At 47.2% G+C, this 50121-nt stretch carries 38 protein-coding genes and 1 riboswitch (1 of these 39 cut by a window edge); of the genes, 29 read left to right on the plus strand and 9 right to left on the minus strand.

Annotated elements, in window-relative coordinates:
• The 3 genes from IEX62_RS03340 to IEX62_RS03350 form a co-directional block, all read left to right on the plus strand.
• On the plus strand, positions 1-1210 hold the 3' portion of the coding sequence (locus IEX62_RS03340; RefSeq protein WP_188773963.1) for a phosphatase PAP2 family protein. Its footprint begins 569 nt before the window's first position; only the last 1210 of its 1779 coding nucleotides appear in the window; the start codon falls outside the window, past its left edge; its stop codon occupies positions 1208-1210.
• Positions 1211-1555: 345 nt separating this feature from the next.
• Positions 1556-1924, plus strand: coding sequence for a hypothetical protein (locus IEX62_RS03345; protein WP_188773964.1), 369 nt, complete (start codon positions 1556-1558; stop codon positions 1922-1924).
• A 458-nt stretch (positions 1925-2382) separates the two neighbouring features.
• A complete protein-coding gene (locus tag IEX62_RS03350) occupies positions 2383-4545 on the plus strand; it encodes an ATP-dependent Clp protease ATP-binding subunit (protein WP_188773965.1) in 2163 nt (720 codons plus the stop codon).
• A 459-nt stretch (positions 4546-5004) separates the two neighbouring features.
• Here IEX62_RS03350 and IEX62_RS03355 read toward each other — a convergent pair whose 3' ends face one another.
• Together IEX62_RS03355 and ade are read right to left on the minus strand one after the other, a co-directional pair.
• A complete protein-coding gene (locus IEX62_RS03355; protein ID WP_188773966.1) occupies positions 5005-6075 on the minus strand; it encodes a polysaccharide deacetylase family protein in 1071 nt (356 codons plus the stop codon).
• 151 nt (positions 6076-6226) lie between these two features.
• A complete protein-coding gene (gene ade, locus IEX62_RS03360; protein WP_188773967.1) occupies positions 6227-8005 on the minus strand; it encodes an adenine deaminase in 1779 nt (592 codons plus the stop codon).
• Positions 8006-8167: 162 nt separating this feature from the next.
• A riboswitch (purine riboswitch) is annotated at positions 8168-8267 on the minus strand.
• A 303-nt stretch (positions 8268-8570) separates the two neighbouring features.
• Here ade and IEX62_RS03365 point away from each other — a divergent pair.
• Positions 8571-9995 carry an FAD/NAD(P)-binding protein gene (locus IEX62_RS03365; RefSeq protein ID WP_188773968.1) on the plus strand — a complete coding sequence of 475 codons (1425 nt, stop codon included), beginning with the start codon at positions 8571-8573 and terminating at the stop codon, positions 9993-9995.
• A 179-nt stretch (positions 9996-10174) separates the two neighbouring features.
• A complete protein-coding gene (locus tag IEX62_RS24135) occupies positions 10175-10480 on the plus strand; it encodes a hypothetical protein (protein WP_506329713.1) in 306 nt (101 codons plus the stop codon).
• Here the strand turns inward: IEX62_RS24135 and IEX62_RS23680 are convergent.
• Positions 10405-12276, minus strand: coding sequence for a GDSL-type esterase/lipase family protein (locus tag IEX62_RS23680; RefSeq protein ID WP_229685575.1), 1872 nt, complete (start codon positions 12274-12276; stop codon positions 10405-10407). The genes IEX62_RS24135 and IEX62_RS23680 overlap by 76 nt on opposite strands.
• 189 nt (positions 12277-12465) lie before the next feature.
• On the opposite strand from IEX62_RS23680, the gene IEX62_RS03390 reads away from it, so the two are divergent.
• Positions 12466-14709: a helix-turn-helix transcriptional regulator gene (locus IEX62_RS03390; RefSeq protein WP_188774053.1), complete on the plus strand. Its 2244-nt coding sequence runs from the start codon at positions 12466-12468 to the stop codon at positions 14707-14709.
• Positions 14710-15777: 1068 nt separating this feature from the next.
• On the opposite strand, the gene IEX62_RS03395 is transcribed toward IEX62_RS03390, so the two are convergent.
• The gene (locus IEX62_RS03395; protein WP_188773970.1) at positions 15778-16662 is read right to left on the minus strand and encodes a carbohydrate ABC transporter permease; all 885 of its coding nucleotides are present in this window, start codon (positions 16660-16662) and stop codon (positions 15778-15780) included.
• A gap of 370 nt (positions 16663-17032) precedes the next feature.
• On the opposite strand from IEX62_RS03395, the gene IEX62_RS03400 reads away from it, so the two are divergent.
• The 17 genes from IEX62_RS03400 to IEX62_RS03480 all read left to right on the plus strand — a co-directional run bounded on the left by IEX62_RS03400 (position 17033) and on the right by IEX62_RS03480 (position 38359).
• Positions 17033-17914, plus strand: a complete 882-nt coding sequence (locus IEX62_RS03400) for an ABC transporter permease (protein WP_229685598.1) — start codon at positions 17033-17035, stop codon at positions 17912-17914.
• A 66-nt stretch (positions 17915-17980) separates the two neighbouring features.
• Complete coding sequence (locus tag IEX62_RS03405) at positions 17981-19498, plus strand: extracellular solute-binding protein (RefSeq protein WP_188773971.1); 1518 nt, start codon at positions 17981-17983, stop codon at positions 19496-19498.
• Between the two features lie 113 nt (positions 19499-19611).
• Complete coding sequence (locus IEX62_RS03410; protein ID WP_188773972.1) at positions 19612-21129, plus strand: extracellular solute-binding protein; 1518 nt, start codon at positions 19612-19614, stop codon at positions 21127-21129.
• Between the two features lie 218 nt (positions 21130-21347).
• On the plus strand, positions 21348-22517 hold the full coding sequence (locus IEX62_RS03415) for a glycoside hydrolase family 88/105 protein (protein WP_188773973.1): 1170 nt from the start codon (positions 21348-21350) through the stop codon (positions 22515-22517).
• The gene (locus tag IEX62_RS03420; RefSeq protein WP_188773974.1) at positions 22489-23865 is read left to right on the plus strand and encodes a glycoside hydrolase family 28 protein; all 1377 of its coding nucleotides are present in this window, start codon (positions 22489-22491) and stop codon (positions 23863-23865) included. The genes IEX62_RS03415 and IEX62_RS03420 overlap by 29 nt, the downstream gene beginning before the upstream one ends.
• Positions 23866-24013: 148 nt before the next feature.
• Complete coding sequence (locus IEX62_RS03425) at positions 24014-24934, plus strand: dienelactone hydrolase family protein (RefSeq protein ID WP_229685576.1); 921 nt, start codon at positions 24014-24016, stop codon at positions 24932-24934.
• A 215-nt stretch (positions 24935-25149) separates the two neighbouring features.
• The gene (locus IEX62_RS03430; protein WP_188773975.1) at positions 25150-26136 is read left to right on the plus strand and encodes a pectinesterase family protein; all 987 of its coding nucleotides are present in this window, start codon (positions 25150-25152) and stop codon (positions 26134-26136) included.
• Positions 26137-26245: 109 nt separating this feature from the next.
• On the plus strand, positions 26246-27937 hold the full coding sequence (locus tag IEX62_RS03435) for a glycoside hydrolase family 43 protein (protein ID WP_229685599.1): 1692 nt from the start codon (positions 26246-26248) through the stop codon (positions 27935-27937).
• A gap of 294 nt (positions 27938-28231) precedes the next feature.
• A complete protein-coding gene (locus IEX62_RS03440) occupies positions 28232-29839 on the plus strand; it encodes an ABC transporter substrate-binding protein (protein WP_188773977.1) in 1608 nt (535 codons plus the stop codon).
• A gap of 77 nt (positions 29840-29916) precedes the next feature.
• Positions 29917-30867 (plus strand): ABC transporter permease, encoded by a 951-nt coding sequence (locus tag IEX62_RS03445; protein WP_188773978.1) that lies wholly within the window; start codon positions 29917-29919, stop codon positions 30865-30867.
• A gap of 4 nt (positions 30868-30871) precedes the next feature.
• The gene (locus IEX62_RS03450; RefSeq protein ID WP_188773979.1) at positions 30872-31717 is read left to right on the plus strand and encodes an ABC transporter permease; all 846 of its coding nucleotides are present in this window, start codon (positions 30872-30874) and stop codon (positions 31715-31717) included.
• Positions 31718-31730: 13 nt separating this feature from the next.
• On the plus strand, positions 31731-32753 hold the full coding sequence (locus IEX62_RS03455; RefSeq protein WP_188773980.1) for an ABC transporter ATP-binding protein: 1023 nt from the start codon (positions 31731-31733) through the stop codon (positions 32751-32753).
• Positions 32746-33654 carry an ABC transporter ATP-binding protein gene (locus IEX62_RS03460; RefSeq protein WP_188773981.1) on the plus strand — a complete coding sequence of 303 codons (909 nt, stop codon included), beginning with the start codon at positions 32746-32748 and terminating at the stop codon, positions 33652-33654. Before IEX62_RS03455 ends, IEX62_RS03460 begins: the two co-directional genes overlap by 8 nt.
• A 50-nt stretch (positions 33655-33704) precedes the next feature.
• A complete protein-coding gene (locus tag IEX62_RS03465; protein ID WP_229685577.1) occupies positions 33705-34163 on the plus strand; it encodes a hypothetical protein in 459 nt (152 codons plus the stop codon).
• Between the two features lie 473 nt (positions 34164-34636).
• Positions 34637-35383 (plus strand): DeoR/GlpR family DNA-binding transcription regulator, encoded by a 747-nt coding sequence (locus IEX62_RS03470; RefSeq protein WP_188773982.1) that lies wholly within the window; start codon positions 34637-34639, stop codon positions 35381-35383.
• A 2-nt stretch (positions 35384-35385) separates the two neighbouring features.
• On the plus strand, positions 35386-36297 hold the full coding sequence (gene pfkB, locus IEX62_RS03475) for a 1-phosphofructokinase (protein ID WP_188773983.1): 912 nt from the start codon (positions 35386-35388) through the stop codon (positions 36295-36297).
• A gap of 79 nt (positions 36298-36376) precedes the next feature.
• Entirely contained in the window at positions 36377-38359 is a 1983-nt protein-coding gene (locus IEX62_RS03480) for a PTS fructose transporter subunit IIABC (protein WP_188773984.1), read from the plus strand.
• 185 nt (positions 38360-38544) lie between these two features.
• Here IEX62_RS03480 and IEX62_RS03485 read toward each other — a convergent pair whose 3' ends face one another.
• Positions 38545-39450 carry a LysR family transcriptional regulator gene (locus IEX62_RS03485; protein ID WP_188773985.1) on the minus strand — a complete coding sequence of 302 codons (906 nt, stop codon included), beginning with the start codon at positions 39448-39450 and terminating at the stop codon, positions 38545-38547.
• Between the two features lie 317 nt (positions 39451-39767).
• On the opposite strand from IEX62_RS03485, the gene IEX62_RS03490 reads away from it, so the two are divergent.
• Positions 39768-40478 (plus strand): O-methyltransferase, encoded by a 711-nt coding sequence (locus tag IEX62_RS03490; RefSeq protein WP_188773986.1) that lies wholly within the window; start codon positions 39768-39770, stop codon positions 40476-40478.
• Between the two features lies 1 nt (position 40479).
• Here IEX62_RS03490 and IEX62_RS03495 read toward each other — a convergent pair whose 3' ends face one another.
• Complete coding sequence (locus tag IEX62_RS03495) at positions 40480-41352, minus strand: LysR family transcriptional regulator (RefSeq protein ID WP_188773987.1); 873 nt, start codon at positions 41350-41352, stop codon at positions 40480-40482.
• Between the two features lie 151 nt (positions 41353-41503).
• On the opposite strand from IEX62_RS03495, the gene IEX62_RS24075 reads away from it, so the two are divergent.
• Complete coding sequence (locus IEX62_RS24075; protein ID WP_373289078.1) at positions 41504-42262, plus strand: tautomerase family protein; 759 nt, start codon at positions 41504-41506, stop codon at positions 42260-42262.
• 328 nt (positions 42263-42590) lie between these two features.
• On the opposite strand, the gene IEX62_RS03510 is transcribed toward IEX62_RS24075, so the two are convergent.
• Positions 42591-43781: an MFS transporter gene (locus tag IEX62_RS03510; RefSeq protein ID WP_188773988.1), complete on the minus strand. Its 1191-nt coding sequence runs from the start codon at positions 43779-43781 to the stop codon at positions 42591-42593.
• 358 nt (positions 43782-44139) lie between these two features.
• Complete coding sequence (locus tag IEX62_RS03515) at positions 44140-45159, minus strand: hypothetical protein (RefSeq protein WP_188773989.1); 1020 nt, start codon at positions 45157-45159, stop codon at positions 44140-44142.
• Positions 45160-45796: 637 nt separating this feature from the next.
• Here IEX62_RS03515 and IEX62_RS03520 point away from each other — a divergent pair.
• From IEX62_RS03520 to IEX62_RS03535, 4 genes are all read left to right on the plus strand, one after another.
• Positions 45797-46561, plus strand: a complete 765-nt coding sequence (locus IEX62_RS03520; RefSeq protein WP_188773990.1) for a DeoR/GlpR family DNA-binding transcription regulator — start codon at positions 45797-45799, stop codon at positions 46559-46561.
• A gap of 136 nt (positions 46562-46697) precedes the next feature.
• Positions 46698-48074: a PTS fructose transporter subunit IIC gene (locus IEX62_RS03525; RefSeq protein WP_188773991.1), complete on the plus strand. Its 1377-nt coding sequence runs from the start codon at positions 46698-46700 to the stop codon at positions 48072-48074.
• Positions 48075-48208: 134 nt separating this feature from the next.
• Positions 48209-48667 (plus strand): PTS sugar transporter subunit IIA, encoded by a 459-nt coding sequence (locus IEX62_RS03530; protein WP_188773992.1) that lies wholly within the window; start codon positions 48209-48211, stop codon positions 48665-48667.
• A 330-nt stretch (positions 48668-48997) separates the two neighbouring features.
• Positions 48998-49924, plus strand: coding sequence for a prenyltransferase (locus IEX62_RS03535; protein WP_188773993.1), 927 nt, complete (start codon positions 48998-49000; stop codon positions 49922-49924).
• Positions 49925-49994: 70 nt separating this feature from the next.
• Here the strand turns inward: IEX62_RS03535 and IEX62_RS24080 are convergent.
• The coding region (locus IEX62_RS24080; RefSeq protein ID WP_188773994.1) for an IS3 family transposase at positions 49995-50121 on the minus strand (127 nt) is incomplete at its 5' end.

The raw sequence follows: 50121 nt of genomic DNA on the forward strand, positions 1-50121 counted from the left end.
CAGTAATCCATCTAAAGCGTATTTTAACTATAAACGTCCATTCCGCTGGAGCCCGGAGGCTTCGGTTATCCCAACGCTGGTACCACAGATCAAGTCGGACCCAAGCACAGATGGCGGATATCCAAGTGGTCATACCAATGCGGCCTATCTGTCTGCGATTGCGATGGCCTATGCGTATCCAGAGCGTTATCAGGAGCTGCTCACACGCGCATCGGAGCTGGGTAATGACCGTATCGTAGCGGGTATGCACTCTCCATTTGATGTGATGGGTGGACGTGTAATGGCGACAGCGCTGTCGGCGGCGATTTTGAATGATCCAGATAATAAGCAGCTCAAGCAGGAAGCTTATGCTCAGGCGCAAAAGGTGCTCAAGGATCAGCAGGGGACAGCGACAGACCGTTTTAGCAATTATCAGGCGAACAAGCAAGCCTATACCGAGCGTCTGACGTATGGGTTCCCACAGATTACAGCAACTAATGAAGCGGTATCCGTTCCGAAGGGTGCTGAGGTACTGCTGGAGACACGTTTACCTTATCTGACTGATGCACAGCGTCGCTGGGTGCTGGCAACAACAGGTCTCGCTTCCGGTTATCCGGTGCTGAATGATCCAGAAGGCTGGGGACGTCTGAATCTGTTTGCAGCGGCAGATGGCTTTGGTGCTTTCCCGAATGATGTGACGGTAACGATGGATGCTGCCAAAGGCGGCTTTAATAGCAAGGATACATGGCGCAACCTGATTTCCGGTAAAGGTGGCTTGACCAAGAAGGGGAGCGGTACACTACAGCTGGCAGGGAAAAATAGCTACACTGGCGCAACTCATCTGCAAGCAGGTACACTGCAAGGTCAAAATGGCTATGCTTTCGGACGCGGCAATGTGTCGAACGAGGGCGGTGTACTGTCCGAGAAGGTAAACGGCTGGCTCGTGATCGGTGGCGATTACAAGCAAGCATCCAAAGGAACCCTGGAGCTGAATATTAGCAGCAAAAACGATCTGCTCAAAATCAATGGTACTGCAATGTATGGAGGTAAGCTAAAGCTCAACTTCACGAATGGTTACATTCCTGCCAATGGTAGCAAAATCATCATTAGCGCTCCTACAGCGAAACATGGTCAATTCGCTGCGGTACAGGTAACAGGTCTGCCAGAGGGCTACAGTGTGAAGCCGATATACAGCAATACAAGTGTGAAGCTGCAAGTCATGTCCAAGTAAGCGACATCGTCTATTTGGATGTTTGAGAAGTAGTATGATCGATTGAATAAAGAGGCTAATCCGATCCAATGACTATTCGTCTGATCGTACGCCTATATCATCGTCTCTCTCGTTTCATTGTAGGGATTCGCTGCTCATCCAACTAAGCTATCCTCCTGATCGTATGTCTAACCATCGGTCAGGAGGATTTTTTTGGTCGTTTTTAATGTACAGGCTTGGTACACTAAGAGAAAACAGACGTACAATACATATCCACATATCGCCACATACCAAAAACACCATAACACCAAAGCACCAAAACATATCAAAACAAAGCCACACACTTACAAAAAGAGGAGAATGATAATGACGTCCTATGATAATCTGAGCTATGAGCTAACCTGCGGCAATACCACCTATTCTAACGAAAGTCTGAATGCTTCATTATTTCGTGAGCTTATCGGAGAGCTGGAACTGTATGACTTTGTCGTGCTGGAGCCGTCAGTTCCACTAGAAAATAGCATCTATTTACAAGCTGCTTCGCTAATGGAATCGGAGCAGGCGGGACAGATGGTAGTCGAGCTTCGTTTAGAGCTCAGTAAGCAGGAGTTCAGGCATTATCAACTTCTTACTCAGGATCACGATCAGATTTTGACCTTATTTCTGAATTACTGGGGCGCACAGCGTCTACCGGATCTAACACACTGGGAGGATGTTAGCGATCAGTTCCAATAGAATCTCAGAAATAAGTCCTATCGCCTCCTGTCCACTCGTGTGAAGATTGGAAACCTCTGTTGGAGATAGATCATTTGGTCGTTCCTGCTCCTACAATGTATACATTCTATCGAGCTAACAGGATGTATGTGTAAAATGTATGTGCACACTCAAATAATGTACAGCTACACTCCCATCGCATCGAATATATAAACCTGAAAGCGGCTATCCAACAAACAGGATATCCGTCTTTTTTGTAACTATTAATAAGTTGCATACAAAAATATTATTGAAAACTATCTGTAACGTATTGACTTTGTATACAGAAGAGTTATAATAGTCAAAGAAAGTCAAAGTCAGAACATATTGATCAAACATCAAACTGACCTTTTCTGATCAATAACGTTTCTGTGTAGATGATACAGGCTTACTTAATTCGAACTTATATGGAATCCTATCCATGAAAGGGGCAATGATCGATGCGTTGTCAACATTGTAATCAACACGAAGCAACCGTAGGACTTCAATTTACAGTTAATCATAAATCGGAAAAAATGTTTCTCTGTCAGGACTGCTATGCCAAGATGAATAGCGGTGTACCTTTTAATGCAGGCTTTGGTTCGTCCGGTCAGGGCATGTCGCCACTGGATGAATTTTTCAAAGGCTTTATGCAATCTCAATCGAATCGCTCGAATGGTGCAGCAGGTCAACCGGCTGCGGGAGCTCGCACACAGACTCGCCGCGGTGGTGGCGGTATTCTGGATCAGCTTGGTCGCAATCTGAACGATGCGGCTCGCGAAGGTCGTATTGATACCGTGATCGGACGTGATGAAGAGATTGAGCGTGTGATCGAAATTCTGAATCGTCGTAACAAAAACAATCCGGTGCTGATCGGTGAACCAGGTGTCGGTAAAACAGCGATTGCAGAAGGACTGGCACTGCGTATTATCGAAGGCAAAGTACCGTCCAAGCTGCTGAACAAGGAAGTCTATTCGCTGGATGTGGCTTCGCTCGTAGCTGGAACAGGTATCCGTGGACAATTTGAGGAAAAGGTAAAACAACTGATCGCTGAGCTGGAACAGCGTGACAATGTATTACTGTTCATCGATGAAATTCACCTGCTCGTTGGTGCAGGCTCTGCGGAGGGCTCGATGGATGCAGGCAATATGCTGAAGCCTGTACTGGCTCGCGGTGAGCTACAGGTGATCGGTGCGACCACATTGAAGGAATATCGTCAGATTGAAAAGGATGCTGCGCTGGAACGCCGTTTCCAACCGGTAATGGTCGACGAGCCAACACTGGAAGAGACCGTAGCGATTCTGAATGGGCTGCGTCCAAAATATGAACAGTATCACAGTGTACGTTACACCGATGAAGCAATAGCAGCCTGTGTACAGCTATCCCATCGTTATATTCAGGATCGCTTCCTGCCTGACAAAGCGATCGATCTGCTGGATGAAGCAGGTGCGAAGCTGAATCTGGCTGCATCGGCAAGTGACGATACCCAGCTGCGCAGTCGTCTGGAGCAGGTGCGTCTGGAAAAAGAGCAGGCAACTGCATCTGAGCAATATGAGCGTGCTGCTGAGCTTCGCGATGAAGAAGCGATTTTGCTGGAAAGCTTGAGCAAAGGCATTAGTGCGAGCACACCATCCGAAGTACGTACCGAGCATATTCAGCAAATTGTCGAACGTAAAACCGGTATCCCGGTCGGCAAGCTACAACAGGATGAACAGAATAAAATGAAACATCTCGCGGCTCGTTTGGAAGGTAAAGTGATCGGTCAGCATGAGGCTGTCGAAAAAGTAGCTAAAGCGATTCGCCGCAGTCGTGCTGGCTTGAAGCAGCAAAATAAACCAATCGCTTCGTTCCTGTTTGTCGGCCCAACAGGTGTTGGTAAAACCGAGCTGTCCAAATCACTCGCTGAAGAGCTTTTCGGACAGAAGGATGCGATGATCCGTCTGGATATGAGCGAATACATGGAGAAGCATTCTGTTTCCAAATTGATCGGATCGCCTCCAGGTTATGTCGGTCATGAAGAAGCCGGTCAATTAACCGAGCGTGTACGCCGTAATCCGTACAGCATTATTTTGCTGGATGAGATTGAGAAGGCGCACCCGGATGTACAGCATATGTTCTTGCAGGTGCTGGATGATGGACGTCTGACAGATAGTCAGGGACGTACGGTAAGCTTCAAGGATACCGTCATCATTATGACCTCAAACGCAGGTATCGTGGATAAAAAGATTACCGTCGGCTTCTCTGCACCAAAAGCAGATCAGACTCGTTCGTTGCTCGATTCACTGGGTGCGTATTTCCGCCCAGAATTCCTGAACCGCTTTGATGCGATTATTCCATTTGCATCACTCAAGGAAGAGGATCTGGTACAGATCGTTGATCATATGCTGACTGATATCGAAGCCACACTGAGTGAGCAGGGCATCAGCTTGAACGTGTCCGATGAAGCGAAAAGAAAACTGTCGCAGCTCGGCTACAATCCTGCATTTGGTGCAAGACCACTTCGTCGTGTAATCCAGCAATATGTTGAGGATGGCATTACAGACCTGGTGCTGGATGACGAGAATATTCAACATATTCGTGTTGAAGTACAGGACGATACGCTTCAGGTCGTCAAAGCTAGCTAATGTCCCATGTCAGCCCGATGCTGAATATAGATTAATATGAACCAATAGATAAATGCTCGAATAGATGAATCTCTATTGCGAACGAATATGATGCAATCCGATCGTGTTCTTGCGATAGCCAGGATTCATTTTATAGATAAATAATCTTATTACTGATCACCGTGAATCTATGTTAACGCTCTGCATCCCTCGTGTATAGCAATAGGGGTGCAGAGGTTTATATAAAATGATTATGGATATAGATGAATGATGAATATAGATGAAAACGAAAAAAGCACTGCCCTTTATCCTTGGGTGAATCGTAGCTACGCCAGAAGGCAAGCTACAACTTTCACGCATGGAGTATACGGAGCGGTGCTTTTTTGTTGTATGGTATACGGTTTTTCACTTTGCTCATCGACAGTGTGATACGTCACGATGATGCTTTATTGTGGGGTTCCAATCTTTGGTGTGTAGCTCTTACTTGTGATGCACACCCACTGAACGGATATCCTCACGTCCGCTATGCTGTACTGCATCCGGCAAGTACAGATTATGCCCAGGCTGTTTGTTTTCCCAATAGATCGAGGCAAACAGACGCTGTGGACTTACGAGTGGTGAGCCTCCGTTAATACGAGGAATCGCATAAGGATCATCGTTACGAGAAGCCAGACCAAGTGTTGTTGTAAAGGCATATTTGATGCCTGCATCCTTTACAACTTCCTGCACTTCTGGTGTGTACAGGCCGTATGGATAAGCAAATGTATCCACTGGACGCTTGTTCAGCGATTTCAATTGATCGATACAGCTAGCCAGATCACCGCTAATACGAGCTAGATAAGTTCCCGGTGATTCTGTTACTCCATCCGTAACGAGTGGAGCGGTAAGTGCATCTGTCGTTTCGCTTGTTTTGTAATGCAGGTGATTCGTATGAGGCTGCACCTCAGTATTCGGGTCAGAAGCGAGCATGCTCTGAATCTCCTGACGCGTCATATGTGGGGTGTACACCATTGCCTTTTTACTAAAATCGCCTGTAATCACGAAGCTAACTCCCGAGATGCCGCGTTCCTTCATAATCGGATAGGCTGTCGTATAAAAGTTCTCATACCCATCGTCAAATGTGACCAGAACTGCATTTTCCGGTATGGGAGCGCCCTCCATAAAGGAACGGAACTGCTCCAGGGTAATAAAATTCATCCCTTTTGAACGTAAGAAATCAAGCTGAGCTGCGAACAAGTCAGGCGTAATAATATCGCCGCCCTTTTCCGTTGCGCTCATATCGTGATACATGAGTACCGCGACATGATCGTCATACAGCTTCGTTTTCGGAATACTGTTGAATTGCTCTACAGGTGGTAGCTCATCTTCCGACAGTGGTGCGGGCGGAGAAGAAGCATGATGCTGTGATGCAGGTGATTCGGCTTCTGATCGAGTCTCTGTACCGAATACCTGCTTCAAAGGGCCGTTGTCCAGATACAATGCGAGAAAAACAGCCGCTCCACCCACAATAAATGCGCCTAACGTGAGTAGTAGTGTTTTAAGCCATACCATTATTGCATTCCCCTTTGATCGTTGTGATAGGAAAGTTTCTTAGATGTATATCGGTTAAGCGATCGGCTGAGATTAGAGAAGAATACAATTTCAAAGGGGGAATGTAAAATATTTCCTTATCATGATATGACCCGCTGTATTTTACTCTATGTTATGTCTGCGGCAGGGAATGAGGCTGCTCTATCGCTTCTACTGAAATATGCCGACCCGCTGCAAAATCAAACAACCCCAGATCGGTGAGCTTGAGTGTCGGAATGACAGGCAGAGCTAGAAAGGATAGCGTCAGGAATGGATCAAAATGCTGTGCCGCTCCGATATGCTGAAGTGCCTGCTGAAGCTGCCCCAGCTGCATATACACCTGCTCATAAGGAAGCTCGGATAATAACCCGCCAATCGATAATGGCAGTGAAGCAAGCACCTGCTCGCCATCAATAACCGCGAGTCCACCACCCAGCTCGGTTACATGACGAATAGCTAGCAACAGCTCTTCATCCGATGCACCCGCCGCAATCAGGTTATGCGAATCATGAGCCACCGTCGATACAATCGCACCACGCTTTAGCTGGAAGCCCTTCACAATAGCGCGCCCGATATGACCGGTTGCTTGATGACGCTCTGCGACGACGAGCTTGAGCAGATCGCGCTCCACAGATGGTACAAAATGACCGTTTACGATATCCGCTTGCTCTATCGCGTGCCTTGTAACGATCGATTGTGGAATAACTTCAATCACATTGCATCGCTCTGAGCGGAGTGGTAAAGCAAGATGATCGGCTTCAAGTGGCGTCATATGACAGCGTGACAATGCCGCTGTATGGGTGGCGTTGGATAACGTTGTAGCAGGGAATGCAGCTTCCTGCAATTGGCGCTCTATAACTACAGGACGTCCTTGTTTGTATACACTGTGAATAGTCAGCTCTTCCAGATGATCGAGCAGCACCAGATCGGCGATATAACCGGGAGCAATTGCGCCGCGATCGCGTAAGCCGAAGCATTCTGCTGTGTTCAATGTTGCCATCTGAATCGCGGTGACTGGTGGCAGTCCATAACGGATAGCGAGTCGCACATTGTGATCCACACTGCCCTCATCCAGTAGATCATCCGTTAATTTATCATCGGTCACAAACACACATCGACGTGCATTATGGGGATTAACCGCAGGTAGGATTGCTTCCAAATCCCGGGTCGCTGTCCCTTCGCGGATCATCACATACATCCCGAGCGCAAGCCGTTGCTTCGCTTCCTCTGCATTAATACATTCATGATCGGTACGAATACCAGCCGCGGCATACACATCAAGCTGATCGGCAGCAATACCTGCTGCATGCCCATCGATTCGTTTGCCATGTGCATGGGCAGAAGCTAGCTTCTCCACCATGCCCGGCTCTGCTCCTGCGAGTGCACCATAATCCATGACCTCTGCCAGACCGAGCACACGCGGATGGCTATAAAATGGTTCCAAATCCTCTGCTGTTAGACGTGCAGCACAGCTCTCAAAGGGCGTCGCAGGCACACAGGATGGAAGCATCACAAATTGATCCATAGGTAAGCCTTCGGATTGCTCCAGCATATAACGGATACCTTCAACTCCAGCGACGCTACCGATCTCATGCGGATCCGTAATCACACTGGTAACGCCATGTTGAAGGACAACTCTGGCAAATTCCTTTGGCGATAGGAGCGAGCTCTCGATATGCACATGTCCATCGATCAGACCGGGAATAATCCATTTTCCACTAGCATCCACAATCTCCTTGCCCTCATAGCTTCCGATCCCGGCGATCATCCCGTCTATGATAGCGATATCTGCCACGGTAATCTCTCCGCTGAATACATTGACTATTTGCCCACCGCGAATAACAAGATCGGCAGGACGATGATGGGCAGAAACCTCGATTCTACGTGTTAAAGCAGCTTGATTCCATTGCATAGCACACACTCCTCTGACAGAAATTAGTTTGTTCCACTGGCTGTCATGCTGGATGCGATAACGGGATAAGCAGCATTTTCGAAAGGATGACATACGCATGAGCGAGCTGGTGATGTCCATTTCGAATACAAAAATCCCAATCACAAAAAAATGCATGACAGACAGACGACAGCATTTTTTCGTAATCAGGATTTTACGGTTCCTGGTAGAGACCCCCGGCCCATATTATCGGGGTTATACGAAAGACGGTTATTGAATAAATTAGGACTATTTTAGAGGAAACGGTGAGGCTTGGCAAGAGGTAAGTTATTTTTTATTACATCAAAACAAGATTTATTCGTTGTGTAGTACAAATCCATGATTTAATTTTGGATGACATGACAATAAAATTAACATATACTATCGAAAATAAAACGAATGTCGCTATAATAGGAATAATTCATAACAGAAAAAATTCATTCTACGATGGGATGATCCTTATTTACAGATTGAATATGTTATTTAATATGACATATGAATATAATCGCATGTCTAACAGATGCTATAAGCGAAAGGTATGAGGGATATGAGTCTAGAAGCGTTGAATGCACGAGTGAAACAGGATCTGGCTTATCTGGCTTACGGCGGTGCAGATTGGGTACGTCCGGTTGAACATCCAGAGGGTCATGTATATGATGTGGTCGTTATAGGTGGCGGTCAAAGTGGGCTTGCCGCAGCATTTGGGCTATTACGTGAGCGGATATCGAATATCCTCGTACTGGATGAAAATACAGAAGGGCTGGAAGGCCCGTGGGAAACATATGCACGAATGGTTACTCTGCGCACACCCAAGCATCTGACCTCGGTTGATCTGGGCATTCCTTCGCTGACGTTTCGTTCCTGGTGGGAAGCGCAGACCGGGCAGGAGGGCTGGGAAAAGGTAGATAAAATTCCGCGTGGAGATTGGATGAATTATTTACGCTGGTATCGTCAGGTGCTGAACCTGCCTGTAGTCAATGAGACGACATTGAAGCTACTCGAGCCGCTGGAGCAAGGGGTTCATCGCTTGCATCTAGGGGGGGCTGGCGCTCCGTCTCCAACATTATTAGCACGCAAGGTGGTGCTGGCTACAGGAATTCAAGGTGGTGGAGAATGGCATGTTCCACCTATGATTGCTGATCGTCTGCCTGCTCATCTGTATGCACACACCTCCAAGCCAATCGATTTTGACCGTTTAAAAGGGAAAAAGATCGCGGTATTAGGTGGAGGAGCTTCAGCTTTTGACAATGCGAACTATGCGCTGACTGAAGGCGTTGCAGAAGCACATGTATTTGTACGACGGGAAGTGCTGCCAAGTGTGAACCCGATTCGGCAAATGGAAGTGTCCGGTATGATCGAGCGTTTCCACGCATTGAATGATGAGGAGAAGTATACAGCGATCTCCCATTTCTTCAAGTTCAATCAGCCGCCGACAAATGATACGTTTGAACGCGCCGCGGCATGGCCGGGCTTCCAGCTGCATCTCGGTTCGCCATGGTTGAATGTAGAACAGCACGGTGAGGGGGCGATCGTAACCACGCCGCATGGACAATTTTATTTTGACTTTCTGATCGTAAGTACAGGGCTGCTCAGTGATCCGGGGCTTCGTCCAGAGCTACAGCTTGTAGCCGAGCATATTGCGCGCTGGAAGGATCGTTACCATGCACCTGCGGAAATGGCTAATGAATTACTGGATGCGCATCCGTACTTGAGCCCTGGGTTTGCTTTTCAGAGTCGGAGTGAGCAGGGGGAGAAGCTGCTACACGGTCTGTTTGTGTTCAATTACTCCGCGCTTGCCAGCTGCGGACTATCGGCTTCCGCGATCTCGGGTACGAAAAATGCAGTACCTAAGCTGGTGACGGCGGTAGCGGATCAGTTATTTTTGGATGATAAGCAGGAAATTCTGAGTCGCTTCCTGGCGTACAATGAGCCGGAATTTGTAGGTCGCTGGCCGAAGGTGGCACAGGTTTAATGTAGGCGTTATATTGATGGGAAATGATATACCGATGTACAAGCTGTATAGGAGCTCTATTACTGGATATGAAATAAAACAGGGTTGTCTTGCTTGCGTCTGATCGCGAAGCAAGGCAACCCTGTTTAGTATGATATTGTGCAAAATAAAGCTTGATTGGTTTATAGATAGACCACACCATTGAGCAGTCGCAGTCGCAGTCGCAGTCGCAGTCGCAGTCGCAGTCGCAGTCGCAGTCGCAGTCGCAGTCGCAGTCGCAGTCGCAGTCGCAGTCGCAGTCGCAGTCGCAGTCGCAGTCGCAGGTCGCAGTCGCAGTCGCAGTCGCAGTCGCAGTCGCAGTCGCAGTCGCAGTCGCAGTCGCAGTCGCAGTTGTAAATATGCTGCTGTTATCTAGTCTGCTGGGCAGGAGTCAATATGAATTAGCGGTTGAAGGATCTCTTTCCGGTAATAGTAGCTTTGCTAATTCCTGTAGCTGTGCGTGTTGACGGATTGCATCAGCGGCGAGGCGGGCAATTCGCTGTGCGCCCTGTTCGGAAAAGTGAGTATTATCGCTAATGCCGTCTGGATAATTCGGATGTGCGCCTGCGCGGAGGTGCATGAATAAGCATGCAGATTCTTTTTCGCCCAGTTCACGATATAACTGCTGGCTGCACTGGAACAAATCCACGAGTGGGGTACCGGTTTTGCTAGCTACCGCACGCATCGCTTCAGGATATGCTCCAAGTGCCTGTGGATCGAGCTGTCCATTTTCCAGATATAGACGGCGACTAACCGAAGTTAGCAGTACGGGAAATGCACCTTTTCCACGCGCTGTATCAATGTATTGCTGTAGAAAATCAGGATAATCCTGCTCGGGGTCAGCATAGCGAGTGGGATCTTCTATTTTACTATCATTATGCCCAAATTGAATAAACAAATAATCGCCAGCTTGGAGCTGGTCTGCAATATATTGCAGTCTTCCCTCTGCTATAAAAGAGCGTGTACTTCGTCCATTGATCGCATGATTATGAATGATTATATCGGGCTGCATATAGCCAGCTAAATATTCGCCCCAGCCACTCATCGGCTTCTCGGTTGCCCCTTTGATCGCAGCAGTCGAGTCGCCTGCGATGTGGATAGCCGGAAAAAGTGTTTCAGATTTTGCTGGTATATGCACCTGCGCATTTGTATACTTGTTCGAAGCCGAAGCCGAAGCCGAAGCCGAAGCCGAAGCCGAAGCCGAAGCCGCTAATATTGTTTCATCCACATACCCATGACGCTGTAGCCAGCTGGCTGCGAGGTCTGTCCAGGCACCGCAATGTGGATGACCCTCAGCCAAACCCAGACCATGGCGACCCTGCTCGAATACATGCAGCTCATGCTCAATACCTGCGGCGGTTAATGCACTTGCCATCGACAAACTATTTTGCACAGGCACACTGGCATCGTCTGCACTCGACCAGATGAAGGTGGGGGGAGTACGTTCATCGACCTGACAATCTGGTGAATACTGACAGATATGTTCCGCACGATAGGAATCTCCAAGTAAGTGCTGTCTACTTCCTTGATGAGTGTAGGGCTCGCTCATCGTAATGACCGGATACGCAAGCATCAACAGATGAGGACGGATCGTGCCGAGTGTAGCTGTCATTGCAGCTAGATGTCCACCCGCCGAAAAGCCTATTAATCCGATCTGATCCGAAAGCACCTTCCAGCCAATCTCCGGTCGCTGCTGTTGGACAGCTTGCAGGGCAGCCTCGACCTGCTCGATAAGTAGATTTGGCTCAATCGATTCGATCAAATGTGCCTGTGTTTTGGTTGGAGAGACTGAATCGGCATCCGAAGCCGTTTCCATCGTAGGGGCTTGTACAGCATTACGCTCTGTCTCTTTTACATCTGATTCTGCCTGTTCTGTATAGTCAGATTGTGTGTGATAATGCAGCACAGCAGCATGAATACCCAGTCCGTTGAGCCAACGAGCAATCGGCGCACCCTCATGCTCTGCCAGATGATGATACCCACCACCAGGTAATACAACGATACACGGACGCGCTGTAGCCTGTGTGTCATGGACAGGATAGAGCACGAATGAGACAGGTTTGGTGCTGCGAGTATCGGAAGCGCCTGGTTGATTCGCTGACATTGTAGAGTTACGGATAAGGGAATGAGGCTGTTGCGAGGCTTGAGCTTCATGTGATTGCTCTATGCTAGAGCAGGATGCACTTCTGCTATCAAAGGTCTGTATAAAGCGGTTGCTGTCTACACTTGCTTGCTCATCCAATGTAATATGCAAAATCGACATCAATTTCAGCTCCTTTGCCGGATAATGGTAAGAACGAATAAAATTTATTACGAATGGAAACTATTTTTGCTAAACAAATCCTTAACATCCATAATATGAAAAGGGTATAATAGTTCTTGTCCACTGCAATAGACTCACGCATAATAAAGAGAAGCATAGAGATAATGACGGAACCAATGGGGGAAAATGATGAACAAAGGGATTATGTTTTATAAAATATTTATTCCTATTCTGGTGCTTGGCATTGGTTTGTCGATCAGCTTCGGTATCTACATCTATTTCAGTACGGTGCGCTCTGTTACAGATAGCATCGCGACGAACAAGCAGACCTATATGATGCAAATGCGCAACAATCTGGAGCAAAAGATACGTACTATTGAATACGCTTTCAATACATATAGCACAACCAGCTCATTTAGTGAAGTCGTGAAGAATCCGATTACAGAGCGTGATTTTATCGCGTATCGGGATGTGAACACCCAGCTTAATTATATTGCCACGATGGGATTGGATGGTGCCACCTATTCGTTGATCAGCCTCAATCAGAACTGGCAAATTTCCAGCGGACGATTAACTCATCTGACCGCTCCACAGCGTCAGCAGCTGTATCGGCAATATGTCGATAGCCAGGATCAGAGTCTATTCTGGGTGAAGACAGATTCGGGTATTCGTTTTGTGAACACATTGCCTGTATTCTCTACACGCAAGCAGGCGATTGCATTGTCGGATATTTCCGCAGCCACCTTAAATCGGACACTGCATACCGAGGATAACTCGCCTGTATTTATTTTAAATCGGCAGGGTGAGCTGATGTACGATACAGGCGATAACGCGAGCATGCTGGCGAATCAGCAGGTGCGAGAGCTACCCGGTACGATCGGTAATGAGCAGGCAGTCGGTATGCTGACGCTGAACAATGATGCGAATAAGCCAGCACAGCTCATTTATGCCAAATCTGCGTATAACAACTGGGTCTATTTCACAGTGCTTGATCCATCTGAAATCGCCGCCGCTCTGCAAACGACTCGTTATGGTCTGATTACGATTGAGCTGGTGCTCATTTTGCTCATTACGATGGTCGCTTATGGAATCGCGCTGTATTTTACCAAGCCGATTCAGCAGATTCGTCACAGCCTTCCCACCGCTGCCCATGTGCAGTCGAAAAATGAGATCGAATGGATTCTATCGTCCATCAATCATATTTTGACGGAAAAGCAAAGTCTTGAAACGTTGATCGAAGCGGAGCAGCCGCAACTGGAGACACAGCTAGTGCTGAATCTGTTCCGCAACCGAATTAAGGCAGATGAGCTGGATGGTCAATTGGAGCGTCTGGGCTATACGGGTCTGGATGGACGTCATTATGTGACCATGCTCATACAGCTCGATAGTCTGGGAAAACGCAGTATTGCTGATCGGGATGTGCTCATGCTCGCGATGAACAAAATTGCCGAGGAGCTTATTCCAGCCGAGCAACGGTTATTGCCAATCATTTTGAACGATGATACGCAGGCGACCATTCTGATGTTCTCCGATATGAATGAGCAGGAGATTCGCAAGCAGGTGATTGCCTATGCCAAGCTGATGGTGCGTAGCGTGCGTGACTATCTCAAGCTATCGGTTAGCGTAGGCATCAGCCGGACGTATGATAGCCTGCTATCCAGCAAGGAAGCGGTAGAGATGAGTAAGCAGGCGCTACATCAACGACTCAATCTGGGCAAGGAATCGATTATCTTTTACGAGGATATCTCCAATGTCGTCTCTGGACCCGTTCTGCTGCATTATCCGACTGAGCTGGAAGCCAGACTATTTGATGGGATTCGGTTGGGCGACGAAGAGCAGGTATCGGCGAGTCTGTATCCGCTGATGGCAGAGTTCATGAAGAAAAGTCGCCATTCGATGGATCTGGAGGTTATGCTCGTTCGACTCGTTAACAACCTGATTCAACTGGAGCAGCTGCTCGGTCTGGAGGTGCTGCTGACAAGGGATAACCAGGCACTATATCACCGTTTGCTGAGCATCCGGAATCCAGAGGAAATTGAGCGTATTCTGGTCGAACAGGTTATTTTCCCGATGGTACGTAGCATGAAGGAGAAGACGAGTGAGCAATTCCGCTGCCTGTCCGAGACGATTGCGGATATTGTACGCCAGGAATACGATCGTGAGCTATCCCTTGAGATGATCGGCGATCGCCTGCACTACAATCCGAACTATCTGAGCAGTATTTTCAAAAAGGAATATGGCACCACGTTCAGCGACTACCTCATGAGCTACCGTCTAGAAATGGCGAAAAAATGGCTGACCGAAACCGATCAGACCATCAAAGAAATCGCCGAGCGACTGCAATATCATAACCCACAGAACTTCATCCGCTCCTTCCGCAAAAAAGAACAGGTGACGCCAGGAACATATCGCAAAATGCGTCAGATGACTTGAACTTACGCCTGCAAACGTCTGGGTGGATGATGGTTGCACCACTCCGGGAAGGAATAAGGGGACGGGCTTCGGTGGAGCCGCGGGAATCTTTTGGAATGGGAAGGAATGAAGATTCCCGCCCCTCCAAGGTCGCCCTTTCCCCTTATTTCCTTCCCTCCGTTCCGTGCACCTTGCATCCAAATGAGTTTGCTTGCCTATTAGTTCATTGAGCATGAAAGGTAGTAACAAACTAAACAAAACAATTTGAACTGCTTTTTAGTTGCGTTATTGAAATTGGTAATTATGATTATCCGGTGTTGTGCATAAGTTATGTACTGCCGGATGATGTTTTATACAGGATCGTATCCGTGAGTAATCGATACTAGGATAGGGCTAAGGGTAGGGATCAATGTTTGTTGAAAGAAATGGATTGATTGAAAGATAAAAGGCATACAATGGCTCATAAGTGGTGAGTGTGTCTAGTAAACAGCAGGTATTGGAAGGCAAATAACGTTACTCTATTCGTTTAGAAGTAGAAACGAAGGGACAACGTAATAAATGTTATATGACTCCCCAATGAATGTGCTGCTGTTACGAAGTGCATTTTATGAGGCTACACATTACAGTATCTTTTAAACATTAAAGACTACTCACAAGTCGTAGCCAAGCTCCAAAGCTGGCAAATTCACTATTTGACTTTTTACATCAACTTTCTCATAATCAGGCAGTTGCAGTTGCAGTTGCAGTTGCAGTTGCAGTTGCAGTTGCAGTTGCAGTTGCAGTTGCAGTTGCAGTTGCAGTTGCAGTTGCAGTTGCAGTTGCAGTTGCAGTTGCAGTTGCAGTTTCGATTGCGTGTGCGCAAATACTTATGTTGCGTGTAGCACAGAACGCAGGAAAGGAAATAAGGGGAAAAGACGACTTTTGAGCGCGGGAATCTACATTTCATCAAATTTCGTAGATTCCTGCGCGATACGGGAGTCTGTCCCCTTATTCCTTTTCGGAGTGGTGTACCTTGCCCACAAAAATGTAATTCCCAGTGAACAAGCTGTCTCTGTTGTCACACCCAATCCAATCTACACCCACTGAGCATCAGCCCTTCACTGCACCCAGCAAAGCACCTTTCGTAAAATGCTTCTGTACAAAAGGATAAGCGATCAGCATCGGCACCGTAGCTACCACAATAACCGCCATCTTAATCGTTTGTGCTGGCGGAATGACATCCACAGAGCTGCCTTCTGCCTGCATACCGCTGGATACGATAACGATTTGACGTAGTAATACCTGAATCGGCCATTTGGTCGAATCGTTCAAATACAGAATGGCATTCATATAGGTGTTCCAATACGTAACGGCATAGAATAGGGAGATTGTTGCAATCGAAGGCAGCGCCAGTGGCAGCATGATTTTGAAAAATACACCAAAATCATTACAGCCATCAATCTTCGCTGATTCCTCCAGACTTTCCGGCAACGCCTGGAAGAAGTTGCGCATAATAATGAGGTTAAATGCATTGATCGCAACTGGCAGGATCATCGACCAGTAGGAGTCGATCAGACCTACACTTTTAACGATGAGGAAGGTTGGGATCATACCGCCGCTGAATAGCATCGAGAATACGACGATAAAGTTAATAGCATTACGTCCAGCCAGATACTTACGGGATAGCCCATACGCCATGAAGGCGGTCAGCGCCATGCTGACGAATGTGCCGACCAGCGTTGTACCGATCGACACGCCCAGGCCTTTAAAAATCGTCGGCGTGGATAAAATGTAGCGATACGCATCCAATGAAAAGCTAGTCGGAAACAAAATGAACTTTTTCGATACGACCTCCTGAGTAGAAGCGAATGAGCTGGCGATAACGTTTACAAAAGGCAGCAGACAGGCAAGAGCAATCACGATCAATAAAGTGTTATTTACAATGGTGAAAATCTTGTTTCCTATCGTTGTGTCTTTGCGAAGTGTCTGTTCCATGCAGGTGAACCTCCTTAGTCATCTTATACCTCTTCACTGTACCAGCCGCCTGGTGTTCCGTATATAATCAGGTCCCCAGATCATGGGCGAAATGACAGCAGAATCTCGTATAATCATTAGCTCACAGCGTAATCATCAGCTAAGATCCAATAGTGAAAAACGTTGATATATCAGCATTTTGTAAACGCTATCACGAGATGATTATATACGGAATGGGCAGTGTGTTCTAAGCTTAGTCACGTAAGCGAGAATGTGCAAAGGAGGCTGCGAGCCGGTGAAGATGTCGAACGAAATTAAAATGTCCGATGCTGCCGCACTAGGGCTGGAACAAGAGAAAAAGGCGGTCAAAAAGAAGGGTCACTTCGGAATCATGCGTAACAAATTTTTGTATCTAATGATTTTGCCTGGCTTCATTTATTTTGTTATTTTCAAGTATTTACCGATGGGTGGTCTGATCATTTCATTTCAGGATTATCAGCCGTATCTCGGTATCTCCGACAGCCCCTGGGTAGGTATGAAGCATTTTATTCGTTTGTTCACCGAACCCACCTTTTTTATGCTATTAAGTAATACGCTCATCTTATTTGCGCTCAACATCGTAATCTTCTTTCCTTTACCGATTATACTGGCGCTCATGCTCAATGAAGTACGGCATCGGTATTTTAAAAATGCGATCCAGACGATTATCTATATTCCTCACTTTATGTCCTGGGTAATTATCGTTTCCATTACTTATGTATTTCTCACCGTCGACGGTGGTGTGGTGAATGAAATGCTGGCAGCAATCGGCTTACCAAAGATCAGCTTCCTGACCTCACCGGAATGGCTGCGCACGATGTATATGGCACAGATCATCTGGAAAGAGCTGGGCTGGTCGACGATCATTTATCTGGCAGCGATCACTGTCGTGGATACACAATTATATGAAGCAGCGGAGATGGACGGTGCTGGACGCTGGCGCAAAACATGGCACGTTACCCTGCCAGCGATTCGTCCGGTTATTATCACACTGCTCATTCTGAAAATCGGTAGCACACTGGATCTCGGCTTTGAGCATATGTACCTGCTGCTCAACTCGCTTAACCGCGAGGTCGCTGAAATCTTCGATACGTATATTTACACGGCCGGTTTGAAAAATGGACAACTCAGCTTTAGTACCGCAGTCGGCTTGTTCAAAGGATTGGTCGGTCTCGTTCTGATCATGCTAGCGAACCGCCTGGCTAAAAAGTTCGGCGAAGACGGCGTATATTAAGTCATTTCACGTAGATAACGCACATTTCAACTTCGAGTACATTCCAATTCAAAAGGGGATTAGGGTATGAAATTGAAAACGAAAAAGAGATGGAATCTGGCACTGGTCGCAAGTCTTGCGCTTGCTACTGTACTCTCTGGCTGTGGCAACGGTAGCGAAGCGGATGCGAATCAAACCTATGATCCAAACTCCAAGCTGGAATTTACCTGGCTGAACATTTTGCATACCGCCTCACCGCCAACCGATGTGATCAAGAACAAGCTGGAGGAGTATACGAACTCCAAAATCAACTTTAGCTGGGTACCGGATGCTTCAAAGGAGGAGCGTATCACAACTGCTCTGGCTTCCGGTCAGCTTGCCGATGTGGTGACCATCACGATGATGACCAACTCGACAGTGCGTAACTCACTCAAGTCCGGCCTGTTCTGGGATGTAGGCCCGTATCTCGATAGCTATCCGAATTTGAAAAAGATTCCGCAGGAAGTACGCACTGCCGCTTCGATCGAAGGACATCTGTACGGCGTACCTTTTCAGAAAAATATGGCTCGCTCCGGTCTGATCCTGCGTAAAGATTGGCTCGATAAGCTTGGGCTGGAAGTACCGAAAACGCTGGACGAGCTGTACAATGTCGCACGTGCCTTTACCGAGGATGACCCGGACGGCAACGGCAAAAATGATACGACTGGCTTCGGCGATCGTTCCGATCTGCGGTATAGCAGCTTCAAAACACTCAGCTCCTACTTTGGTACGCCAAATGGCTGGGCAGTGGATGCCAATGGCAAATTCACTCCAGAGTTTGATACACCGCAATATATGGAGACACTGAAATATTCCCACAAGCTGTATGAGAACGGCTATCTGACCCGTGACTTTGCGGTTACAGCGAAGACTGATCAGCAGCAGCAATTTGCACAGGGACGTACAGGTATTTATACCGGTATGGTCGATATTTCCAGTCTGGAAAATATGTCACAAGGCTTGCAGAAAGGGATGGAGCTGGTGCCAGTGAACAAAATTTCCAATGGCGACGGCAAATATCATGTCTGGTCTGAAGGTAGCGGTGTAGGCGGATTGCTTGCATTCCCAAAATCCGAGGTCAAATCGGAAGCCGAGCTGAAGCGTCTGCTACAATTTGTAGATAAGCTGCTGGATAAGGAAGCATTTATGTACATGACTGGCGGGATCGAAGGCGAGCATTACAAGATCGATGAAGATGGTTCGTTCAAAATTATCAATCAGGATAAATGGCAAGCTGATGTACAACCATTCGCTGCTTCTCGTCCAAGTGAAGTGACTTATAAGCTCAAGGACTCCAACCCACGTAAGCAAATGGCAAATGAACTGATTCAGGAAAATGATAAGTACGCAGTGCTTGATCCAACCGTACCACTTGATTCGCAGACGAACAATGAACAGGGAACCGAGCTGCAAAAGATCGTCACAGACGCGACTTTCCGCTACATTATGGGCGAGCTCGATGATGAAGGCTTCAAGCAAGCCGTACAGAGCTGGAAGGATGCAGGCGGAACACGTATTACGGAAGAATATGAAGCCGCTTACAAAACGAGTCAGGGCAAGTCATAACGATTCATCCATTCATACTAAATCATACCGAGTCATAATCAATCAGAGCCAGACTAGATTCGTCTTTTCGCAATGGATTATTGATAACCGATAGGTGGAGAGGAGCATTACGGATGAAAAAGGAACGACAGATTGCCATGAAGAGATTGGCTGCTGTAATGGTGAGCAGTGCCATCGCCCTGACTGCTTGTGGTGGGCAGGGGGCATCCTCTGGCGAATATGATGCAAATTCAAAAGCAACGATCACGTGGCTGAATATTTTGCATACCGCTTCCCCGCCAACCGATACGATTTTGAACAAGCTGGAAGAGAAGACAAATTCCGATATTACCTTCTCATGGATTCCAGATGCTTCCAAGGAAGAGCGGATTAACACAGCGCTCGCATCTGATTCACTAGCTGATATCGTGACCTTAACGATGCTGGACAACTCGTCTGTACGTAACTCGCTCAAGTCCGGTCTGTTCTGGGAAGTAGAGCCTTATTTGAAGGATTATCCGAACCTCGCTAAAATCTCACCGGATACGATCAAGTCGGCATCGATTGGCGGCAAGCTATACGGTATTCCATTCCAAAAGGATCTGGCACGTAACGGGGTCACGCTGCGTAAAGACTGGCTCGACAAGCTCGGTCTGGAGGTTCCCAAAACAACCGATGAGCTGATGGAGGTGGCGCGTGCCTTTACCGAGGATGATCCCGATGGCAATGGGCAGGATGATACGACTGGCTTTGTTGATCGTAACGATCTGGTTTACGGTGCCTTCAAGACGCTCGGCTCGTACTTTGGCACACCAAATAACTGGCAGGTGAGCGCTGATGGCAAAATGACACCAGAGTTTATGACCGACGGTTATCTCAAAACGATGAACTACATGAAGCAGCTATACGACAAAGGCTATATGAACAAGGACTTTGCCGTAACTGCCAAAACCGATCAGCAGCAGAAGTTTGCACAGGGAAAAGCAGGCATTTATGTTGGCGCTCTGTTCGATAGCAAAAACCTGCTCAATATGTCCAAGGGTGTGCAGGATAATATGCAGCTGGTCATGGCTAATGATATTACCTCTACTGGAAAAGAAAGTGATCGCGCGATCTGGGCAGCGAACAACGGGATCGGCGGTCTGCTAGCCTTCCCGCGTACTGAGGTGAAGGATGAGGCACAGCTAAAGCGGATTTTACAATTCGTGAATGATCTGCTGGATGAGGATTCCTATGCATTGATGACCTATGGTATTGAGGGTACACATTACAAGCTGGATGACAAGGATGCCGCAACGATCATCAATACCGATCTGTGGCAGCAGGAAGTACAGCCGTTTGCCGCAAGCCGTCCAAAGGAAAGTGGCTTCAAAATCCATGACGCTGATCCACTCAAGCAGCAAGCGGATAAAATGATCGCGGATAACGCGAACTATGCCGTGCTGAATCCAGCCTATTCGCTTGATTCGGAAACGTACAATACACAGGGCTCAGAGCTGCAAAAGATCATCACCGATGCTACATACAAGTATATTCTCGGTGAGATCGACGAAGCAGGCTTTAAGGAAGCACTGGAAACATGGAAAAGCTCTGGCGGTAACAGCATCATTGCCGAATATGAAGCAGCGTACAAGCAAGCGCAGGGTCAATGATGGAATCGTCCATGCGTGCGTGTAGTTTTGGAGTGCATGATCGGCCATTCATCGTCTGGAAGGATGAATGTATAACACAGATGGAATTCATCTGATTTGTAACGTTCAAAGGGTTGCCTGTCACCATTATGGCGGCAGGCAAAGCTGTTTCAGGATAAGTAATTTTGGCACTCATGCCTTTTATCGAGAAGCAAGGAAATCCATTTTGCAGGAGGATTATGATGACTACATTAGATGAGCAATCCCGCTGGGCAACACGAACTGCCGATTCGATTATGCAGCGTATGCCCTATTTGCATGAAGCTCCAGAGCATCATGGCAAATGGTCGTATGATTATGGCGTAATTTTGAAAGGCTTCCAGCTGCTCTGGAAGCAGACAGGAGATCGTAAATACTGGCAGTTTATCCGCAACAATATGGACCATTTTATTTATGAGGATGGCACGATTGGTGGCTATCGTCAGGATGAGTACAATATCGACCATATTAACAACGGTAAGCTATTGTTCACGCTGCATCAGGATACAGGTGAAGAGCGGTATCGTCAGGCAGCAGCGTCGCTGCGTAAGCAGCTGAAAACACATCCACGCACGTCAGAAGGAGCGTTCTGGCATAAGCAAATCTATCCGTATCAGATCTGGCTGGATGGGCTCTATATGGGTGCACCATTTTATCTGGAATATCTGCTGGCATACGAGCAATCAGAAGGATTGGACGATGTAACCCGTCAATTCTTGCTCTGTGAGCAGCATACACGCGATGCGAAGACGGGATTGCTCTATCATGCATGGGATGAGAAGAAGCAGCAGCCGTGGGCCGATGCGACTACTGGGCTATCGCCTAACTTCTGGGGTCGCTCGCTAGGCTGGTTTGTGATGGCACTGGTGGATGTACTGGAAATATTACCAACCGAGCATGCTCATTATAGTGAGCTGAAGCGGATGCTGAATGATACACTGACCGCTGTTCGCCGTTATCAGGATGCCGAGACAGGCGTATGGTATCAGGTGATTGATCAGGGTAATCGCAAAGGCAATTATCTGGAAGCGTCGGCAACAGCGATGTTTGTCTATGCGATGGCAAAAGGGATTCGCCTTGGCTTACTTGATCCAGAATGGCAGCAGCCAACAGACTGGGCTTATGCGGGTATGATCTCGGAATTTGTACTGGAGACGAAGGAAGGCTGGGTTAACTATAACAAAAACTGTCAGGTTGCAGGACTTGGCGGCGCTACCCAGCGCGATGGAACCTTTGCTTATTACATTAGTGAGCCGATTGTAACAAATGATCAGAAAGGGCTTGGTGCCTTTTTATTAGCATGTGCGGAGTATGAGCATGCTCTACAGGAGGATGGTAGCGATGAACCCCAATCTGTACAATATCGATAATTATGGTGCCTCCCCGAATACCGACCAGTTATCCACCGAAGCGATTGCGGCTGCGATTGAAGCCGCTTCGGATGCAGGTGGCGGCACGGTCTATATTCCAGCAGGTACGTATCATACGGGTGCTATCCTGCTGCAAAGCAATATCGAGCTACATGTGAGTGCTGGCGCTGTATTATCATTCAGCACCGATCCAGCTCATTACCCACCTGTGCGCTCACGCTGGGAAGGTGTTCATCAGCATGTTCATGCTTCGTGTATTTATGGAGAACAGCTTCATAATGTGTCGATTACAGGAAGTGGACGTATTGAAGGAAATGGTCAGGCGTGGTGGGAACTGTTTCGCAACAACCGCGAGCAGCTGGAGTATCCGCGTCCGAAGCTGATTAGCTTCGATCATTGCACCCGGATTACGATTCGTGATGTGCAGCTACGCAATTCACCCAGCTGGACAGTCAATCCGATCTGCTGCGAAATGGTCACAGTCGACAATATTACGATCCATAATCCAGCCGATTCCCCGAATACCGATGGCATTAATCCAGAGTCATGCCGTAATGTGCATATTAGCAACTGCCATATCGATGTAGGTGACGACTGTATTACGATCAAGTCCGGTACAGAGGATACGCCGGATCGGGTTCCCTGTGAGAATGTAACGGTTGTGAACTGTACGATGATGCATGGTCATGGTGGTGTCGTGATCGGTAGTGAGATGAGCGGAGATATTCGTAATGTCACCATTAGCAACTGTGTATTTAAACAGACCGACCGTGGGATTCGACTCAAGTCGCGTCGCGGTCGTGGCGGCACGGTAGAGGATATTCGGATTAGCAATATTGTGATGGAGGACGTGATCTGTCCGTTTATTATGAATCTATATTATTTTTGCGGCCCACGCGGTAAGGATAAGTATGTATGGGACAAAAATCCATACCCGATTACCGAAGAAACGCCTTGCTTCCGCCGTATCCATTTTGCCAATATTACAGCACGCCGTGTGCATGCAGCCGCTGGATTTCTGTACGGATTAGCCGAGCAGTACGTGTCCGAGGTGACCTTTTCCGATATCGATATTTCGATGGCAGAGGATGCCATTCCCGGTCGTCCGGCGATGATGGCAGGGATTGAGGATATGAACAATCGGGGCTTCTATCTTGGTAATGTGCGTGATGTGCGATTCAACCGTGTCACGATTGAGAATCATGAAGGCCCTGCCTTTTATATTGAAAATGGGGAAGAGGTCGATGTAATCGATTGTCGTTCGCGCCGGACGAAGCGTGAGGAGCAGCTTGTCGAGCGTGTGACGATACAGCCATCTGCTGAGTCGGAGGCGCCTGTTCAATCTTAAAAATAATATATTGAAACTTAGATTGTATGAGTTGAGGTTAAATTTAAGGTTAACTCAGGGGATTCAGTTCAAAACGTATACCGTACGGGGATGCCAAGATGGATCGACTAAGACGAGATGTCTGGCAACGAAGGAGTGCAATGTAATCATGACAGAGCAATCTCAACACATGCTCGGGCAAGACAATGACCCGTTATGGCAGCTGCTTGGCGATCTGCCAGCCATAGTGCCGATTACGAGTCAATATTTAGAACGCAGCGAGCAGGATGGCTATACGCTGGAAACGGTGCTGCTGGAGCTGAATGGACTGGAAAAGGTGCCTGCATCGATTGCCTTGCCACGAGAAGGCGCGGGCCCTTTTCCACTGATCATATTTAATCATTCTCATGGCGGCAATTATACAGGTGGGCGGCGTGAGCTGATTCATAGCAGTGCTTATTTACAGGAGCCTTCCTTTGCTTCGGTGCTAACAGGCATGGGCTATGCGGTCTGCTGTATCGATATGTGGTGCTTTGGTGAGCGAAGTGGTCGCGCAGAGAGCGAGACGGTGAAGGAAATGCTCTGGAATGGTCAGGTCATGTGGGGCATGATGCTCTATGACAATCGCCGTTTGATTGATTATATGTGCAGTCGGAAAGATATCGATGCTACTCGCATTGGCACAATTGGGATGTCGATGGGAGGGCTGATGGCATGGTGGCTGGCAGCGCTGGATGAGCGTGTAAAGGTGATTGTGGATATCGCTGCTCAGGTAGACGCACATACGCTGATCGCCAATCGTGGGCTGGATCATCACGGCTTCTATTCGTATGTGCCAGGCTTGCTCAAGCAGTATACGACACTGGATATTCAGCGCCGCATCGCGCCGCGTCCACGGATGAGTCTGGTCGGTCGTCATGACCGATTATGTCCGCTAGAAGGGGTAGAGCATCTGGCGGCAGGCTTACAAAAGGTCTATGCCGAGGCAGGCTACTCTGAGCACTGGCAGCCAGTCATTGGCAGTGGTGGGCATATGGAAACGATGGAGATGCGAGCGGCATGGATGCCATTTTTACAAAAATATATGTAGTGTGGATGCAGCGTCTGGAGACGAAGTGGATGCTCCATGACCTATCCATCTGCCATCTATCAGTAGCCATGCGAAGAAGCAACCATTCGATGGTAACGATATCCTATATCAAATTACAGCTATCAAATCACAACGTCATCGAGCCGTCCGTTGAGCCCTGCTGAATCGCAGACAACGGACGGTATCTGTATGTACGAAGGGAGCATGGATCGATCATGGAGCTTATTGTAGGAAAGGCATCTTTTTGCGATTATCATTCGATTCAGGAAGCGGTAGATGTACTGGATCAACGCGAAGCATCCTCTGAAGCGCGAGACACGATTTTCATTCTGGAAGGGGTATATGACGAGTGTGTGATCATTCATAATTCCAAATTGCGCCTATGTGGGGTCGGAAAGGTAGAGATTACACGCAGTCGACATGCGCGTCAGCATAATGAGCAGGGGGAAGAGATCGGTACGTTTGGCACACCGACTGTATTTCTCGGCGGTAGCGATCTGTTAATTGAGAATTTGACGATCAGCAATACAGCAGGACAGGGCGAAGAGATCGGACAAGCGGTGGCATTGACAGCTTACTGCGATCGCACTGTAATCCAAAATTGTACCCTGCGTGCTTATCAAGACACCTTATTCACCGGGCCATTGCCACCTAAGCCGAAAGAGCGTGCCAAGTTCGGCGGAGCAGAGATCAGACATAAGCATGAGCAATACCGTCAGCTCTATGTGAATTGTTATATCGAGGGTACGGTTGATTTTATTTTCGGAGGAGCGACAGCTTATTTTGAGCATTGCCATATTCATAGTCTGCGTCATTATGATAATCAGCCTACCTACGTTACAGCAGCATCGACGCCGCAAGGACAGAAGCATGGCTATGTCTTCCATAGCTGCTGGCTGACAGGAGATGAAGGGATCACACCTGTATTTCTAGGACGACCGTGGCGTGAATATGCACAGACCGTATGGGTGAAATGCCGTCTTGGCGAGCATATTGATCCAGCAGGCTGGGATAACTGGGATAATACAGATAATGAGCGCACGGTTGTATATCAGGAGTATGATCCAGAGCATGCAGATGAGCTACGCAACACACGTGTAGGCTGGGCAGATTGTCTGGCAGATGGTGTGGAGAAATGGGATCGCCAGACCGTATTTGGCGGTGAAGTATTCTGGGAGGAACCTGATTATGTCTATAAATAATAAGCAGGCTGCTTCGACATCCGATGCGGCTATCCAAGCTGGAGTTGTATCGTCCCGATCAGCAATCATCCGCAATCCTGTGCTTCCAGGCTTTAATCCTGATCCATGTATGATTCGGGTGAAGGATACATATTATATTGCGGTATCATCATTTGAATGGTTACCGGGTGTGCGTGTGTACGAGTCCAATGATCTAATCAGCTGGTCGCATTGCACAGATATTTTAACCGATCAAGTACAGCTACAGGGTAATCCGAAGAATGGCAGTATCTGGGCGCCTCAGCTGAGCTATGATAACGGTCTGTTTTATCTTGCCTATACCGATGTGAAAAGCACGCGTCGTCCATTTAAGGATGCACACAATTATATCATTACAGCTGCCGATATTCGTGGACCGTGGTCAAATCCAGTATATGTGAATAGTAGTGGATTCGATCCTTCTTTATTTCATGACGATGATGGGCGTAAATGGGTGCTTAACGCATTATGGGATTATCGGATCACCGAAGGTAATAAATCGAGTGGCATCGTAATTCAGGAATACGATGTAGAGCAGCAGCGTCTCATCGGTGAGCCGATCAAGCTATTTGACTGCACCGATCTGAAAAAGACCGAAGCACCACATCTTTACAAACATAATGGCTATTATTATCTGATCACTGCTGAGGGCGGTACAGGTACAGGTCATTCGGTAACGGTGACACGCTCACGCACCTTACTTGGGACATACGAAGTCGATCCTCACTATCCAATGATGACCTCCAGTGCTCATCCCGATTGGCCCCTGCAATGTGCAGGTCATGCCAGTCTGGTGGAGACACCGGATCGACAATGGTATATGGCACATCTATGTACACGTCCGCTGGAAGGGCAGTATGCGATACTCGGACGCGAAACAGCGATCCAGCAAGTGTACTGGGACGAAGAAGGCTGGCTGCGCTTGAGTAGTGGTGGGGTGTTAGCACAGCTAGAAGTGCCAGCACCGATAAATGGAATGGGTCGGGCTATAGGTCGAATCGAAAGTGACAATGAAAATGGATATGAGCATGAAGGTGAGCACCAACATAAAAATAACGATAACGATGAGCAATCTGTTGATACACATACACATTCCGAAGCGCACGCAGATTCGGTTCAATCGATCCAATCCAGGCAGGCGAAACCAACGCATCCACCGTATATTTTCCATGATTCATTTGCATCTAGTCATCTGCATTCGGAATGGAATACACTGCGTATTCTAGCGCATGAGGATTGGTGCTCCCTAGTAGAACGTCCGGGTTATTTGCGGCTATATGGTGGTGAATCGCTACAAAGTTTGTTCCAGCATCATCTGATTGCTATACGTCAGCGCCATCATCACTTTCGTGTAGAAACAGCACTGGACTATCATCCACAGCAATATTTACAAATGGCAGGGCTGGTGCTGTATTTAAATGACGAGAATTATCTGTATGCCTGTGTAAGTCATGAAGGAAATAGCAAGGTGCTTCGATTGATGCGCTGTGCGGCGGATCAGTTCTATGTATATCCCGATGCAGTAGCGATCGAGGAGCAGGGTATTATTCATCTGGCAGTAGAAGTGCATGATACGACAGCATGTTTTTACTATCAAATCACAGGAAGCGAGACGTCAGAAGCAGAGCAACAAGCATGGAAGCCGCTTTATGGAGAGGAGAATATTTCTTTTCTGTCTGGCGGCTTTACAGGGAACTTTGTTGGCATTGCAGCGCATGATATGTATCAGTTTAAGGGGAGCTATGCGGATTTTAGTCATTTTTCGTATGAAGAGCAGATGTAATCCGTCGTATTCTGCATGGTATGATCGTTAGCCAACAGCCATTTTACATCTTCCGACTGTCAATAGGAGCGTGCGTGTCGCTTCCTGTTGACAGTTTTTTTGTATAGAGTTTTTGTAGAGAGAGATGTATTAGGCATATGTAATTTCACTTAATGAATCAGTCAGCCCATAAGAGCGTTATTATAAATAATGTCATATAAGGTAAATTTAAAGCATTGTAATTCCTAGTAAACCGATATACTATACAGTATATAAAGGCAAGACAGCAACTATTACAGATGGGGGATAAGGAAAATGAGTACGAAGTTTAAAGGTTTAGTCATTGCGATGCTGTTTACGGTATTACTGGCAGCTTGCTCAGGCAATAGCGGCGGCTCGACAGCGGCAACATCAACAGGCTCGTCTACAGCAGACAGTGGAGCACCGAAGGATGGGGGGAGTCTGATTATCGGCGTTGCAGCAGACCCGGTGATCTTAAACCCGCTTTATGCAGGCGATCGCGTGAGTCTGACGATTGATCAGGCACTCTATGCACCACTATTTCAAGTGAATAATGGTAAAAAGACATTTTATCTAGCTGAGAGCCTGGAGCCTTCCGCTGACCAACTTACATACACGCTCAAGCTGAAAAAGAATCTAACCTGGCATGACGGACAGAAGCTGACGGCTGATGATGTCGTATTCACCATTAACAGTATTCTGGATGAAAAGCAAAACAGCTTCCTGCGTGCAGGCTTTATCATTAATAACAAGCCAGTACAGGTGTCCAAGGTCGACGATCTGACCGTAGCGTTTAAGCTGCCACAGGTGAGCCCGGCGTTCGAAGCTTCACTTGTACAGGTATCACCTATTCCAAAGCATATTTTTGAAGGCGAAACCGATCTGGAGAAGAGTAGCAAAAACAATAATCCAGTTGGCTCTGGCCCATTCAAATTTAAAGAATACAAAACAGGTGAGTATGTAACACTGGATCGCTTTGATCAATATTTCGGTGGCAAGCCGCATCTGGATCGTGTTACCTACCGTATCGCAAAGGATGCGAATGCTGCGAATCTGGCGCTTCAAAATGGTGAGATCAACGTGCAATATCTTGATCCACGTGATGTAGCAACTATTCAGGCTACTGGCAATTTTGATATCCAGTCTTATAGCGAGGGACGTCTGGCGTACCTGTTATTTAATGAGAAAAGCGATACAGGCGTGCTCGCCAAAAAAGAAGTACGTCAGGCGATTGGCTATGCCCTGAATCGTCAGGAGCTGATTCAGACCGCCTACACATCGGATCAATATGCCGATCCAGCCCATTCGTTTGAAACACCGGATGGCTTGTATCAGACGAACGATGTACCGACCTATGACAATGATGTGGAAAAAGCAAAGCAAATTCTTGCGCAGCAGGGCATTAGCAATTTGAAGCTGCGTATGATCGTACAGTCTGGCAATAAGGTTCAGGAAGCCGTTTCACTCTATGTACAGCAAAAGCTAAAAGAGATTGGTGTGGATGTCGAGCTGCAAAATATGGACTCCACGGCATTTGGTCAGAAGTTTGTAGATGGCAAGGCAACAGACTATGAACTAGCATTGAGCGGCTATATTATGGGTTATGATCCTGATGCGTATCGCATTCTGTTCGCAACAGGCTCTTCTTCTAACTACACTCACTATTCCAATCCACAGGTGGATAAGCTGTTCGAGCAGGGCTCTGGTGAGGGAGATACCACAAAACGTGCAGAGATTTACAAACAACTGCAAACGATTATTGCTGAAGATGCACCGATCTATCCGATTGCTTATACGAAAACCATCGTAGCGATCTCTAAAAATTATGGCGGTCTTGATCAGGCTGTGCTGAAGCCAGTCGTCATTTTCGAGGATCTGTCCAAAATTTATCAAAAACAATAAAAGTCCATGTTCATAATGAAAGCAGCAGATAGGCCGGTTTCCCGGCTTATTTGTTGTGGTGAGGGGAGCTGCGGAACATGAGGCAAATGATTATTCGCCGATTGCTGCAAACGATACCGTTGTTATTTTTTGTGTCTATTGTCTGCTTTGCCATGATCAAGCTTGCACCGGGTGATCCGGTGCTGTCGTTTGTGACACCGAATATGCATGCAGATGATATTGAACGTATTCGTCACAATCTCGGTCTGGATCGTCCGGCTTATATTCAATATTTACTCTGGTTAAAGCAATTACTACAGGGCGATCTTGGCTATTCGCTCGTCAATCATCAGCCTGTGCTCGGTCAGATTATTGACCGTCTGCCTGCGACAGCAGGGCTTATGGGGAGCGCGATCCTCATTGCCGTTCTGCTCGCGATTCCGCTCGGCTTGATTGCGGGTGCGAATCGTAATCGCTGGATCGATAAAATTATTAATTTGATCGCATATATCGGTATTTCTGTACCGCTTTTCTGGCTGGCGATTCTGTTAATCTATATTTTTGCTATTAAGCTGTCGCTATTGCCTAGTATGGGGATGCGCACGATTGGTGAAGAGTCGATTGGAGATGTGCTTCGTCATGGCATTTTACCATGCTCGGTGCTGGCTTTTGGCTTTCTGGCAGGATATGTGCGATATATTCGCTCCAGTACGATCGGTCAGCTAAAAGAAGATTATGTGCAGATTCAGTATGCATTTGGTTCTAATAAATGGACGATTCTGTTTCGGCATGTGATTAAGCATGTGCTGCTGCCCATTATTACACTACTTGGTATGTCGATGGGCGATCTGGTAGCAGGTGCGATTGTAACGGAAACTGTATTTTCGTGGCCAGGCATCGGTTCGCTCGGAATGACTGCGGTTCGAGGAATGGACTATCCAATCATTATGGGGATTACTCTGTTCTCGTCCTTGCTGCTTATTCTGGGCAATCTGGCAGCGGATATTTTGTATGCGATTGTAGACCCACGCATGAAGGTAAAGGGGTGACAGCATGAATCAGACGAAATGGAACCATTTAAAACAGGAGCTGTTCAGCAGTAAGCCAGGAATAGCTGCTCTATGCCTGCTCATCGTGCTCATGCTGGGAGCAATATTCGCCTTTTTGTCCCCATATGATCCGAATTTGATGAATGCGGGAAAACCGTTTAGTACGCCAGATGGTTCACACTGGTTTGGTACAGATGATTATGGTCGTGATTACTTTGCGCGTGCGCTGTATGGTGGGCGTGTATCGCTGCTCGTTGGCTTTGCTTCCATGGTTATGGCTACTGCGATTGGCGTAGCAGTCGGTGTGATTAGTGGTTATTTTGGCGGTTGGATCGATAGCTTGCTTATGCGTGCGCTCGACGTCATTTCGTCGATTCCATCGTTTCTGGTGTTGCTGCTGCTTAGCGTGTTTTTAAAGCCAAGTGTCGGCAATATTATCGTCATCATTGCGCTACTGATGTGGATGAATGTGGCGCGTATTGTACGTGCGGAGACGATGAGCATTAAAGAACGAGAGTATGTACTCTATGCACGTGCCTCGGGGCAAGGTGCAGGGGGGATGATTCTGCTTCATATTATTCCGGGACTGATTCCAGTCATTATTGTAGGGGCGACTAACAATATCGCTTCGGCGATTATGATGGAGTCTTCACTGAGCTTTCTCGGGTTTGGCGTGCAGCCGCCTAATGCAACATGGGGCAGTATGCTGAATAGCGCGCAGGGATACATCGCTCAAGCGCCCTATCTAGCGCTATTTCCAGGCTTGCTCATTTTACTAACTGTCCTCAGCTTTAATGTGCTGGGCGATATTTTACGAGTCGGTTTGGAACCGAAGCTGGATCGAAGATAGGAGGGGATGGATTATGACAGAACGTTTGCTCAGTGTAGACAATTTAAAGGTCTCCTTTGCGACTCGGGATGGAGATAATCAGGCGGTACGCGGCATTAGCTTTCATATCGATAAAGGTGAAACGCTCGGCATTGTGGGTGAGTCCGGTAGCGGGAAAAGCGTCACCGCTCGTTCCATCATGTCGTTGATCTCGTCACCTGGGCGGATTACGGATGGCAGCATTCAGTTTCGTGGTCAGGATTGTCTGACATGGTCGGAAAAGGAATGGCGTAAGCTGAGAGGGAATCGCATATCGATGATCTTTCAAGACCCGATGACCTCGCTCAATCCACTAAAGCGTATCGGTCAGCAATTAACCGAGGTGCTGCGCCGACATCGCGGTCTGGATCGACAGCAAGCGAACAATGAAGCAGAGCGATTGCTGCGCGAGGTAGGTATTTCCGATGCAAAAACAAGGCTTCGGCAATATCCGCATGAATTCAGTGGGGGGATGCGTCAGCGTGTGATGATCGCGATGGCATTATCCTGTCAGCCGGATCTGCTCATCGCGGATGAACCAACGACAGCGCTTGATGCTACGATTCAAGCACAGATTTTAGACCTGTTCAAAAACCTCAAGCAATATTCGGATACGTCCATTGCGCTGATCACGCATGATCTGGGTGTCGTTGCACAGGTATGTACACGAGTCATTGTCATGTATGGCGGCTTGATTATGGAGGAAGGGCGTGTAGAGGATATTTTCTACCGTCCACAGCATCCGTATACCAAAGGCTTGCTCGGCTCGCTGCCCCAACGCGGAAGTGGCTCACGTGAACGGCTTGTACCGATTGAAGGCACGCCACCCAATCTGCTAGCTCCACCTTCAGGGTGTCCCTTTGCCGAGCGTTGTCCACAAGCTTTTGCACGTTGTGCAGAGATGCCGCCTATCGTTGAGACGGAAAAGGGGCATTATTCGATGTGCTGGTTATCTCATCAAGCTGCTACCGCAGACAACCACGATCTTACATCAGAAGGAGTAGAGCATAATGAGTGATATTCTGGTCGATGTACACAATTTGAAAAAGCATTTTGTGAATTCACGCAACTGGCGCGGACAACCAACCGGTGTACAGCGTGCAGTAGATGGGGTTCATTTTCAGATTCGTCGCGGAGAGACATTCGGTCTGGTAGGCGAATCTGGCAGTGGGAAGTCTACCATCGGGCGTTGTTTGCTGCGATTGTATGATTATACAGAGGGTCAGGTGACCTTTGACGGTCAGCCGCTAGGTGCACTCAGTGAAAAGGCGCTCAAGCCCTTTCGCCGACGAATCCAATCTATTTTTCAAGATCCGTATTCTTCACTGAATCCCAATCTGAATGTGCTAGAGCTGATTAGCGAGCCGATGAAAATTCATGGTATAGCTGATTCTAGTGAACGAAAAGATACAATTGCCGAGCTGCTGGAAAAGGTAGGGCTAAACCGGGATCATCTATATCGATATCCGCATGAGTTCAGCGGTGGACAGCGCCAGCGTATTTCAATCGCTCGTGCGTTATCAGTACGACCGGAATTTATCGTCTGTGATGAGCCGATCTCTGCGCTCGATGTATCTGTACAGGCGCAGGTCGTGAATATGCTGGAGGACTTGCAGGCAGAATTCGGATTGACCTATTTATTTATCGCCCACGATCTATCCATGGTACGTCATATTTCTGATCGGATTGGCGTTATGTACGGGGGACGCCTTGTCGAGGTAGCCACAAGTGATGAGCTGTATGAGAATCCACAGCATCCATACACGCGAGCACTACTCTCATCTATTCTGGAAACTGATCCAGCCAAAGTAGCAGAGCGCATTCGTCCTGACGGCTTTACGATCATTCGTAATGATGAGCATGCTGCTCCACTGGAAGAGATTAGCCCGGGACATTTTGTAGCCTTTGATTATCAATGATATCGATTCGATGAATCTATCATAGAGAAATGAACGAAAGGTGTGTATACATGATGACGAGCACCACTTCATCGGAATCTTCCTACAAAGTAAAGCTATCCCAATGGGAGGCCTTATTGTTAGAATCGCTGCGTAGTCGCGGCTGGTCAGAGCATCAGCTATTAGAGCTGGGCACGCTGGAGCAGCTTCCAATCGATAGGAGTGACTACGAATGGGATTATACCGAGCTGGCGGCACTGGCGAATACACAGCCTGAACGGTATCGCCAGGCTGTACAGCAGGGCTATCAGATTAAATATAATACGATTCGTGGACTCCGCAGCTGGCTACATATCACCTTCGACATCGAGCCTGAGATGCTGCTGGAGGAGGGACATGAAGCCATCTACGTTACTCTCACGGATAAGCAGCTTCATCATCTGCGGCATGTACTGTCACCTGGCTGGGTGATCCGAGTGGAATCTGCACCGTTGTACGGTATAGAACCACAATATCGCTCCATGCCATAATTCAATAAAACAAAACAGGATAACGCATAGCATATGCACATCAAGTATGCTTGTCACGAATCATTTAAGCAGTCAGTAACACATGTCTGATGACCATAGTGTGTCTGTTGACTATAGTATAAATAAAGCCCTCTTCTGTTGGCATTTCTTCGTATAGTACTTGCTCAGTATAGCTATTCAATAAACAGATGTATGCCCTAGCTTTTCCAACACATACAAGCTACTCCAAGCGATTCTTTTATGTCGACTTCGGGGTAGCTTCTTTTTTTTCTGTAAAATACTGTAATCGTTTGTGCTGAAAAACCGATAATGAGAAAGAGAGCATTATCCCCAGCCCTCGATTCATTTTACCAGTGCTATCCAATTTGTGAACGAAATTCGTCGACTCGTGAAACTTTTTGGATTATTTTGAAGGAGAGTGATTGTTTTTTGTTACGTTTGTGGTAGTATATAGAGCAGTTGGGGGAATGAATATGCTTACAGAGGAACGTTACAACCTGATTATAGAGCGCTTACAGGAACGCGGTATTGTGAAATTACAAGAACTGGTCGATGTGTCCGGAGCTTCGGAATCCACGATACGGCGCGATCTAATCGACCTGGAAGCCAAACAGCTGCTTAGGCGTATCCACGGTGGAGCAACCTTGCTGCATCCGAAAAATCAGGAACCTGGTATGGAAGAAAAAACCTTCACAAACGTTCAAGAAAAAAGTATAATTGCTCGTCTAGCCTCCCATGAGATTGAGGATGGCGAATGTATCTATCTGGATGCAGGTACGACAACACTGGCAATGATTCCATATATCGAAGCAAAAGACATTACCGTCGTTACGAATGGACTATCTCATGTGGATGCACTTGTGAACAAGCGAATTCGCAGCTATCTGCTTGGTGGCATGATGAAAATGCATACCAAAGCCGTGGTAGGCAGTATGGCGCTACAGAGTATGGAGAATTTCCGGTTTGACCGCTGCTTTCTAGGGGCGAATGGCGTGGATGCCGAAATGGGCTACACCACACCAGACCCGGAGGAAGCAATGATCAAGCGGCGTGCTCATGAGCTTGCCGCCCATACGTATGTGCTAGCGGATTCGAGCAAGATCGGTGAAGTCACCTTTGCGCGGCTACTGGATTTACAGGAGGCTGTGCTGATCACCGAGTCGGTGCCGGAACATTCCCGTCCGTCCATATTGAACAAAACTAAGATAATCGAGGGATAAACATGATCTACACTGTAACACTCAACCCTTCTATCGATTACATCGTGGAAGTTGACGAACTGAAGCTTGGTGAATTGAACCGAATGAAGCGTGACTTAAAGCTTCCTGGCGGAAAGGGCATCAATGTATCCCGTATCCTGAACCAGCTTGGCGCACAAAATACAGCAATTGGCTTTCTTGGCGGATTCACCGGTCATTATATCGATGACAAGCTCAAGCAGGATCAGATTGCGACGGACTTTGTTTTCATCAGCGATGATACGCGTATCAATGTGAAGCTGAAGCATGGAGATGAGACAGAGATCAACGGTCTGGGTCCAGCGATCAGCACAGAAGAAGCCGATCAACTCGTGAACAAGCTATCCGTGCTGAAGCAAGGCGATGTGCTGGTGCTATCGGGTAGTGTTCCACCTTCACTGGGTGGCAATTTCTACGAGCGTTTGATCGCTGTGTGCGAAGAGAAGGGTGCCGAATTCGTGATCGATACGACAGGCAAGGCATTGCTTGAAGCATTACCACATGGTCCCCTGCTGGTGAAGCCGAATCATCACGAACTATCGGAGCTGTTTGAAACGGAAATTAACAGCCGTGAAGAGCTGATTGCGCATGGACGTAAGCTGCTGGAGCGGGGTGCGAAGCATGTACTCATTTCCATGGCGGGTGACGGTGCGCTGCTGGTGACGAAGGATGAAGTCTACCACGCGAACGTACCTAAAGGTCAGGTGAAAAACTCGGTTGGTGCAGGCGATTCTATGATTGGCGGTTTTGTCGGTACACTCGTGCTGAGTAATGATGCGCTCGAAGCGTTCCGCACAGGTGTAGCATCTGGAAGTGCAACAGCATTTTCCGATGATCTGGCAGATCGTGCGAAGATTGATGAGCTGCTGCCACAGGTGACGATCACACGTTTATAGTATTTTTAATGAACCCACACCGGGGCTATCTGCTGAAGCGCAGTAGCCCGCGGTGATTGAGATTAAGGGAGTGTACACAATGAGAATTACTGATCTGATGATCAAGGAAGTTATGATCATGGACCTGCAATCGGTGAGTAAAGAGGCTGTTATCGACGAGCTGATTACCAGTCTGACTGCGAGCGGTCGTATCAATGATCCGATCCTGTTCAAAGAAATGATCCTCAAGCGCGAGGGCGAATCCAGCACAGGTATCGGTGGCGGGATCGCAATGCCTCACGCCAAAACAAAAGCAGTAAACGAACCTACCGTTGTGTTTGCAAAAAGCAAGCAAGGCGTTGATTATGAATCTCTTGATGGTGAGCCTGCTCATCTGTTCTTTATGATCGCTGCTCCAGAAGGCGCTGCCAACACTCACCTGCGCACGCTAGCCGCTTTGTCCAAGCTGCTCATTGATAGCGATTTCATCGCTCAATTGATGAACACATCTACACCGGATGAGGTTGCTGCTCTGTTCGATGAGAAGCAAGCAGAAGCGGATGCCAAAGAAGAAGCCAAGCAAGCGGCAAAGGCTGCAAAAGAAGCAGAACAACAAAAAGAAAATGCACGCGAGCAGGTAGCTTCATCCTCTCTGACTGGTGGCGAAGGTGCCGAGCCATTCGTCGTTGCCGTAACAGCGTGTCCAACCGGTATCGCGCACACCTTTATGGCAGAAGATGCTCTGATCAAAAAAGCACAGGAGATGGGCGTAGCCATCCGCGTTGAAACGAACGGCTCTGAAGGCGCAGGCACACCACTGACTGCGGACGAAATTCGCCGTGCGAGCGGTGTTATCGTCGCTGCCGATAAAAAAGTTGAAATGGATCGCTTTGACGGTAAGCCGGTATTGCAAAGACCCGTTAGTGACGGTATCCGCAAACCGGAAGAACTGATTCGCAAAGCGATGAACGGTGAAGCACCAGTCTATCGCAGCTCCGGTCAGGCCGCTAATAGTGAAGAAGGCTCTGGCGAAAAAGTAAGTGTAGGTAGCAAAATTTACAAAGACCTGATGAACGGTATTTCGCATATGCTGCCATTCGTTGTCGGTGGCGGTATCTTGCTGGCAATCTCGTTCCTGTTTGAGCAAACACTCGGTCAGGATAATACACTGGTGAAGCTGTTGCAAACTATTGGCGGCGGCGACGGTGCATTCTTCTTCCTGATTCCAATCCTTGCCGGTTTTATCGCGATGAGTATTGGCGATCGTCCAGCCCTGATGCCTGGTATGGTCGGTGGTCTGATGGCAGTTAACTCGAACGCTGGTTTCCTGGGCGGTCTGGCTGCCGGTTTCCTGGCTGGTTATGTTGTTATCTTCCTGCGTAAGCTGCTCAAAGGCTTACCAAAAGCAATTGATGGCTTGAAGCCGATTCTGCTTTATCCGGTACTTGGTTTGCTGATTACAGGTACAATTTCGTACTTTATCTTTGATCCGATCTTTGGTGGGATTAACTCCTGGCTCGTTAACGTGCTGAACAACCTGGGTACAGGTAATGCGATCATTCTCGGTCTGATTCTGGGCGGCATGATGTCCATCGATATGGGTGGTCCATTTAACAAAGCGGCCTACACATTTGCAATCGGTGTATTCACATCGAGCGGTAATACAAACGGTATGATGATGGCGGCGGTTATGGCAGGTGGTATGGTTCCACCACTGGCAATCGCACTGGCAACAACGTTCTTTAAAAACAAATTTACTGAGCAAGAACGCAAGTCCGGTCTGACTAACTATGTACTGGGTCTGTCCTTCATCACAGAAGGTGCGATTCCATTCGCCGCAGCTGATCCACTGCGTGTCCTGACTTCTTGCATCATTGGTTCCGCGGTAGCTGGTGGTCTGACTCAGCTGTGGCATATCAACTTGCCTGCACCACACGGCGGTATCTTCGTTGCAGCATTAGCAAACCATGCTTTGTTATTTATGCTGGCGGTGATCATCGGCGCAGTTATTTCGGGTCTGATCCTTGGCGTATGGAAAAAACCAATTGCCAAAAAACTAGCTGAACAACAAAAAGCAGCTTAATTTCAATAGTTTAAGCTTTATCATACTCATAAAAAAGGCGGCAGGGTAAAATTACCTTGCCGCCTTTTGATATACATACCTGCCGATTTCGCTGCTTAATCCTACTGCCTCGTTCACATCTGGTCACACGCTTAGCCTGTATACTTCAAATATCTTCATCCATATTGTATTCCCTTTAGATTCAATTACTGTATCGTTTGTTTAAATGGATGACTGCGAATCAGATCTACAAAATGACTGGCCGCCGCTGACAAAGGCTCATGCTTGCGCGTCCAGATTGAGATCGTATTTTCCAGATGAATCCCCTCCACATACACCCGGCAAAGTGTTCCGCGAGCGACCTCGTCTCGTACGATCAGCGATGAGATAAAGTTCGCTCCGTACCCAGCAGTTACAGCCTGAATCGCTTCATATAATCCATTAAATTGTAGTGGAATGCTTGGTGCAGGCAAGTTGTGCGTGCGGCACAGCGACAGCAGTCGCTCACGGGTCGAGCTGCCCTGTTCACGCATAACAAATGGCTCCTGCATCATTTGGGACAGCGATATATGCTGATTAGCATAAGGATGCTCTGGGCCAACAACAAACCACAGCTCATCCCGAAACAATTCCTCCATCTCGACCCATTCGCTTGCTCGTTCAGGTACACCACCATAGATGGCAAGATCGACCTGCGCAGAAGTGAGTAGCTGTAAGGCTTCCGCCGAGTTCGTCGTATGAATGGTCAGCTCGACCTGTTCATATTGCTTTTTGAAACGGGAGAGCCAGCCGGGTAGCAGAACGTGAGCAGGTAAATAGGTGGCAGCCAGCGCAATCTGTCCAGCCTGTCCTTGCTGAATCTGTCCGCAAAACTGCTCAATTTGCTGCTCTACTGCGAATAAGCGAGCTGCCAGCAGGGCAATGTCTTCTCCAGCTGGCGTTAACGTGATTCCGCGACCGGCAGGCTGTAGCAGCACGATGCCCAGCTCCTTTTCCAGCTTCTTCACCTGAGCTGTAATCGCAGGTTGGCTAATATTTAGCTGTTCTGCTGCTCGAGTAACATTGCGAGTCGTCGCAATCGTATAAAATAAACGTAACGCATGCAGATTCATCGGTATTCTCCTTTTCCAGACGAGAGATGATAGACCATACTAGATGCAACAATCACACATCATGCGCAACCCTATCTATCAACCCAGCTTTTCTTTAATCATAACTTTAATCTATGAATAAGTCATAAAGATATATTATATTTATCGAATAAAAAGGATTATGCTTTGTTCAGAGGCAGACGAGATCCACACAAAGAAATCTTTTTACAATTGCAATCGACTTGAAGCGAGAGAGAAGTCAGCTTGATTCAATCCCCCTCAAGCCACGATTCTTAACAACCGATCGTCGCCTACTATGAATAGGAGCGTGAATGATAATGACACAACAACATCTCAATAACGCACAGCAGCAATGGCACGAGGTAGATCAATATGTAAATGAACGTCTTCATCTGAAACAAGGACTATTTGAACAAATTCTTGAGCGTAACCGCAAAGCGAATTTGCCACCAATCGATGTGTCTCCAGCACAGGGAGCATTGCTTCAGCAATTGATTACGATGTCTGGTGCACGGCGCGTACTGGAGATTGGCACACTGGGCGGTTACAGTACAATTTGGATGGCACAGGCGCTACCACAGGATGGACAAGTCGTTACACTGGAGCTGCAAGAGAATCATGCAGCTGTAGCACGTATTAACTTTGAGCAGGCAGGCGTGTATGAGCGGATCGAGCAGCGTACTGGCGAAGCGCTCGAGCAACTCCAACAACTGGCTGACGAGAAGGTAGAGCCATTCGATTTTATTTTTATCGATGCAGATAAGCCGAACAATCCAGCTTACTTAAAATGGGCGCTTCATTTCTCACATCCAGGCACCGTCATTTTTGCTGATAATGTCGTTCGTGAGGGAGAGATCATTGACCAGCATAGTACCGATCCGCGTATACATGGCGTGAGACAATTTTATGATCTGATTCATGATGAGCCTAGATTGCGTAGTGTGACAACGATTCAGACAGTGGGGGAAAAAGGATATGACGGATTTTTGATGGCGATTGTAGGGGAGCCTACGCCTGAGCGTAGCTAGATTATTGCATCGCTTCTTCCTTTACGATATTCATCAGCAGCTGGCGCGATAATGGCAAGTAGCTCTGCTCGCGTAGCATCAATAATCCGATATGCAGATGGGGCTCTGTGAGTGGGAATTCGAGCTTTACCATCTGCTTATCGATAAAGGTAGAGTCAAGCACTACCCCGATACTGCCTGTGGCCTTTGCCAGTGCAGGTACAGCGGACAGCTGGCTAATAGAATGCATGAAAGGCTGTAGCTTGAGTCGGGAAAGCTCTTTTTCCAGGCGTAGATGATACAGACAGCTTCGACCACCGACAGCAAGCGGATACTGCTGTAAATCATCCTGCGTGAGCTGATTTCTGTGTGCTAAGGGATGCTGCTCATGTACGATAAATACGATTCGTTCCGTATATAACGGCTCAAAATGAAGCGAATCCAGCTTCGTTGGTTCACCGCATAGGGCTAGCTCGATTTGCCGCTCGATTAGCATTTGCGTCAACGTATCCGTATTACCTATCGTTAGCTCACACTGAATCCGAGGCTTTTGCTCGGCAAAGCGTGACATGACTGCGGGTAGCCATGTAGTGCATATACTTTCAATCATCCCGACCCGTAATATGCCGCGTTCTTCCTGCTGAAGCTGCTGCGCCTGATCTCGTACATGCTGCCAGTGTGCCATCAGACTATCAACCTCGGCTGCATAGATTTTGCCTGCTTCTGTAAGCTCTGCATCCCAGCCGCGCTTGAATAGCTGAATGCCCAGCTCTTTCTCTAAACGCTGAATCTGATGGGTCACTGTAGATTGAGCATAATGCAGCTTATCTGCCGCGCGTGAGAAGGTGCCCTCCTGAATAACAGTGCGAAACGTCGTTAATTCTTTGAGATCCATAGTATATACTCCATTCGATAAATTGAATAATTAGTTTATTATTTTCAATTATACGAATGAAGTGGAGCACTGTACACTTATGAATAGAGCGCAAGCTCGAACAGACGACGTAAGGACGTAAGCTGTATCATTGAGACAGGAGGCAATCGATATGCCATTTATAAGAACAGATTATCAGCAGCAAGCGTATCGTAGTGAGCAGCTCAAGCAGATTAGCGAGGGATTAATGCAGGCGTTGCAGGAGCATTTTCAAGTACCGGATAAGGATTATTTTCAGGTATTTCATGCTCATGAGCAGTGGCAGTTCATGTATGATGATCATTATCTGGATGTGGAGCGTAGCGATCGATTGCTCTATATTCAGATTACGCTTGGCTCCGAGCGAAGCGTGGAGCAGAAGAAGGCATTTTACAAGCGTGCTGCCGAGCTAGTAGAACAGCGAGCGGGTGTACGCCAGCAGGATGTGTTTATTACATTACTGGAGACAGGCTTGGAGAATTGGAGCTTTGGCAATGGTCAAGCACAGATGATTGAGCGCCCGTCCATGGCAGCTCGCGGCCAGCAATATACACCACCTACAGCTATTCAGACTATACCAGACGCACCCGTATCTGATGTACAGCAGGTCTACGGGGAGCTGGCACCTGATTTTGCACGTTATAGTGAAGAGGTATTGTTTGGCGATCTATGGCGCAATCCAGAGCTAAGCCCGCGCGAGCGTAGCTTGCTAACGATTGCTGCACTAGTTGCAGGTCGTCATACGAGTCAACTACCGTACCATATTGAGCTAGCTCAGCAAAATGGATTACACGCTACCGAGCTTGCCGCCGCAATGACCCATCTAGCCTTTTATGCAGGCTGGCCAGCCGCTGCTGCCGGACTGCTTGTGCTGAAAGAGCATACAGGCTAGTTACAGCGGAGCGTCTCATATCCAGCGAATGATCAGACAGAATGATCAAATGGAATATATAGTATCGATAATTTCCCCCTATAAAAAGCTAAAGAAAGCTAAAAGCCTCGCTATCAAGACGTAAAATATAACAAAAGCCGCCTTTGATTGGTCTTACCCCCTCAAGTAGACATTCGAAAAAAGACATCTGTTAAGATGGACTTATCATGTCTACAAAGGGAATAATACCGGATTCCAAGGCGGCTTTTTACACCGATCATATATCGATCAAGCTTCTACAGTGTATCCATTGGTTATAGACTTGGACTGCTCAACAACAAATAGCACGTCATCTGCCTGTCTGGCTTGAGCTCAATCGAAGCGTCATCATAAAAGCGATGAACAAAATGATACAGCCTGCCATAAATGGAGCGAACATATGAAGATCAAATAAGCTTCCTGCCAAAAGAGGGCCTATAATATTTCCCATACTCATATATGCATTATTCATACCAGCCACATAACCTTGTTCATCGCCAGCCATTTTGGATAACTGTGTATTTAAAGCGGGACGCAGCATAGCAGTAGCAAAGAAAATGGCGGAAGTAAGTAGCAATATGCTCCAAAAATGAGTTGCTAGTAGTAGCACGATATAGGCAAGTGAGGTAATCAGCAGACAGGCTTTGATGGTCTTTTGTTCGCCAAACTGTTTTATCGTTCGTGCGACAAGAAACATCTGCATCATCACGCCAATCACAGCTCCGGTTGTCAAAATGATAGCAATATATTGCGGTGAAAATTGAAAACGCTTAGTTACATACAATCCAAGTACCGATTCAAAGTTAGCCAATCCAAACGTCATCACCAACACAAGAATAAATAATGGTGCATACTTCGATTGCAGTGATTTAGCGTATTGCTTGAATAGGGATGGTTGTAACGTACGACCAGCCCGAGCTACCTGTCGATGTGATCGGGATAAGCTTTCTGGTAAACAGACGATGGAGAACATAACGCTGATCATGGCCGCCCCTGCTGCTACCCAGAGCGGAATGCGTGTGCCATACTCAGCCAGCAAACCACCCAGACCAGGCCCAATTATGAATCCAGCGGACATAGCAGCACTTAACAAGCTGTTTCCTCTAGCACGCTTCTCAGTCGTTGTGATATCAGCGACATACGCCATCATTGGCGGCACGATCAAGGCTGCTGCCACACCCTCCAGCAATCTGGAAACATAGAGCATCCACAACACATCGCCGACTGCAAATATCAATTTGGCGATCGCAAATACAATCATACCCGTAACGATAAAAATTTTCCGACCATAGTGATCCGACTGTCGTCCTGTTATAGGAGAAAGGAGAAACTGTGTAATGCCATAAGCAGCTACTAATAGCCCGATCGCCTGCCCGCTAGCTCCAAATTCAATAATCAACTGTGGCAGAATGGGTGTAATGAGTCCAACACCTACCATTACGATAAACATATTGATCATAAGAACGGCGAGTATGACGTTAGGATTTTTAAATGTAAACATATGGAGACCTCCTGCTTTGTGCAATAGTTTTACGTATCGTATGCGTATCTAGACCTGTATGACAGAACATGCAAAAAACCTCCATATCCAAACATAGCTGGATAGGAGGCAGGCATACGAACAGTAAGAGAGACTGCTTTGTTTCAAAAGCAGCCATCGCCTACTATTGCTATAAAAGCCATACTAATCCTATCCGCACATTCGTAATGATACAAACGAAATGTTTTGTTACGGAAGTAGGATTAGTAGATCATTGGCTTGGAGTCACCCTTTCGATCGATGTTAAGGTTTAGCATAGCATCATCGTTACTGTATTGTATATGACGTATTTCAAGCATAAATATATGCTCAGGAAGAATTAAAATAGTGTACCCACACGCTTTTCTAAAAATTGATCTACCACACTGGTACGCTTCCCACCATTTTGATCGACCAGCTTCATCAGATCAGACAGATTGGTCAGGATTTTACTGCTCTTAATCTGCTCAGCACTATAGTTATTCAGTAGCTTGCGATACGCTTCCTGAAACTGCGGATCAATCTCCAGCGTCTGAGGATCGAACAGTGGAGTATTGTCGGGACCATAGAAAATATAATACTGGCTCAGTCGATAGTCCTGCTCCACAGCAGCACGTCGATTAGATACCGCATATTTGTTCAGAAAGGTCTCCTTAGCTAGTCCGCGCTTGACCACTTCTGCCGGAGGAATCACAATTCCTGCATCACTCGTCGTTGCAGACTTCGCTTCCTCCGACATGATCAGGATATAATCGCGAATGTCCGGGCTAACATAAGACAGGAAAGGACTGAACGCTGGATAATCGATGATCGGATAAAAGACACCCTCGCTCGTTTCCAGACGATAGCCCATATCTGCAAGCGTCTGCATTGCCTTGCGATCCGACGCGCGTGACATCAGGGAGACCGCCTGTTTCATCGTCAGGTCAGATTTATATTTCTTCATTAACTCATCCTGAATCGATTCCTGATAGATCAGGTCTTCCGCATAACTAAAATGCTGATTATACGCATTTTCCAATTGAAGCACAGCTATACTGGCGCGATACGTATCGAACTGAGCAATACGGTTAATCAGCGTTGCACGTGCTAACCCGAGTGTAGATGGCTTTTGCAGTCGCTGTAGAAATAGATTGTACGATTGCTGAGCTGTCTTTGCGCTTACCGCTTGCTTGGAAGTCGATGCTGTAGAAGCAGAGCTAGTCACTGCTGCATCGGCACTACGGAGAATTGAAGAGGGTACGACTAAACCTGTCGTTAACATTGTCGATGTGAGCACTACAGCTACAGCTGGACGAGCATACAAGCGCCAGATGGAATGGACAGCATGCTCCTGCATTCCAGTTCGTTTAGTTTTCATCAAATCGCCCCTTTGATTAGCTACTTTTATTATTTTAATCCTTCTCTTCCTCTCCAGCTTCTTTTTCTATGTACAACATAAGTAAGTCGTGATGATGGAATAATACCATATTGATGATCGAAATACATTGCTATTTGCATATATGCGCATTTGTGATCGTTTTGGTATGATCATCCGTGCACAGATATGTTTACGAATCAATCATCGCTAGCCTGCACATTTTCTGCCGAAAAGGATAAGATTACTAATTCCAATAATAATAAATAGATATGGAAGCTTATAGAGATAGTGAGCATGATGAATATTGGATCGAATTTATAAAATTCCAGTCATAGTAAGGGATAATAGCAAATATATAGCTCAGCTCATAAGAATAAAAAAATAAATTTTTTATCCGAAAACTGTAAAATTAAAGGGAACTCCAGACGATATAATATACATAAGTTGCTAAAGTAACCACCGTTTAGAAGCCGGAAAATAAAGTTATTGACAAGTCATGAAAGCGTTATTATAATCATAATCAATCAAGGATGATCATAAACGATCACAAATAATCATGAAGCGACAATACATGATCAGCCTCGATCACAGGTTGGATGATGATATAGCAAATTGACAGACAGGTGGTGATGTCCCGATGCTTTTCGAGCAAGAACGAAAGCATAAGATGGTGGAGTATTTGCAGCAAAACCAGCGGGCATCGGTTCAGGAACTAGGTGAAGTTTTTCAGGTTTCGGAATCAACAGTCAGGCGCGATCTCAAAGAGCTTGAGGATGGCAGACTGCTGAAAAGAACCCATGGCGGAGCGATCTCGCTACAGAGTGTTGACTTTGAACCGAATATGGTTGATAAGGAAGATTCCTATCGTGAGGAAAAGGAACGCATCGCACGCAGGGCAGCAGAGATGGTCAATCAAGGGGATACGATTCTACTCGATTCAGGAACAACGACACTTCCACTAGCTAGAGAGCTTCGTAGTCGATCTGGCATCCGGGTAATTACCAATTCGGTAATTGTACTGGGGGAACTTAAGGATTGCCGCAACATCGAATTATCGATCATTGGCGGATTGCTCAGGCCGGATACCCAGGCATTTGTCGGGCCGATGGCAGAGCGCACACTCGATATGATCCGAGTGGACAAAGCATTCATGGCAACGAATGGCTTGGATATTAGAGAAGGAATTACAACTCCGAATCTGACCGAAGCCGCAATCAAACGGAAAATGATCGATATTTCCAAGCAGGTCATTCTGCTAACCGATCATAGCAAAATTGGCGGTATCGCTTATGCCAAATTCGCCGATCTATCCGATATCGATTATTGCATTACCGATGGGGGAGCATCTGTATCCATGATTGGGCAGTTCCGTAAGCACGGACTGGACATGATCATCGCTTAACCGATTCGACAAACAACCTTTTTACAAGTTTGTAAGCGTTTTACCATATTTCGGATGGCACCGAATCAGACGCAGTCGTACACGGCATATTTATGAATGGCTGATTGAAAGAGATGAACATGAAGGGGATATTACAATGAAAAAATTATTAGCTGTTACCGCTTGTCCTACTGGTATCGCTCACACGTACATGGCTGCTGAGTCACTCGCCAAAGCTGCTAAAGAAAAAGACATTGAGATCAAAGTAGAAACTCGCGGCGCGGTCGGCGTCGAAAATGGACTCACACCACAGGAGATTGCAGAGGCACATGCGATCATTATCGCAGCAGATACCGATGTGGATGAAGCACGCTTTGCAGGTAAGCCGGTTGTACGCGTACCTGTAGCACAGGGGATTAAAATACCGGGTGAGCTAATTACACGCGCATTGAATATGCAGCCATCCAGCTCTACAGCTGCTGCTCCAACAACACCAGCCGATAGTGGAGTGAAACAGCAAAACCTGTTCTACAAGCACCTGATGAATGGTGTATCCAATATGCTGCCACTCGTTATCGCAGGTGGTCTGATTATCGCCTTCTCCTTCTTGTTTGCGTTTACAAAAGGTGGCGTAGATCAAGTGGAAGGCTCGCTCGGAGCGGCACTGTCTACAATCGGCGGCGCTTCTATGGGGCTGATGGTTATCGTTCTGTCGGGCTTCATCTCTTTCTCAATCGCAGGTAAACCCGGTCTTGCTCCAGGTCTCGTAGGTGGCGTACTGGCAAAAGACATGGGCGCTGGCTTCATCGGCGGTATCATCGCCGGCTTCATCGCTGGTTATGTTGCTCACTGGCTGATCAAGCACATCAAAATGCCACGTAACTTTGAAGGTCTAAAACCAATTCTGATCGTTCCTGTATTGTCTGTACTTATCATTGGTCTGCTGATGGTATACGTTATCGGTGAACCGATTCAATGGCTGCTCGCTCAATTAACTGCATGGCTGACCAATATGGGTGCGGGTAATGCAATTCTGCTTGGTGCCATTCTCGGCGCAATGATGGCGTTCGATATGGGTGGCCCGTTCAACAAAACAGCGTATACGTTTGCAGTAGGTCTGCTTGGCGCATCGATCTTCACACCAATGGCTGCGGTTATGGCAGCAGGTATGACACCTCCACTTGGTATCTGGCTGGCAACACTGATTGCGAAAAAACGCTTTACAAAAGAAGAACGCGAAGCAGGTAAAGTAGCATCCATTCTCGGTCTGTCCTTTATTACTGAAGGTGCGATTCCGTTCGGTGCAGCTGATCCGATTCGAATCATCCCTTCCTTTATGGTAGGCTCGGCTGTAGCTGGCGCCCTATCAATGATGTTCGGTTGTGGACTGCATGCACCTCACGGTGGTGTGTTCGTACTGTTCATTCCAAATGCGATTGACCATCTCGGCTATTATGTATTGTCCATCGCAATCGGTACAGTTGTAACTGCACTGATGGTGCTGCTGCTGAAACGCAAAGCACCTGTAGTCTAATTGAATCGCTACGAACGATAACCTTACCCTCAAAACCCTAATCTATACCCTACCCCAGCAACGACCGGACACCCTATCCGGTCGTTGTCATTTCAAGCCGTATCTATTATATAGAAGCTAAAGGAGCCTATTCCATGAATATTCGTGAATTGCTACAACCTGAAAGTATTTTCCTGCCATCCTCAGTATCGACTCGAGAAGAAGCGATTCAGCAGCTTGCCGAAGGGATGACCGCAGCAGGTGCAGTAACCGATACAGCAGATTATGTACGTGCAGTGCTAGCTCGTGAGCAGCAAAGCTCGACCGGTATTGGCTTTGGTGTAGCGATTCCACATGGTAAAGCTGCTGGTGTGGCACGCGCAGTGCTTGGCTTTGCACGTTTTCAGCAACCGATCGATTGGGATTCGCTCGATGGAGATCCAGCCCAGATGGCATTCATGATCGGTGTGCCGGAAGCCAATGCAGGCAATGAGCATTTGCAGATTCTGGTCGCTCTGTCCCGTAAGCTGATTCATGATGAATTCCGCGCAGAGCTGCTTCAGGCGAGTAGCAAGGAAGAGATTTTGGATATTTTAAGTCGTAATATTGGATAGGAGCTAGCCTTTCTGGCTTCATCACCGCAAGTGGGATGTATAGCAATTAGTTGATGCATAGCAATTATTTATAGTGCTAAAAGGACTGGGATTCGCTGTATACATGGCGAACTCCAGTCTTTTTAAGTTTTGCTGTTTCTTAATCCAGCCATTATGGATCGATTGTTGATGACGAATAAGGAATAACGAATAACGAATATCCTACTTCGAACAACGCATCTATTTACCAACGTTTCCCATCTGTATTCAACGTTTAATGAGGAGTTAGATGACCATCTGGAATCATCTGGATGAACCAGATGAATATGCTGCACGGAAAGCGGGGATACGATGAACAAATGGCAGGAATTTCGCCAGGCTTCACGGATGCACTTTGTACCTTTGATGGCGATATGTGTCATACAGGGGACACTGGCAGCATGGGTATGGAATGAGCAGTTTAGTCTATGGATTGCACTGGTAACGATGATTGGCTCCTGTGCTGCTCATATTTTTTCGATGATGATTAATGATCTATGGGATTATCGTAGTGGAGCAGATCAGGCAGCCTATGAATCAGATGAAGCCATTTCTACCGATTCAGGATATTTAACATCTGGTAAATGGGACGAGCGTACATTTGAGCTGGTAACGTGGGCGATGCTTGGTATAGCGCTTGCCTGCGCAGTCTTGCTGTACTTTGTCAGCGGCTGGGGTGTGCTGCTACTTGGTGGTCTGGGCTGCTTTCTTGCCTTGTTTTATGTTGTACCTCCCATTCGGTATGGCTATGCGGGCAAAGGCACGAGCGAATTTGCTCATGTGTTATCATTTGGTGTATTCCCGGTAATGGGCTCGTATTATGTGCAAACAGGTCATTTTGATATCAGGCTGTGGTTATTGTCACTGCCGATGGGCTTGCTGACCACATTGACGTTTTTCAATCACCACTTTTTACATTGGAAAACGGATCGTCAGGTGGGCAAGCGCACACTGGTCGTCATGTGGGGTGAACGCAAATCGTTTCGTTTCTCGGTCTTTTTGCTAATACTGGCGCTATTGAGCATTGCACTTTGTGCCGTGGCACGCGTTATCCCGGTCTATGCTGTTATTGTACTGCTTGCTGCGCTGCCATTATGCCGTATGTATACGAAAATGAAGCCGTCCCATCGTAATCTGCAAACTCATCAGCAGCTATTATGGCTATCGCTGCGCACCTCACTTCAATTCGGAGCCTTGATTATTGTCGCCCAGCTGGTCAGTCGCTGGATAGGTACATAGTAGAGGAGAAGAAAGTCGTAGAAGATACTTGGTCTTCCCCCCGTCAAGTAGACACGATTAAAAAGCCACTTCAAGCTACAACCGTTTCTCGGTATTCAACCGGGGAACGGTTGTTTAGTTTTTTTTGAAATTGGTCGTGGTTATAAAATGCAATGTATTCGCTTACTTGCTGCTCGACCTCTGCTGGGTTTGCTGCT

The sequence above is a fragment of the Paenibacillus hunanensis genome (genome assembly GCF_014645615.1).
Lineage (GTDB): Bacteria > Bacillota > Bacilli > Paenibacillales > Paenibacillaceae > Saccharibacillus > Saccharibacillus hunanensis.

What these genes read in the sequence shown, in the direction of transcription:
- IEX62_RS03350 (WP_188773965.1), top strand. Translation starts at nt 2,383, where the DNA reads ATGCGTTGTCAACATTGTAATCAACACGAAGCAACCGTAGGACTTCAA.
- IEX62_RS03415 (WP_188773973.1), top strand. Translation starts at nt 21,348, where the DNA reads ATGATGACTACATTAGATGAGCAATCCCGCTGGGCAACACGAACTGCC.
- IEX62_RS03530 (WP_188773992.1), top strand. Translation starts at nt 48,209, where the DNA reads ATGAATATTCGTGAATTGCTACAACCTGAAAGTATTTTCCTGCCATCC.
- IEX62_RS03355 (WP_188773966.1), bottom strand. Translation starts at nt 6,075, where the DNA reads ATGGTATGGCTTAAAACACTACTACTCACGTTAGGCGCATTTATTGTG.
- IEX62_RS03395 (WP_188773970.1), bottom strand. Translation starts at nt 16,662, where the DNA reads ATGGAACAGACACTTCGCAAAGACACAACGATAGGAAACAAGATTTTC.
- IEX62_RS03410 (WP_188773972.1), top strand. Translation starts at nt 19,612, where the DNA reads ATGAAAAAGGAACGACAGATTGCCATGAAGAGATTGGCTGCTGTAATG.
- IEX62_RS03515 (WP_188773989.1), bottom strand. Translation starts at nt 45,159, where the DNA reads ATGAAAACTAAACGAACTGGAATGCAGGAGCATGCTGTCCATTCCATC.
- IEX62_RS03460 (WP_188773981.1), top strand. Translation starts at nt 32,746, where the DNA reads ATGAGTGATATTCTGGTCGATGTACACAATTTGAAAAAGCATTTTGTG.
- IEX62_RS03510 (WP_188773988.1), bottom strand. Translation starts at nt 43,781, where the DNA reads ATGTTTACATTTAAAAATCCTAACGTCATACTCGCCGTTCTTATGATC.
- IEX62_RS24075 (WP_373289078.1), top strand. Translation starts at nt 41,504, where the DNA reads ATGCCATTTATAAGAACAGATTATCAGCAGCAAGCGTATCGTAGTGAG.
- IEX62_RS03440 (WP_188773977.1), top strand. Translation starts at nt 28,232, where the DNA reads ATGAGTACGAAGTTTAAAGGTTTAGTCATTGCGATGCTGTTTACGGTA.
- IEX62_RS03480 (WP_188773984.1), top strand. Translation starts at nt 36,377, where the DNA reads ATGAGAATTACTGATCTGATGATCAAGGAAGTTATGATCATGGACCTG.
- IEX62_RS03365 (WP_188773968.1), top strand. Translation starts at nt 8,571, where the DNA reads ATGAGTCTAGAAGCGTTGAATGCACGAGTGAAACAGGATCTGGCTTAT.
- IEX62_RS03525 (WP_188773991.1), top strand. Translation starts at nt 46,698, where the DNA reads ATGAAAAAATTATTAGCTGTTACCGCTTGTCCTACTGGTATCGCTCAC.
- IEX62_RS03455 (WP_188773980.1), top strand. Translation starts at nt 31,731, where the DNA reads ATGACAGAACGTTTGCTCAGTGTAGACAATTTAAAGGTCTCCTTTGCG.
- IEX62_RS03495 (WP_188773987.1), bottom strand. Translation starts at nt 41,352, where the DNA reads ATGGATCTCAAAGAATTAACGACGTTTCGCACTGTTATTCAGGAGGGC.
- IEX62_RS03465 (WP_229685577.1), top strand. Translation starts at nt 33,705, where the DNA reads ATGATGACGAGCACCACTTCATCGGAATCTTCCTACAAAGTAAAGCTA.
- IEX62_RS03445 (WP_188773978.1), top strand. Translation starts at nt 29,917, where the DNA reads ATGAGGCAAATGATTATTCGCCGATTGCTGCAAACGATACCGTTGTTA.
- IEX62_RS03405 (WP_188773971.1), top strand. Translation starts at nt 17,981, where the DNA reads ATGAAATTGAAAACGAAAAAGAGATGGAATCTGGCACTGGTCGCAAGT.
- IEX62_RS03420 (WP_188773974.1), top strand. Translation starts at nt 22,489, where the DNA reads ATGAACCCCAATCTGTACAATATCGATAATTATGGTGCCTCCCCGAAT.
- ade (WP_188773967.1), bottom strand. Translation starts at nt 8,005, where the DNA reads ATGCAATGGAATCAAGCTGCTTTAACACGTAGAATCGAGGTTTCTGCC.
- IEX62_RS03490 (WP_188773986.1), top strand. Translation starts at nt 39,768, where the DNA reads ATGACACAACAACATCTCAATAACGCACAGCAGCAATGGCACGAGGTA.
- pfkB (WP_188773983.1), top strand. Translation starts at nt 35,386, where the DNA reads ATGATCTACACTGTAACACTCAACCCTTCTATCGATTACATCGTGGAA.
- IEX62_RS03535 (WP_188773993.1), top strand. Translation starts at nt 48,998, where the DNA reads ATGAACAAATGGCAGGAATTTCGCCAGGCTTCACGGATGCACTTTGTA.
- IEX62_RS03390 (WP_188774053.1), top strand. Translation starts at nt 12,466, where the DNA reads ATGAACAAAGGGATTATGTTTTATAAAATATTTATTCCTATTCTGGTG.
- IEX62_RS03435 (WP_229685599.1), top strand. Translation starts at nt 26,246, where the DNA reads ATGATTCGGGTGAAGGATACATATTATATTGCGGTATCATCATTTGAA.
- IEX62_RS03485 (WP_188773985.1), bottom strand. Translation starts at nt 39,450, where the DNA reads ATGAATCTGCATGCGTTACGTTTATTTTATACGATTGCGACGACTCGC.
- IEX62_RS03470 (WP_188773982.1), top strand. Translation starts at nt 34,637, where the DNA reads ATGCTTACAGAGGAACGTTACAACCTGATTATAGAGCGCTTACAGGAA.
- IEX62_RS03425 (WP_229685576.1), top strand. Translation starts at nt 24,014, where the DNA reads ATGACAGAGCAATCTCAACACATGCTCGGGCAAGACAATGACCCGTTA.
- IEX62_RS03430 (WP_188773975.1), top strand. Translation starts at nt 25,150, where the DNA reads ATGGAGCTTATTGTAGGAAAGGCATCTTTTTGCGATTATCATTCGATT.
- IEX62_RS03520 (WP_188773990.1), top strand. Translation starts at nt 45,797, where the DNA reads ATGCTTTTCGAGCAAGAACGAAAGCATAAGATGGTGGAGTATTTGCAG.
- IEX62_RS03400 (WP_229685598.1), top strand. Translation starts at nt 17,033, where the DNA reads ATGCGTAACAAATTTTTGTATCTAATGATTTTGCCTGGCTTCATTTAT.
- IEX62_RS03345 (WP_188773964.1), top strand. Translation starts at nt 1,556, where the DNA reads ATGACGTCCTATGATAATCTGAGCTATGAGCTAACCTGCGGCAATACC.
- IEX62_RS03450 (WP_188773979.1), top strand. Translation starts at nt 30,872, where the DNA reads ATGAATCAGACGAAATGGAACCATTTAAAACAGGAGCTGTTCAGCAGT.
- IEX62_RS23680 (WP_229685575.1), bottom strand. Translation starts at nt 12,276, where the DNA reads ATGTCGATTTTGCATATTACATTGGATGAGCAAGCAAGTGTAGACAGC.